Below are 57,671 nucleotides of genomic sequence, written 5' to 3'. Positions count from 1 at the left end.
AAGAAACTAACTTTGGCCTTGTGGATGATGGAATGGTTGTGACTCGAGTGCTAACGTCCTGTGTCTCTAAGAGGATAGATAAAAATGTAGATGATTTATCTAAGCGTATTGAAATTTCTGTGCTCCAATATCTGCCGTGAACATGATCATCTTTGTGTGTGAGTAGTATTGAATATAGATAAGGTTCTTTCTTTGTTGCGGTGTAAACTCTTATTTTGAATTTTTCATGTTGATACTCACTATTACTTCTTAGTTCATCAACAGTAAAATGCTTGCCGGTGACACTTTTCAACCAACCAGCAACGGAATTAAATGCCTTATCAAAATGGTTGGCTCCAACTAAGTTGAAATTATTAACGTAAACTAACATTGACGATCTCCTTTTTGAGCCCTAAAAAGTTTTCTACAATTTCAATTTTTCGTTTATCAAACTATTTATCAAGCAGATCGAACCAGTTTGCAAGCTGTATTTGTTCTTTAGGGATTTTCTATTGCCCATCCTCAAAATTATAGAGATAAATCTGCTATCAAAATTTCCTCCACACTTTAGAAATGTTTCACATAAATATGTACTTAAATATGAAAGAAACTTTAATTGATACTATACGCGCAGTGCTTTTCCCACCTCGCCGTCTGCTTTGTGGGGCGGTTTTCATGCAGGTGTATGGCGAGGCGCTCAGGCTTCCACAGGCAAGAATACGTCAGGGATATAGCAGACTCAGAAGCGATACAATGAACCCCGAAATGACTGATTTCCGCCGTCCCCGGGTGGTTTTTTCTTACCCCTCACCTGACCGCCTCAGAGGCTCACCACGCCCCCGAACAGCACAGCACCACCCACCGACACTCCCGTGAACCCGCGCAGCGCAGCGACGCGCTCAGGCCGCCAAATTAAATATCATTAAATAAATACTTTACCGCTGGCGCGCAGTGCTTTCCCCGCCTCGCCTGCACGCTTCGTGGGTCGGTTTTCATGCGGGTGCATCGGGGGGCTCAGGCCGCGCCGGGACAGGGCTGCGAAGGGAGTGACGGGACGGGAAAGCGCATGCAAAACCATGCACCCTGTGGATGCATGGCTTAATTCGGGAAAAATAGCGGTATTTTCGGGGATTTTTTGCGGAGCTACTTACTTGCCAGCTCCGCGCGCCGGCGGGCATAAATCAGGCTCTGTGCGGGGGTGTATTTTTCCTGATTATCCACCCGCGAAGCCGCGTCAGGCCTGAACCCGATGGCCGTTAAAATATCGCTGTCTTCTGCGGCATAATTAATTTCTTCACCGGTACTCAGCCACACGGACAGCGCTTCCCACAGGTAATGCGCCGAACGGTCAAGCGCATGGCCGGTCAGGAGTGCGGGCTGCTGGCTGAGTCCCATCAGCTCTGGGGCAAGCGTGACCTCCAGTTCAGCACCGTGCGCCAGCATAAAGTCATTCAGCCGGTTGCGGATACTGATGCGCTGTACCGCTTCATGGGAGCGGATATAGCGCCCAGCGGCCTGATTTATCTCCCATTTTTTGACATCGATAATGTCGCGCAGTACCTGCAATCTTGCCGGGATACGGTCATCCCCGGCCAGCACCTGTTCCCGGTATTTCTGCTCTGCGGCCGCCGGTTCGGCTCTACGGTTCAGCCTGGCGGTTTTGTTATTCTGACAGGCCTCAAAGGCCTGCTGTAGCGTAAGGGGGGCATGGTCAGTTTTCCCCTGATTAATGGCGGTATGGCGAGCTGTAGCAGCCCTGCACTTTACGGGGGGCCAGGGGGGAACCGGCTCCGCGACAGGCGGCGTTTTCTCTGCCGGGGGCTGGATGGCCGTGGACGCCAACGGCCAGCTTCTGTCCCGCTATGAAAACGGCATCTGGAAGGTGATACCGCCCTCCGATTTTGCCCGCGACGTAGCCGGGCTGTTCCAGCGTCTTCGCGCCCCGTTCTCATCGGGGAGAATTGCTTCGGTGGTGGAGACCCTGAAACTGATAATTCCGCAGCAGGATACTCCGGCACGCCGTCTGATTGGTTTTCGCAACGGGGTACTCGACACACCCAAAGCGGGATATTCAGCCCGCACAGCAAATCGTCTTGGCTGCGCACCCTGTATGACGTGGATTTCACCCCGCCGGTGGAGGGTGAAACGCTGGAGACCCGTGTGCCGAACTTCTGGTGCTGGCTCGACCGGGCGGCCAGTGGCAACCCGACAAAACGCGACGTGATTCTGGCCGCGCTGTTTATGGTGCTGGCGAACCGCTATGACTGGCCGCTCTTTCTCGAAGTCACCGGCCCCGGCGGCAGCGGGAAAAGTATTCTGTCTGAAATCGCCACGATGCTGGCCGGAGAGGATAACGCCACGTCGGCGGACATCAACACGCTGGAAGACCCCCGTAAACGTGCCTCCCTCCTCCCTGATTGGCTTCTCGCTGATACGTCTGCCTTACCAGGAGAAATGGAGCGGTGACGGTGCCGGACTCAAGGCCATCACCGGCGGCGACGCAGTCTCCGTGTACCCGAAATACCAGAACCCGTACTCGACGCATATTCCGGCGGTGATTCTGGCCGTGAACAATAACCCGATGTGCTTCACCGACCGCAGCGGCGGTGTGTCACGTCGCCGGGTGATTATCCACTTCCCGGAGCAGATAGCCCCGGAGGAGCGCGACCCGCAGTTGAGGGATAAAATCGCCCGTGAGCTGGCTGTCATTGTGCGCCAGTTAATGCAGCAGTTCAGCGACCCGATGAGCGCCCGCGCCCTGCTCCAGTCGCAGTAGAACTCCGATGAGGTTCTGAGCATCAAGCGCGATGCTGACCCGACGCTTGATTTTGGTGGCTATCTGGAGGCACTGCCGGAGCCTGAAGGTATGTATATAGGTAATGCCAACATCATACCGCGTCAGCCGCGCCTGTATCTGTATCATTCCTATCTGGCATATATGGAAGCCCACGGCTACAAAAATACCCTGAGTCTCAGCATATTCGGTAAGGGGTTGCCGCTATGCTAAAAGAGTACGGGCTAAGTTATGAGAAGCGTCGAAAAAAATCAGGGCACACAGACCAATCTCACACTAAGAGAGGAAAGCGGAACATTGCAGAACTGAAGACGCGGGATCTGCTTGTCCCCATCAGAGCGGTGGAGTAATCCGGGCATCTTGAAGTCGCCGCCCGTTTACAGCAGCGTACCACTGCGGTTATGCGCTTTGCCGTTCAGAATGGGTTAATCGACTATAACCCTGCTCAAGAGATCGCTGGTGAGGTTGCTACGGCGAAAAGACAGCATCGTACTGCGCTAGAACTTAACCGCATTCCTGAATTACTTCACCGCATTGATCACTATTCTGGCAGACCGTTAACTCGACTGGCGGTTGAACTCACTTTATTGATTTTCATCCGTTCAAGCGAGCTGCGTTTTGCCCGCTGATCAGAAGTTGATTTTGAAACGGCCATGTGGACGATTCCTGGTGAGCGTGAACTGTTGGAAGGTGTTAAGCATTCTCAACGTAGTTCGAAGATGCGGACTCCTCATCTTGTTCCTTTGTCGTGGCAGGCTCTAGGTATTTTGGAAAAGATCAAAGGTATGAATGGGAATTGAGAGTTGATCTTCGCACCAAAAGATACAATCATGTCGCTCAAGAGTGAATCTTTTGTGTGTTTTCCATTAAAACAACTTACTAGTTCCCTGTTTATCGATTTTCTGCACTCTCTGGGTCTATTCATTGCTATAGTTGTATGTGATATTTACATTTTCAATTATAGATAAAGCTTAACATCTTATTAGTATATTTTTCTATTAAATCAAATGATTGGAATAATTTTTCAGGTCAACACTATCTCTCTTTTATTAAGGCACCTACTTAAATTTGGAGGTGGTGCCCATGCAGAAAAGATGTATGCTGATCCGTTTTGATTTTTATTTCACTATATAAAAAATCTTCCTGTCATATTCATTCACTATGAAAATAAAAGGAGCATACTTTGAGTCATACAGAACATATATCAATACTTAAATGTACTCCGTGGTTAGTCAAATTTCTAAATCGTAGAAGTTTAAGAAGGCCTGATAATCGCCCTCTTTATGAGTACCATGCAACGAGTGATGAATATGGCGAGTTGAAGCGGTTGTTGAGGGCGATAGGATTACCCGATGGTTACAAAAGTGATAAAGGGTACGCAGCCTGCTTCACATTGTTCTGCTCAGAGTGGTATCGAAGAGATTATGAAAGGGAATGTGGATGGGCATGGGAGCCAATTTATAAAACGATAGGCGTATCAGCATCTTCCTCGGAAATGGGGAAAATAATTCCTAAAGGCCTGGATGGGTACTGGGGGCGCCCCGTGCGATTCTATGATACAGAAAGGCGGAATTTTTTAGGGTCCTTATTCAGTGAAGGCGGTCTACCTTTCAGATTGTTGAAGGAGTCTAATAGCCGTTTTCAGTCGATGTTCTCTCTCATTCTCAATCAATACGCTCAGGCCCAATCTGCTAACATTTCCACGTTTGCGTTAGTTCATGCAGCGGTAGAAAAATCATTTCTGCCAGTCGTTTTTAAAGAGGATACTTCAGTCGAGCTTATTAGTCGTATGGCTGAACAGTTAGTTTCGCTTGTTCAAATATATGATCTGAGTAACCATACAGAACCCGTAAAAGAACTTGACCGTGTTCATCCGAAGTGGCGGGACAGTTTCCCTGTTCCTCTCGATGACGATACAGGGACCAGTTTCCTTAATGGACTTTTACGAACAGCTTCTACTGAATCCAAACCTCGCCTTCAAAAAAATAGAACAACCCTATGCCAGTTCTTATGGTCAGAAAATCATCCTGAGGCTTTACAGTCGCTCATTTCTCTTCCGGAAGAGCTGAGTTTTTCGATTGACAGCGAACCTTCTACAACACGTTTCGAGCTTGCCATCTATGAAGATGGTAACGAAATTGCGAGCCTGGGGCCTGCCTATGCAACGCTGAGTAATTCACAGGCGAAAATGAGAGTTCGTAAGCGTGAAATTAAGTTTTTTCGAAAAAATCCCGCTGCCAGCTTGTTTATTGTGGCGAGAGCCGGAGGGATGCTTGTCGGAACCAGGTTGTTGGAAGGAAGTGAGGTTGCCGTTGGCGACGTGCCATTAGTTTTTGTTTTTGATAAAAGTGAATGGTTGCTACAAGGGCAAGCATCTTGCAGTGTACGTGGCAGCCATGTGCTCATTGTATTGCCAAAGGATGGTTGTCTGGTCTCAGAGCTCGAGGATTGTGAAACCGATTTTTCGGCTTTGGGATGCCGCGCTCTGATTGTCAAAGGGCGCCTGGATATCCTGATTGAAGGCGGTGAAACGTATCGGATAAAGACAGGAAGAGAGCAGATTATCCAGACAGGGTTCTCTTTCCAGGGGAAGCGGTTAAACTGGACAAGCTACCCGGATGAGCTCTTCCTTGGTGTTCCTGGAATTACTCATAATTCTGAGAATCTATTAACGCATCATTATAGACTTTTTTTCAACGGCACATTTATAGATAATTGTGATGTGCAAGAGAAAATGGGAGCTCAGTTTATTTCAGTACGTAACGAAAATAATGAAACTTTACTGCGTAAGAAAATAGGTGTTCTTCCCAATGATTTTTGTCTGGAAATAAAAAACGGACAACAAGCAAACGAAGGTTCTGTCATTATTACTACTAAGTATCCTTGTTTGTATAGTTTGAAAGAAAAAATACTGGAAGTTGGACGGGAGCGTTTGTCCGGCAGTACAGAAATATTGATGAAGGCGGAGGGGATTCCTCCAGCATCGATTTCATTACAAATAACGCCAAACCTCACTGCGAACCCGATTGTTATTTTGTTACCATTTCCAGCACGAGGCTGTCTTGCTTTCGATAAAGACGAGAAGCCACTGCCAAAAAATTTAACGATTAACGACCTTCTGGGAGCCAGAGCATACCTTTTCGGTAAGAATGGTGAGCCTACGCGATACCAACTTGAACTGCGTTTACGATCCCGTAGCGGAATGCAGGCATGGTATGAGTGGCGCTATAGTGCGGGAGAAAACCCGGTAGAGCTTACTTTATACAGCTTAAGGGAGCATATTGACAATTTACTTTCCCTGGAGGAAGGGATTGATCAAACAGTGGATATGCGTATTGAGGGCGGAGGTAGCTCCTTTACCTGGCAAATCAGGCGCTATAAATATAGTCTTGAATATGATCGGGAAATGCAGCTTCTTCTTGCTAATTCAGTGAGCAATCGTACGGGGCAGATCCCTTCACCCGTTATTATGTTACTCAGTGAGCCTGAAAGAAAAGCAGTATCGCTCGTATCGAGAACAAGCGAAGGCGTACCGGTTGGTGAATTCGAATTAAGTTCGACGATACAAAATAATGGCCCATGGCTGGTGTTGCCGAAACAAGGTGAAGAAGCCTCATTCCGGCCATGCTACATTGCAGGTGAACCGGTAATCCAAAGCGATACCACGGCAATACAATCCCTGCAAAAAGCAACGCAGCTATTTAATCCGCGGTCAGATGTAAATACCATCACGTTAGTTCTGGAACAAATGGCGAGCGACCCTGCACACTCGGGCTGGCAGTTCTTACGTAATTTATACAATCAGTTTGGATATTTACCACTGGCTACCTTTGAGGTATGGCGTGCCTTGGTTCAGCATCCACGGGCATTAGCAATGTCACTGTTTAAATTTGAGATGTCCATTGATTATCTCAGCCGTATCGAAAGCGAGTTTCCTGTTTTCTGGGAGTTTTTACCTATTACTGAGGTTAAACATGCCTCGATGCGTTTTCGAGCGTTTCTGACTCATAAAGGTGCTCCGGAGGAAATGCAGATAAAGTTACTGGGTCGAATGTTCCAGCAATTAGGGACTGTATTTCCAACCTATGCCAGCGAAGTGCAATTATGGTTAGACCAGGGAAAATTACCACCGACTTTTCCGGCACAAATGATAAAAGGCATCATTCATGACTGGCATCAGGAGCTCTTACGTGAACATGGTGAATCTCGTTGGCCAGAGTTTGGTGGATCGGGACTTTTTCGTTGGTATGCGTCGCAAAAGGATCCCATTATTGAGGTTTCGCCCGATACCAGTTATCGATATTCCGTCACTTTGCTCCCCATATTTGCTGCCGCTGTTGCATGCGGCAAAACAACATTTGACAGTGTTTTTGAAAATAAACCTGGTGCCGTATTTTTCTTAAGACAAGTCAGAGATTTTGACTCGCGATGGTTTAATGCCATTTTCCAGTATTGCTTATTGCGTAATGTGGCTAAGAAATAAAAAGGAATAAGAATGACTACACGCTATTTTTCTTCGCTGATTGAACAGTCGTTATCTCGTTCGACGGAAGCTACGCTGAGCATTATGGGCGTAACCAACCCGTATCTTCGCGAGCACCTTACGCAGCAGATGGCGGCTGAATGTGGAAAGGATGGAACATTTCTGGCTTCTCCCGTATTTGAACAAACATTTGGCTGGAAAGAGTCAAATTTCACGATGAGGGATCTTGCCACAAAGCAAACGTTACTGAGTAAGGAGGTTGTTGATTCTCTCGATAACGAAGAAAACGGACGCTATCGTTTTGGCTCAACCTGGAAACCTTTCACACATCAGTTAGCCAGCTGGCAGGCATTACTGGATAAAAAACATTCGGTGGTTGTGACCAGCGGCACGGGATCGGGTAAAACAGAGTGTTTTATGGTTCCGGTGCTTGAGGATCTTTATCGTGAACTACGGGACAACGGGAAAAACCCACTTATAGGCGTTAGAGCCCTTTTCCTTTATCCCCTGAATGCCCTGATCAATTCACAGCGTGAACGTTTAGATGCCTGGACCCAAGGTTTTGGAACCGGGATTCGGTACTGTCTGTATAACGGTAATACTGAAGAGCTGCATGCCTCAGTAAAAAGTGAGCAGACAAACCGGCCAAACGAAGTGCTTTCGCGTGAGAAAATGCGTGAGGAACCTGCGCCTATTCTGGTCACAAACGGTACCATGCTGGAATACATGATGGTGCGTCAGGTTGATGCACCTATCATTCAGAAATCAAAAGCGGAAAAATCATTACGCTGGATCGTTCTGGACGAAGCCCATACCTACGTAGGATCTCAGGCTGCTGAACTGGCTTTACAACTCCGTCGTGTCATGACGGCGTTTGGCGTTACGCCTGATGATGTTCGCTTTGTTGCAACATCGGCGACTATTGCTGGAAGTGATGCTGAAAAACAGCTGAAAAAATTCTTGTCTGAGTTGTCCGGTGTGCCACAGGAACGTATTGATGTTCTGGGAGGTAGCCGTGTCATTCCTGACCTGGCGCCGTGCCAGCATCTTTCTCTATCCCTGGATGAGCTTGAGCATATCCCTGATTCTGATGGGGAGGGTATTAGCCTTGAGCGCTACACCGCGCTCACCCACTCTCCGCAAGCGCGTCATCTCCGCGAAATGCTTGTGAGTCAACCCAGACCGATGACTCTTGATACGCTCACCCGGCGATTGAATGAGCTAACAAAACATCAATACACTCAGCAGGATATTTTGCGCTGGCTCGATCTCTGTACCGGTACGCTTCCCAATGCGCAGGAACCGGCATTTCTGAAAGTCAGAGCGCATATTTTCCAGCGTAATACCCAAGGGATATGGGCCTGCGTAGATAAACATTGCTCAGCTAAACACAATACTGCGCTTGAGAAGGGGTGGCCTTTTGGCAATGTATATGTGAATCAGCGGCAAAACTGCGAGTGTGGCAGCCCTGTTTATGAACTCGCGTTCTGCAATGAGTGTAATGAACCGCATTTACTTGCCCGTGACAAAAAAGGAAAGCTTGTACAGTGGGACAATAAAGGCGGGGATGAGTTTTCGCTGCAGGATGAAGCACCTGACGATTTTGACTCTTCGAGTGAAAAAGTTCAAAAAGAACAGGTATTCCAGCCACCCCATATTATTGCCGCGGAATGTAATACCGAAATGGGCTATATCGTGCAGCGCCTCGATCGTCAAACTCGAAGTATTGGCGTAGTCAACCCGGATAGTATTCCGTTGGCGATGAATGATATTGAGCAGGTTTGTAGCGCCAGCAACTGCGGTTATAGAGGGGGGAAAGGTAAACAACCCTTCCGGCGGGCACTGTTAGGCGGGCCTTTTTATGTGACGAATATCGTGCCTACCGTGCTGGAATATTGTCAGGACTTTATCAGTGATGAAGGCAAAGAGGGGGTTGGCCCGCTTTCTTTGCCTGGACGAGGGCGGCGACTGATTACCTTCACTGATAGTCGTCAGGGAACGGCACGGATGGCGGTGCGGATGCAGCAGGAAGCGGAGCGCAGCCGTTTGCGCGGTAGCGTGGTGGATATTCTTGGATGGCACCAACGTAAACAGTCAACACATGCACCAAATGCCCAGGCCGACGTAACGAAGCTGACTGAGATGGCAGCACAGGCACGTGAAGAAGCGAAAAATCTTCATGATTGGGGGATGCCGGAAGAAGCGATCCGTCGTGAAGAACAAGCTGAGCGCTTAGAGCACGCTATCCAGGTCGCCACTGGCGGAAAAGTCGATACGGTTTTGATTTCTCTTTCCTGGTCCGAAATGGTCAAGGAATTGAAAGATAAGGCGGATATCAAAGGTCCTATCTTGCAGTATAACCACTATCTCAAGCCTGAAATCTTCACTGAAAATGGTGGCCCTTTAAAACTCGCTGAAATGCTGCTTTTCCGTGAATTCATGCGGCGCCCGAAACGCACAAATAGCCTGGAGACACAAGGGCTGGTTCAGGTGGGTTATCAGGGGCTGGAGAAGGCGCATAGCATTCCTGCTAATTGGCAAGATAAAGGGTTAACTCTGGATGACTGGCGTGATTTTCTTAAGGTCACGCTGGATTTTTATGTCAGGGAAAGCAACTACACCCAGCTGGACGAAGATCTGAAAAACTGGATTGGTAGCCGTTTCTCTTCAAAATTTGTCCGTAATCCCGATTCGAAAGAGCCTGATGACAACCAGGTTAAACGCTGGCCGCAAATTCGTCACGGTAATGTCACGCAGCGTCTGGTCAAACTTTTGATCCTCGGCGCTAAATTCAGCAGCGTAAATACGGTCACAATAGATATCGTTAATGCGTGGCTAAAAGAGGCATGGCTTCAGTTGACGGGGTCATTAGCGGTATTGAAATCTGACGGCAACCGTTTTTATTTACCTAAAGAACATCTGACATTCTCTCTGGTTCAAAAAGCCTATATTTGCCCGGTAACTAATAAATTACTGGCGACGGCTTTCAGAGGTTTGACGCCTTATCTGCCAATGCATATTCAGTTTGAACGGCTGACCAGTACACAATATGACGCTTTTATCGCCCAGGCGGTGACGCTGCCTGAGATTTGGCAGCACGATCGTTCTCAGGATGATTATGTCGATGGGTTAATAAAAGTTCGTGACTGGCTGGGTCAGGACCCTCTGGTGGCACAATTACGTTCGCAAAACCTCTGGACGGACATTAACGATCGCGTCGTTGAAGGTGGATTTTACTACCGCACGGCAGAGCATTCCGCCCAGCAATCATCCGAACGTCTGCAAAGTTATGAACGTATGTTTAAAAACGGACAGCTTAACGTTCTCAACTGTTCAACCACTATGGAAATGGGCGTAGATATTGGCGGGATTTCTGCCGTGGTGATGAATAACGTTCCACCGCACCCCGCTAACTATTTACAGCGTGCCGGGCGTGCCGGGCGAAGCAAAGAGTCCCGCGCTATTTCTTACACGTTGTGCAAAGGCAACCCGCACGATCGGCAGGTTTTTGCTAACCCTCTCTGGCCTTTTGAAACGGTGATCCCTGCGCCGATGGTGGCAATGAATTCTGAGCGTCTGGTACAGCGCCATGTCAATTCTCTGCTGCTGTCAGATTATTTGTGCCATGTCATCGGTGAAACCGAAAAAGAACGCACCAGCCTTAATAGTCAGTGGTTCTTTGGTGAAGAGCTTGAACAGTCGGTGTGTAACCGTTTCAAAGCCTGGCTGGAGCGTCCGACGCTGAGTATTGACGCGGCTTTGGTTCGTTTGGTTAAAGGCACCGTGCTTCATGGCGTTGCGGCAGAAAAGCTGCGGGATAAAACGTGCGACGCGATTACGGCGCTGCAGAAACGCTGGCTGGGAATTTATCGCGATCTTGTTAAGCAGGAAAGTGAATCGCAGCCCAATACGCCGTATCGCAAACGTCTGGAGCTGGAGAAAAAACGGCACTGCGGCGAGTATCTGCTGCGCGATTTGGCGGCCAGAACCTTCCTGCCTGGATATGGCTTCCCAACGGATGTTGTCACTTTTGATAACTTCACTATGGAAGATTATATCCGCGAGAAAACGTACAAAGTCCGTGATAAGAGCGATCGTGAAGATAACGTCTCGCGTTATAAAGGCTTGCCTTCACGCAACCTTTCCGTGGCGATCCGTGAGTATGCGCCGGGCGCGGAGATTATCCTTGATGGCCGGGTCTTCCGCTCCGCTGGGGTGTCTCTGCACTGGCATAATCTTAATGCTGATACCAATGAAGCTCAGCGTCTGGATAGCGCCTGGCGTTGTCACAAATGCGGTACGTTAGGCTATGAGGAAGGTATTGGCGGTTCGGGAGACTTGTTCTGTACCAATGACGCGTGTGGTGAGCGCATCACGCCGGAAAACCGACGTCAGGTTTTACAACCTGCGGGTTTTGTGACGGATGCGCACGATCCGGTGACCAATAATATTGAGACCATGAAATTCATTCCGGTTGTGCCGGCCTGGGTATTTGTTAAGGCCGAGCGTGTACCGCTGCCGAACCCGTTGATGGGCTTTATGGCTTCCGGGGCGGACGGTAATGTGTTCCAGCAAAGTATGGGGGAAGGCGGTCACGGCTATGCGCTGTGCCTGAGCTGCGGTCGTGCGGAGTCGATGCTCAACCTCACGGATGCGCCGAAATCCATGGAAGCACACTATCCGCCTCGTCCTGGAAAGGCCGACCGGGATAGCCAGAATCAGCGGATTATCTGCCCGGGTTCAACGGCGCTGAATAAAAATGTCACGCTGGGGGCGCTGGCGCGGACGGATGTCTTAGAGCTGATTGTACGCCGCCCGCAGGACGGAGAGTATATAGCTGATAACACGGAAGAAGGTCGCATTGTTGCAATGACGCTGGCCGTGGCGCTGCGGCGCTCGCTGGCTAGCGTGCTGGGTGTTTCCGCAGCGGAGCTGGGCTACGCGGTGCGCCCGGTCAGGCTGGAGAACGAGCAATCCGTTCTGGCGGTACAGCTGTACGATATTATCAGCGGCGGTGCGGGCTTTGCTTCCAGCGCGCCATTGCATATTGAGGCCGTGCTGAAGGGAATGGTGAAGCAGCTGGGCTGCCACCACTGTGATACCGCCTGTAGCGAGTGCCTGCTCGACTCACAGACCCGCCACGATCACGATCTGCTGGATCGTAAAGCGGCGCTGGCCTGGCTGGGGGCGGATTTCAGCCACTATATTGGTTTGCCGGATGAGGAGAAATTCTCACTGGCTGATGCGCAATATTGCCCTGGGAGCATTGAAGATGCTCTGCGGCGGGCCATCAACGATGGTGGTCGAAAGCTCACGCTGTGGATGAGTGGGCCGTTGAATGAGTGGGATCTGTATGCCCGTCAGTTCCGCACCGCGATCCAGAACTACCGGCTAAAAGATGATGTTGAGGTGGTGCTGGTTATCCCGCGAAACATTGACGATCCGGAGATCCTTCTGGAACTCGCGCAGTTTACGGCGATAGGCGTGCAGCTGTGCCAGTCTGAGCTGGATAAGGATACGCCGCTCGTTGCGCAGGTGACGTTTGACGATCGCCTGATGACGTTAATTTCTCGCAGCCATGAAGCAACCATCCCCGGGCCGAACTGGCATCTGAATAGCCAGATGGTTATTCGCAGCCATTTGCAGGCGCCGATAGCGCTTTATAAAACAGAGTTGCCATCCGAGGATGCGGGCAGCAAAGGCCTGGTTAACGATATTGAAATCCATAAGCAGCTTAACGGCCCGGTTTCTCAGTTTGGCCAGCGCTTCTGGAACCTGCTGACCGAGTCTCAGGATGATATTCAGCGCCTGCTGACGGAATGCCGGGTGACGCGTGTCCACTACAGCGATCGCTATCTGCAAAACCCCGTAGCGCTGGCGTTGTTAGGCGGGTTATTGAAGACGTTGAAACCGATGCTGACACAAGAGGCGGAAGTGACGATTGATACGCTGTTCAGGAGTAAAGAGCGACCGGGGAACAAACCGTTCCATGACTGGATGAGTGAAGCGGACTTCCAGGATTTTGCCGACCAGTGGTTTGCGGCATCCATGGGACGAGCCGTGGAGATTCAGGCGTTCAACTCTGGCCGCGACATTCCGCACCACCGTAAGCTGATGGTAAGTTTTGATAATGGCCAGGCGCTGAAAATCCGCTTTGATCAGGGGATGGGATACTGGCGTATTAACTTTGCGCGAGCCTGGCGTGATTTTAACTTTAATGATGACGTCTCTTTCCAGCTTGGGAATATGGCGCAAGCCTGCGCAGAAGGCCTGGTAGTGAACAGCGAGGAGAGCTGGGCAACCGATGTGCTGGTGCAGGTTATTGCTCCTTGATCAGGAACCGCTCCCGACTCACGGTCGGGAGCGGTTAGCGTCAGGCGGAACGTTTACCTGAAATCACGTCGATAAAGTCCTGCACCTGCCGCTGCTTACGGGCGGACAGCTTACCTACCCGATGAAAAGACTGAAGCAGCGTAGAGTCTTCCGGCTGCGGCGGCTTTGCCGTTAGCACAATACAGCCGTTCATGACCTTCACATCCACTTCGGTGCCGGTGGTAAAACCGGCGGCTTCCAGCCACTGGCCCTTCATGGTGAGCGCGGGAATGCGGGTGTAATCCGGATAACGACTCGCATAACTCACGGTAAGATGACGGTTATTTGTTGGGGAGACTTCTGGATCGCACGGATCTGAAATAGAATGGACGGTAGTCATGATGGCTATTCCTTGAAAATAGTGATTGTGATGAGCGATATGGCCGTGTTCCTGCACGGCCATATCGCGCTAAATACCTGTGTATATCATCAGTAAATAAAAGAAAAGTCCAGCTAAAAACTGAACGTAATAAGCGCGATTCGGAATAAATAAGATATATTTTTGCAGGTTATAAATGGGCGTGAATATATAAAAGCGCACGCTTTCGGTGCGCTGTTATAAGGATTATGCTTTTTTACGCGAGGCTTTTTTACCGCCGCTGGCGGCGCGTTCAGCCTTAATTTTTTCCAGCAGGGCGGCAGCGCTGTTTTCACCGCTGATCAGATCCGGGTTTTCAGCACGCCACTGGGCGGTAAGCTCGCCGCGGAAGGCCTTCGCCAGAATCGACTGGGTGAGGCTGTTGACGCGGGTTAAGGCGTTGTTGACCTGTTTTTCAATGGTGTCGGCGTAGGCGAAGAGTTGTTCGACGCGGCGGACGATTTCGTGTTGTTCGAGACGTGATGGACAAGGTATTATTGCTTCTCTGCACTGGGTTAACGATATGTTTATTTGACCAACTATACCTTTTGTATCATGCATAACATCTCTGACTAATTTTCCTTCGCATAATACATAGTAAAGAAATTTAGATGACAACTTTTCTTTGTCAACTCTGAAGAGAGTTATGGCTTGGTTCAAATTCCATTCAGGGTACTGATCTGTAAGTATGGCTATTTTTCCTAAAGGAGGGCCAACAATATTCATCAAAATATCATCAGGGAAAGCAATGGAACGCTTGGATTTCGAACGGTGAACTTCATCTGTTATAAATTGAGGCTTATAATCAAAATCTATTTTTTGATTAACAATATTATATACTTTTAGAAAAGGGATTTTTCCATTTTGTTCAAATGGATTACCTGTTGGTGTTGAACCACTTTGTACTTTAATACAAAGATCACTTGCTTTTTGGTTTGTCCAAGCATTAATAATATTATTCTCAACCCGCCAGTTTTTCGTTAAATCCCCTTTAATCGCCATCGTAAGTGTAGCCTGACGAAAATGTTTTAGGATTTGCGGGATTTGCTCAAGACGTGCTTTGGTGCTGTCTACCTGCGCCAGTAGCGTATCGAGTTTTTCGGTGATGATTTTTTGTTCGGCGGGCGGTGGCAGAGGAAACTCATAGGATTGAACATCACTAGACTTCGCCGCTGGGTACAATGCTCCCTGAACTAATCCTGAAATTGAGTCAATAAAATGACGTGAGCGAACCAGCGCAAAAATATAGCGACTTTCTACCAGAGTAGGCCGAATGACCTCGAAGCCGGTTGAGGCAATTTGTTCATCATATTTTTCGCTCACTAAAGCGACAGCATTTAAATTCGGTCTTGTTAGCGAAACAATGATGTCATGTGCTTTAATCTCTTTCCTTGCCCGACTTGGGGCATCTTTGCCAATAAGATATTGAGGGTTTTCAATTACCTTGAGTTCACGATTTATGCTACCGATATCAACATAGATGAATTGCTCGTTTTCATCAGGCACTCGTTGTGAACATTTAACCGAGATGTCTCCAATGGTTGTGTTTACCCACCCCTCCGGCAATTTCCCCCCACTCATGCCTTCACCTTACCAAACGCTTCTTCCAGCAACTGACGCTGCGCATCCGCTTCATCGCCCGCGCCCAGCTCGCGCATCAGCGCATCCAGCTCGCCCAGCGCCTGCACCAGCTCACCCATCGCCTCTGCCGCCAGCACATCCGGTTCCGGCAGGCTGTCGGCGTCAATGCTGTCCTTATCCTTCAGCCAGGAGATATCCAGCGAATCGGATTTTGCGCTGCGGATCCACTCGCGGGTGAACTTACGCCAGCGGCTGGTGGCCTGGTGCTGGTCGGTGTTCTTGTTCTCTTCGCTGTCGGCGACTTCGCTCTCTTCGGCGTTAAAGCTCCACTCGCCTTCGGTACGCGGGCTTAAGCCGTGCGGATCTTCACCGTAGACGGTTTCAAACGGCTGCAGATGCTGCTCGGTAAACGGCGTGCGCTTGCCGAAGCTCGGCATATTGGTACGCAGGTCATACACCCACACGTCGTCGGTGCAGTTTTTATCCTGATTCGGATTGGCGACCGTGCCTTTAGTAAAGAACAGCACGTTGGTTTTGACGCCCTGGGCGTAAAAGATGCCGGTCGGCAGACGCAGGATGGTGTGCAGGCGGCATTTATCCATCAGGTCGCGACGAATATCGGTGCCCTTGCCGCCTTCAAACAGCACGTTATCCGGCACGACTACCGCCGCGCGGCCGCCGGGGCGCAGGGTTTCAATAATATGCTGCATAAAGCACAGCTGTTTGTTGCTGGTCGGGTGCACGAAGGTGCGGGTAATGTTGGTGCCCGCGGCGCTGCCAAACGGCGGGTTGGTGGCGACGATATCGGCCTGCGGCAAACTCTCACCGGCGCTGCCCAGCGTGTTGCCCAGACGGATGGCGCCGCCGTGGTCGAGGTTGCCTTCAATATCGTGCAGCAGACAGTTCATCAGCGCCAGACGACGAGTGCCGGCCACCAGTTCGAGGCCGATAAACGCGCGGTGGATCTGGAAATCCTGGGTGTCGCCATCAAGGTCATCCAGATCGTTAGTCTGTGATTTCACGTAACGGTCGGCTTCAATCAAAAAGCCCGCCGTACCTGCAGCTGGGTCTTGCACCACTTCGCGCGGCTGCGGCTTCAGCAGATGGATAATGGTTTTGATCAGCGGACGCGGGGTGAAGTACTGGCCCGCGCCGGATTTGGTTTCATTGGCGTTCTTCTGCAGCAGCCCTTCGTACATATCGCCGAAGTCATCGCGGGACTTCCCGTGGTTGCCGTTGTACCAGTCCAGCGCGTCCATATAGCTGACCAGTTCAGTGAGCTGTTTGGGTTGCTCAATGGTGGTGCTGACATTATGGAACACCGCCTGCACCAGCTTTTTCTCATCAGCGCCTAACTGGACTAGCAGGTTACGATAGAACTGCATCTGATCCTGACCAATACGCGACTTCAGATCATCCCAGCGATAGCCTTCCGGCAGGTAGTCCGCTTCCTGGCCGGTCTCTTTGCACATTTTTAAAAACAGCAGCGAGGCGAGTTCATTGACGTAGTTTTGATAGGAGACGCCGCCGTCGCGCAGGTTGTCGCACAATTTCCATAACTTGGCGACCAGATCGTTATTGTTCATTGAAGATCCCATGTAAAACAGCGGCCCTTATCGGGGCCGCAGAAGAAGAAATTGCCGGGGATGATAACGCGTCAGGCGAGCTCATCCCAGATGTAATCGCTGAACTTATCCAGCACCTTGTCGAGGTTGTCATCAAAGGTGCGCTGTAACATCGACTTACCGCCGCGACGATGGAAATTACCGGTTTTGAACACGTCGTCGTCGAGCACCACTTTCTCTTTTAGCGCCTGCGCTAAACGGTTGAGCCAGCTTAGCTGCTCGCTGTTCCAGTCGTTCTCGCCTTTAATTTTTTCCAGCGCATGGTCGACGCGCTGGTCGAACGGTTTCAGCGCATCGCCCACCGCCGCACGGCGGATATGGCCAATCAGTCGGGCGGCGATGTCCTCGTTGCGTGTCTCTTTCCACGCCTTACGCAGAGACGACTCTTCAAAATGCTGACGGTCAAACCACTCCTGCAATTCCACCAGCCCTTTACGGGTAAGGTCGCGCGGGCGATTGATCACCGCCTGCAGCGCGGGCTGGGCGTTAGGGGCGTGCTGCACCAGCGCATCGAACGCTTCGAGGAAATCCTGCGGCGTGTCGTAATCGCCGTACAGCGATTTGACGCTCACCACCTCATCGTCAATATCGAGGAAGATAGGCGCATCTCGCAGGGCGTTGATATCGGTTTTCAGCCTTTCGAGGCGGGCGATAAAGCCGGGGAGCTTATTGAAAATCTCAGCGCTCCAGTGCGGCCCTTTTTCCCGCAGACGCGAAGCCAGGCCGCCGAAGTTGACGCCCGCGGCATCCAGGCACAGTTCGTCCAGACGGCGGACCTGCTTATCCACCGCTTCGCTGCGGTCGCGGTTAAAGGTGGCGAGGCCGATAATGCGCTGCAGCTTGGCGACCAGCTGTTCATGGCTGTGTTCGGCAAAGCTACGGCCATCCGCTTCAATGGTTTTGTAGGTTTCTGAATCGGTAATTTCGTTGACCAGCGTTTGCAGTTCCACCTGCGGACGCACAACCACCGGGCGCATGGTATCGACGCTTTCCAGCGAGCTGTAGATATCGACGCAGTCGAAAATCTTAAAGCTGGTTTTCCCCACCGACGGGCACAGACGCGTGGCGCGGCCTTTCATCTGCTCGTAGAGAATGCGGCTTTTGACTTTGCGCAGGAACACGATATTACAGATAGACGGAATATCGACGCCGGTGGTCAGCAGGTCGACGGTGACCACGATATTGGGCAGCCGCTCTTTGTTGAAGCGGACGATCATGCTTTGCACTTTCTTCGCGTCTTTATCGGCATCGCCGGTGATCTTGATGATCGCGTCGTGTTCAAGCTGCGGGTATTTTTTCTTGAACGCGGTACGCAGCTCGTCCACCACCATATCGGCATGGGCGTTGGTGACGCAGAACACCAGCGTTTTTTGCTGCCCGGTGGGATCCAGATATTTGGTCAGTTCGCCGCATACCGCGCGGTTAAACGCCGGGATCACCAGGCCACGGTTAAAATCAGCGACCTCAAAATCCTGATCGTCAGCCAGCGTGTCGTTGATCAGCTCGCCCTGCGGGTTCAGGCGTTCCACCTGTTCACCCTCGGAAAGATAGACCCCATCCTGCGCGTTGCGGGTGACGATCTGAATAGGCGGATCCTGGTCAATCAGGAAGCCGTCAATCACCGCTGTCCGGTAGGTGTAGCGGTAAACCGGTTCGCCGAAAATATCGACCGTGTGCAGGGCTGGCGTGGCGGTCAGGGCAATTTTTACCGCATCGAAGTGGTCGAGAATGCGACGGTAGGCGGAAACATAATCCAGCTGGCTGCGGAACTGCAGCTCGCCTTCGGTCTGCTCTTTGTCGAGAATGTAGCCGCGGTGCGCTTCATCAACGACGATACAGTCGTAGCGGCCGACCGGCATCGGTTCATCGGATTGCAGCGTGCGTTTGACCAGTGACTGAACGGTAGCGACATGGATTTTGGTGCTGTCTTCCGGGAATTTATCGGTCAAGCCTTTGATATCAAAAATGCTGTTAAAGGTGTCGCCGTTAATTCGTGTGTCTTCAAACGATCCCAGCGCCTGCTCGCCAAGCGAGCGACGGTCGACCAGGAACAGCACGCGTTTGAAACGCTGTGACTGGATCAGGCGGAACATTAAAGCAATGGCGGTACGGGTTTTACCAGTACCGGTCGCCATCGCCAGCAGAATTTCTTGCTGACCGTTCACGATAGCCTTTTCCACCGCGCGGACGGCATCTTCCTGGTAATAGCGCAGGCCGAGTTCGCTCATTCCGGGGTTTTCAGCAAACCACTGGTTTTGTTTCTGCGGATCGCTGCCCAGCATAGCCAGCAACTCTTCCGGGCGATGCCATTCCGGCAGCGCTTTCGACATGTTGGTGGTGTGGCGGACGTCGCGATACCAGATACCGCTTTTGGTCTTCATCGCCGCGCGGTATTCGCGCCCGTTGGTGGAGTAGCAGAAGGGGATTTTAAAGCGCTGTTTACCGCTGGTGTCCTGCCAGCTTACCTCATATTCCGGTACCGCTTCATGTACCTCATCGGGCGAGTAATGTTCCAGCAGCGTATCGCGCAGGAAGGCGTTATCGAAGTATTTACTGTAGCGATACGACTCGGTGAGCTTGCTGAAAACATCGGTGTTTTTGCGCTTGGCTTCAATCACGGCGATGGGTTTGAGGCCGATGAACAGAACGTAGTCGGCAAAGCCGGGATTACCCATTTCATCTTTACCGGTTGGCCATTCCGCAATCGCCTTGTTGACGCCCGCTTCCGGGCGCGCGCCTTTGGCGAAGCGCAGCGTTTTGCTGTCAGCCTGCCAGCCGGCTTTACGCAACTGGGCGTCAATCAGGAAGCGACTCTCCTCTTCGCTTAAGTTGAGCGTACGTTTGATCGCCTGGTCGGTGATCTCTTTGTGATAGGCCTTGCGTTCTTGTTCAGTCTGCTTCGCCAGCTCGGCATCTTTTGCTGCAAGCTGGGCCTCCAGTGCGGCCAGACGTGCTTTGGTCTGGGCTTCGGTTTCCTGCTGTTTGCTCTCAAGGATGGCAATGTAGCCGTTGAGAGAGACGAGCCTTTGTTGCTGAGCTTCCAGCTCGGCCTGGCTTTGTACTTTTTCCTGTGCCTGCTGCTCAAGCTGCTGTTTTAGCGTGAGAACTTCGGCGTGGTAGCGATCCTCGCCGTGCTCAGGCATCACAAAAGTTGGCACCGGGAAATCGTAATCTTTGGTCACCAACCGGTAGTACCAAACGGCAAGACGGAATCCGAGGCGCAGACACATCTGGGCATCATCGAGATCGTTGTGGTATTCGTGAACGGCCTGATTGCCGATACGGCGCAGCTTATGGAAAACGGACAGAATGCTGTCGTCAATGAAGGCAATTTTACCCAGCTCACGCAGCAGGTCGTGTTGGTTTTCGCAGGGAGGAATATCCAGTAATAGCCCCAGGTGTTTGGCCGTCGCTTCGCCAAACATGCGCATTTTTACCAGTGTCGTATTCGGGTCATCGGGGTAGTTGTTTTCCGCCGCGCAGGCAATGGCGTAAGTGAAATCGTTTACGCCTTTCAGGAAATCGAAGTTGGATTTGTTCATGCACGTTCCGCGTTCAGGCCAGCCTTCGGAATGCTGACATATTAGGATAATCCGTTAATGGATGAGGCATCAGTGCATGCTACCTCTCTCCAGTTGTACATTCAATCGTCAGAATTTAATGTAACTCACTATTTTGTAAGTATGTTCTCAATTTCCTGTACCGATTTTGTTCGGTGTTTAACAGGCTGTCCTCACTCGTTCCTATTTTTGTGCCTTCTTCATTAAGACTTTCAATGCCTCAATAGTGAGTGAGGGTTTTTGTCTGTGGATCATTGCATGGCAATTGGGGCAGACAGGGCGAAGGTCTTTTACGGGATCCAGTTTGTAGCGCTCTCCAATATCAGAAAGCGGTGTAATATGGTGGACGTGAATATAGTCCTTCCCGGTTTCACCATACGTTTCCTCAAAATCCATATTGCACACGCTGCACTGACAGCCGTAGTGATCTATGCATTTGTCTCTCGCCGTTTTACTACGTTCGTATTTGTTAACTTTGATTTGCTTTACGGCACCTTCGTAAAAGGTTTCCGGAACATCATCTGGATAATCGATATTCAATCGGGTGGAAAGTGATTCTGCTTTTTTGATGCCATCTGGTGTGAGCTTCCAGATACCAAGGCCTGACTCTTTTGCATTGTGGAGGTACTTGTAGTCAACAAGCTTTTTCCTCGCCCATTGGACCATGTTGTTCCATTGAGGGCGATTAGTATCATCAGGGAGTAACATGTTCATTTCTTCGTTCGTAAGGCCGAACTCCTTGCCCAGCGGCTCATAACATGAGGAAGAACTTACCTTTCCCCCTCCATTGTAGATATATAAAAGTAGGGGGATTTCTATCTCTTTATAACTTGGAAAGGGCATATTTATCACCAATGATTAGTTAAATTTTCTATTGTTATGTTCTGAAAACTTCTCGCTTATGCCACTCAATAAAGCTGTCTCTCGGGTAGTTCTCTTTCCCCTGCGGTAGCCCAATCAGCTTCCCATCAAAATCCCAGAACAGTTTTCCGACTATACCGCCGCCGTTAACCGCGGAAGATATCTGTACTCGCATATGCTCATCCAGGCCAATCGAGCCTTTATCAAACGCTTTGTGGTGAATGGCGCATAGCGCCAGACCGTTGGGAATTTCACATGGGCCGCCGTGCTGCTTCCATTTGATATGCGCAGCCTCCAGCGCGACGGAGGTATTGTCATGACGCATATTAAAGCCGCAGATAGCGCATTCATAGTTATAGGCGCGTAGTACCTGTTGGCGGAAAAGCGGGTCGCGTTCTTTGCGGATTTGCTGGATATCAAATCCCATCTCGTCGGCGATCTCTTCCTGAATACTCTTCGGGAAATGGGCCTGCAGGATCTGATGCGCCAGGGTGTTAATCAACCTCTTATTCTTGCTCAGCAGTGCGAAGTGTTCTTCGTCAAAGCCGCCTGCAACGTGATAGGTCTCCAGTTCTTTAGAGGGAGGCTGCCTGCTGCCTTCAGTTGAGCATTGCTCAGCGTTGCGTAATTCCCAGAAGCCGTCGCCTTTTAGACGCCAGAAGGGCATATCGGGTCGGTATTGAGCTCGCTGTGGGCCAAAGCGTTCCAGTAAGCTATGTAGCTGATCGCGAACTTCTGAGGCGTAATCGAACATCCGTGAATGTCCGCGATGATACTGGGACAGTACGTGGAGTAGCAACAGCGGCTTATGCGGCGCGCGCTGTTCCCCTTTACGCCAGATAGTGATGTCGGCAATTGCTTGCTGTAGAGTTTTACTGGAAGGCATTGCATTACGTCATCTACAAAATAATTGCGATGATGCTCGCAAAACCGCACCTGATCAAGCTGATAGGTCCCGATTCTTTATGCAGATCTCTTTTAACTCATAAGGTAGTGATATGTACTCGAAAATCATCCACACTTTTTAAGTGTAGTTAAAACTACCCTCGATATAAAAGGTTGCCCAATATCCTCCCGCGGGAATACATCATTGAATCTATCCATGCTTATGACGCAGAGTTTGCAGAAAGCCTCTTCTATACACTGAAGGTGGAATGAATAGAAATTTGCCTGCAGGGAAATTATGTGGGCAGCGGAGTTAATTACTTTGAGCGCGATTACACTTGTTGGCAACTTCCCGGTGCCAGTGGTGGATTAAGTCCGGAACAATTTGAAAAACAGAACATCGCTTAGGGTTATGTCCACATTACGTGAGTAAGAGTATGCTCACCGGGTAGTAACCCAATCAATACTGCTGAAGTGCCCAGTTTAAACGGGCCTACAACAAACCAGGCTTAGCATTCCAATCCGAAGCCAGTTAACCGTTTATCCCGATAAATTTCACCGTTTACCATAACCCATATGCCGCCGCCAGGCTTTCACACCAACATAAAATAAGATCATTTTAAATAAAATCATATCCTTAATATGGATTGCCTACTAAGCAACTTGTATCTTAATCCACAGGTAATAAAAGGGTATTGAATGGTTTATGACTCTGCATGGAAAGTTTGTAATCAACGATGCGCATTACTCTCCATTACCGTTTCCTGCGGTAGGGACATTGCATCCCGGCGCGCTATCAGAAGGTTGTATTACTCTGCCACATGATTCAGATTTTGCCATGTTGCGCAATGCATTACTGAGAACACAGCGGGTAGATGTTCCTTGTATGAGTAAACTCAAGGCATACGGCACAATTGAGGTGATCGCCAATGGCAAAACATGCCCTTAGCTTGTTCCTTAAGATAGTGCTGTTTTTAGTGGTCATGCTGCTTGTCGCTAAGGTGATTACTTACGACGGTTTAGTCAGTTCGATCGTCGGTCTTTTCGATTTCCACAGCGCCAGTCTTTTTACTCGTTTCATTCTGGGTGAACCCGATCTAGAAGTGTGGGAATCGTTACATTTTTATTTCGCTATTCTGATCAATATCCTGATCAGTGTTCCTGTCATGAGCGCGATGATCACCGCTTACAACGGCATGACGCGCAAAGTTAATTCAGCCAACCTCTTTGGTGACTGGATTTTATCCACCCTGCGACGTCTTGTTAAGGTATTCGCGTTCACATTCCTCTTCTGGGCACTGTTCCGCTTCCTGCCTTACTCGTCTTTTTTTCCTGACGGAGAAACATATTCAGCTTTCATTACTGCGTCTGCCCTGGCTTTCAATCTGCTGCTAACCATGGCTTGTTATTGGCTCATCATGAATGAAATCACCAGTAAAATTTATTCTTTATTTAATGCGATATGACCGCGCTATCTGCTGATTTTTACTGAGAATTTTATGAGTGTTCTGTCATAAAAATCATACTATTACTATATTTCGGCTGAAAAATAATCGCTATAATTGTCATTTCTACATTAATCATAATGGATTGTGATATGGATTCAGTAGAAGAGCTCAATGGAACATACTTTTATAAGGCTGTCTGTAATATTTCGGCAGGAGAGCTATTTTTCTGGGTTTTCCTCGACAAAATTGATGAACAATTTGGCGGGGTTACCGATCTCTTAGGGATGGCTTGTATCGTTCTTGGGTTGCCGGTATTGAAAACCAGAGGTAAACCTTACGGAGCGACACCTGGTACATCCGTCGCCTCTAAATATTCTCGGGAATTCCTTAACGTGCATCTATCCGTAAGGCTCCCCACTCTGACAAATGCCAGCATCCGAACGCTAAAACCGATGATGACAAACAATTTAGGCGCATTCGTTGGGCGCACGATTCCTGTTATCGGTTGGGTATTATTGGCGAGCGATGTCGCTCAGATTACTTATAAAACGGTGAATACCTACAACACCATAGCCAGAAAAGAGGATCGTGTATGGTGACGGATAGCGAAATATTAGAGTTTTTCAGGGGAGAGTTATCTCTTGCAGTGACGTTTACTTTTAAGCCTATCCCGATTGAGTTTGATACGCCATTGCAAGGCTATGCCGAATGGGATGAATTACCTTATGCCATTGATGATTTCGGGAAGAAATTTAATGTCGATGTATCAGCGATCAATTTTGATGCCTACTACCCGTGGGAAAGAGAGTCTGTCTATCGCAAATGGTTTAACAAAGAGCCGATCAAGCAAGTATCAAAGCCGCTAACTGTACGAATGTTCGCAGAGTCAGCTAAAGCTGGTCTCTGGTTATATGACTAATTAAAAGGAGTTTAAGAATGGCTGTTCCCGTTCACCTGTTTTTGAAAGATGATGGCGGCGCGATGATCCGCGGCGGTTCCGATGTTCAGGACCGTGAGGGGAGTGTAGAACTTCGCGGCCTGACGCATAATCTCAGCATTCCTACCGACGGCGCTACAGGGAAATTAACCGGCACACGTAAACATGCGCCGTTTCTGTTCGATAAAGAGATTGATTCCTCGAGCCCATACCTTTACAAAGCCGTTGCCACTGGTCAGACGCTGCAAAGTGCTGAATTCAAGTTCTACCATATTAATAATGCTGGCCAGGAAGTGGAATACTTCAATATTCTGCTGGAAGGGGTGAAGGTTGTTTCTGTGACGCCAATTGTCCACGATACGCGAACGATAACCGGTACGGGCCATCTGGAAAGTGTGCAGCTACGCTATGAAAAAATCACCTGGCGTATTGTAGATGGAAATATCCAATATACAGATGCCTGGAACGAGCGTGCTACGGCATAAATGATGGTCCCTCGTTATACTGAACTCTATTCACTATCAGGTTCCTCTGTCGACGACCAAAGAGGATAATCGGGTGGCTCTTAAAACTGATCTGATTCAGGTTACCCTAATAAACATACGATGTTGCACAGGAAAAACCGTTTTTTACCCCCGCTTGCACCTGAAAAACAACCGCTCCTGACGCATCAGGAGCGATATTTATTAGCTTCGTACACGTTTCCCCGCAATCACCCCGATAAACTCTCTTACCTGTTTCTGCTTCCTTGCCGACAGCTTCTCAACCCGACGCATCGCTTCTTCCAGCTCCGGTTCCGGCTCTACTGCCGTCAGCACGATACAGCCTGCCATTACCCGTACTTCCACCTTTGTACCCGTCGCGAAACCCGCGGCTTCCAGCCACTGACCCTTCATCGTTAACGCCGGAATACGACTATAATCCGGAAAACGGCTCACATAGCTCACGGTTAACTGACGCTTATTTTTCGGCGACACTTCTGCAACACATGAATCTGCAATACAATCGACTTCAGTCATAATTGCTATTCCCAACAAATAGTGATTGTGATGAGCGGTGCGGGTGTGTTGGCGCACATCCGCATCGCGCTAAATAACACCTGTAAATCTAACCAGTGAAAAAGACAAAGTCCAGCGGATAATAAAACGTAATAGACGCGTTCTGGCTGGCTTTAAGAATCTAAGGATAATATTTGGTGTAGATATTTATGCTGCGAAAGCAAAGCGCCTGGATAGGATTATTTTTGTGTGGCAATTAAAGGAATTAACACCAGGAATGACAATGTCATGAATAACGTGAAGACTGAAAAACAGCAACAGAAACCTACGTTATCGTTAAGATAACGTAGGCTCATTATGATTTAATTAAACCGTGATTCGCTGGCCTGCCAGCTATACGTACCATCGGCCATTAACGCATCGCCCAGCTCCTGATAATGGAAATCATAAAACTCTGCGCTGGCGTCATAACCTGAGTAGTCTACAGCCGCAAGGCCCACGAACGCCCCGGTAAAGAACCCGCCATAGCTTTGCAACACGTAATCATCGGAAAGGATAGCTGCATCTAATTTAACGGGGATTTCAGTGAAGTTGACCCCATCAAAACTGTATTCATAGCTATACGTTTGTTTGCGAACTTTGGTGCGGAACCAGACGAACTCGGTCCCTTCGGGGATCTTGATGGCATCATCTTTCAAACAGGATGTGTATTTCCCGCGGTTATTTTCACCGATCTCAATGACTGAGCCATTAATCTCATTCCAGGTGATGAACACAAAGCTCCAGTGGCGATCGTTGTAGTAATTCGTTAATCCTGCCATCTGTTGATAATTGAACGGATTAAATTTCACTTTAACCTGGGCATCAAAATAGAAGGCCTGCCAGCGTCGGGCAATCAGCGACAGGTTATGCGTATTCGCTAATGAACCTTGCCCGATTAACGTCAGCTTGCCATCGCCGGTGGTCCCCATTTTTTCTGTGAACGGAACCCGCAGCGTATTCCAGTTAGGATCGAGCGTTGCTGTTTTAAACGCATCGTACTGACTATGGTCTTTGGCACTTTCGGTGTAAATGGCATCGGTGGGTCCTTCGACAAAGGTTTTCCCACCGTGGCCCCCTTCGATACGCGGCCAGCCGTCGGCATCCCAATACACTTTCTGGATCGCGGTTTCTCTGCCCAGAGTTGACCAGCCACGTGGATCATAGGCCGACTCACCTGGACGATTCCACGGACGGGCGCAGAGCGAGGCATAATACCATTCACCTTTGGGGGTGGAGACCAAAGCACCATGCCCCTGCTTCTGGATGTAGCTGTCCGGGGTATCGACGTTCGTTAAGAACACTTCCCCTGGCTCGGTTTCGAAGCTGTTGGCCTCTAAGGTTCTGGAGCGTGCAACAACCTCCTGGTGGGTAAAGACGGTCCCCCCCTGCGCGGCGAAAAGATAATAATAGCCGTTCAGTTTGTAGAGGTGTGGCCCCTCGACCAGTGCAACGGCGGTGCCCCGATAAATGGTCCGCGCGGTTGCCGGTTTTAATTTCAGTGTCTTCGTATCAAGCTCAGTTAACGTGATGCCATCGAAGGGGTGATGGTACTCTCGATGGTCCCAGGTTTGCTGCACGATATATTTACGCCCGTCATCGTCATGGAAAAGCGAGGCATCAAAACCGACGCCATTCAGTTTGATGGGATCTGTCCACGGACCCCGGATATCGGTCGCGGTGGTCAGATAGTTGGTCATGTCTTTGAAGGCGCCTTCGGTGATTTTCACGTCGGTATACACTAACCAGAATTTGCCATCGGCATACGAGAGCGCCGGCGCCCAAATCCCACCTGATGAAGGGTTGCCTTTCATATCTAAAAGGGCGGTGGTAGACAAGGGACTGGGGAGCAGATTCCAGTGTTGCAGGTCCTTTGACTCATGTAACCGAACGCCAGGGAACCACTCAAATGTCGAGTTGGCGATATAGTAGGTGTCCCCTACACGGATAATACTGGGGTCCGCATTAAATCCGGGTAATACAGGGTTTTGAATAAGTGACATATCATTCTACCTTTTTAAAATATCCAAATTTATATTTCTGAATTCTTATTAATTTTTTAACTATACCCGGATCTCATCCAGCTGACGGTTGATCTCGGTGACATTTTTATCTGAGATAGGATAGAGCTGAATAATAATCATCGAAATAGCGGCTAACACGATGGGCATCCACACCGCGGTCATAATGATTCCGTCGATAGCATTGGCACTTTGTTGCGCGCCGGTTTCGCTAAAGCCATAGGCGGCCAGTAACCAAAGTGGAATCGCGCCGCCAATCGTGAAACCAATCTTGAAGAACAGTCCCATAATCGCGTTAATGATGGCGGCATTGCGTTTGCCTGATTTTAATTCGCCATAGGCGATCACTTCCGGAACAAGCGCCCACATGAAGCCGGTCGCCGAGGTTAAGCCCCATTGTTTAATGAAGGTTGCGACGTAAGCAAGCCACAGGGCATCGTGCATGCCTTCGCGTGACCACACGTAGGTCAGTAATTCACCCACAATAAACATGCCAAGGAAAAGATGGAAGAAGCCTTTTTTACCGAAGATTTTCTTCAGCCTGGACCAGAAGATAGGGAAGATGATACCGGGAATTGAGGCGACAAGACCAATCGCTCCCATCCATTCAGAATGACCGACAACAAACTGATTGAAAAAGCCATTGACCGTGTTCATGAAGAACATGAAGGTAAAGGCTAACATGAAAAAGAATCCGAGAATGACCAGCGGCCGGTTATTTTTAAGTTCAAGGAATAAATCTGTCGCTTTTACGTTAGCCGTCTGTTCTGCCGTCGCGACCACACGTTCTTTGGTGAATTTATAGCAGAAGAAAAGTGCCGCTGCGCCAATTAACATATAGATTGAGTAAACGCCGAACCACGCATAGTTAGCTGACGGGTCGGTATAGTTACCCATATTCAGCTGAAGGCCAAAAAAACCCGTATCCTTGAGGCTGCGATCTTTTGGTGAGGCCATCTGTACGAACATCGGGAACAAGGTATAAACAAGCAGGTTGGCGCTGTTTGCCAGCATCATGCGGGTACTGGTCAGTTTATCAATTGATTCAGGGTCTCTCGTCAATGATGCATTAAGCGAACCATAAGGAATATTCACCAATGAATAAACTAAATCCAGTGCCAGATAAATGATAAACGCAAAAGGAACCGAACCTCTTATTCCGGGAATAGGCGCAAAAAGCAACGCGGAAAGAATCACGAGGGGAATACCGGCTCTTAAAAGCCAGGGGCGATATTTCCCGGCGCTTGAACTTCTTTTGTCAACATAGGTGCCGACCATCGGATCCCAGAAAACATTAACGATGCGCACAAACAGAAATATAAACCCCGCCGTGGCGGTGCTGATGGTATTTACCGTCAACATGTGAAGAGCAAGAAAACCGCCTATCGTCCCAAAAACAAGGTTTTGCGCAAAATCACCCATCCCATAACCAATGCGTTCCCCACGAGTTAATTTGTGATATTCATCATGCCGACTTTGCATTATGTTCTTGCTCATTCTAATCAAGTCTCCGGTCTCTTTTGTGAATGTGAAACACTTTCTGACACAGATGGCCTCAGGGAATCCATTACGATTTTACATTAATTAATTATGTTTTTTTACTTCTGTGATCATCGAAACTCAGGCTCTCTCCAGAGCGCGTACCCAGCGTGCTGACGAGTCGCTGACAAGCAATATCGGCGGCAGGAAAATGTCCCCGAAAACACCTGGTTTTTTATTTTAGTGATTGCCATCTTAATCCCTCACGAAGGAAAGGGGGGTATGGCTATCAGTGTATTTAATATGTCGCGTTATTATTTGCGAGATGGTTCACATTTGCGCATTTTCTTAATTGCCGAATGAAATAACGTAATTGAGCCGCCTGCCAGGAAAATACAGGATAGGTCAAAATTATTTATTTTTCGCTTCCTGAATGACGGAGTTCATTATGCCAGTTTATTTCGACCAACTTGACCGCGTCCATTTTGCCGGTCCCAAAACAACAAATCCGCTGGCTTTTCGCCACTACAACCCGGATGAAATCGTGCTGGGAAAAAGAATGGCAGAACACCTGCGCTTTGCCGCCTGCTATTGGCACAACTTCTGCTGGAATGGCGCCGATATGTTTGGCAGCGGTTCTTTTGAACGACCCTGGCAACAGGCTGGCGATGCGCTTAGCCAGGCAAAATATAAAGCTGACGTCGCTTTTGAATTCTTCCATAAGCTCAATGTGCCGTATTACTGCTTCCACGATGTGGACGTCTCGCCAGAAGGCGCATCGTTGAAAGAGTATCTGAATAACTTCGCCAGAATGACCGAAGTGCTGGCGCAAAAACAGCAGGAAAGCGGGGTGAAATTGCTGTGGGGGACTGCTAACTGTTTTACCAACCCGCGCTACGCCGCCGGGGCGGCAACCAACCCCGATCCGGACGTCTTTGCCTGGGCGGCAGCCCAGGTCGTTGCCGCCATGAATGCCACCCACCAGTTGGGCGGCGAAAACTATGTGCTATGGGGCGGTCGCGAAGGTTACGAATCTCTGCTGAATACGGATTTGCGCCAGGAGCGTGAGCAAATTGGCCGCTTCCTGCAGATGGTGGTTGAGCACAAACACAAAACGGGTTTCCGTGGCACCCTGCTTATCGAACCTAAACCGCAGGAACCCACTAAGCATCAATATGATTACGATGTCGCGACGGTCTATGGCTTCCTCAAGCAATTTGGCCTGGAAAAAGAGATCAAGGTGAACATTGAGGCTAACCACGCAACGCTTGCCGGGCACTCTTTCCACCATGAAATCGCCAGCGCCATTGCTCTGGATATTTTCGGCTCCGTTGACGCCAACCGCGGTGACGCCCAGCTTGGCTGGGATACGGATCAGTTCCCGAACAGCGTAGAAGAAAACACGCTGGTCATGTACGAGATCCTTAAAGCCGGCGGCTTTACCACCGGTGGCCTGAACTTTGATGCCAAAGTCCGTCGTCAAAGCACCGACAAATATGACCTGTTCCATGGTCACATTGGCGCCATGGATGTGATGGCGCTGGCACTCAAAAAGGCCGCTCGCATGATTGAAGACGGTCAGCTGGAGCAACGCGTTGCAAAACGCTATGCCGGCTGGAGTCGTGAAGTGGGTCAGCAAATTCTGCAGGGGCAAATGTCGCTGGCGCAAACCGCCCGGTATGCCGAACAGCATAACCTTAATCCTCAGCATCAAAGCGGACATCAGGAATTACTCGAAAACCTGGTCAATGCCTATCTCTTCGAATGAATCCTGCTTGCATGCCCCCGCGGGGGCATTGATTACCGGTGCCATTCATCGTGACTGAAATTTATTGCGGCGCATTCGCGGTGAACCCGATGCGGTACTGATATATAGACGACTCCTGCGGACTGATAAATACGCTTTCTACAACCCCGAAGAGCAGAAGAGACCGGAAATCAGCGGGCCACAGAAATGACGAGCAATTAAGTTAAAGAGAACCATTGATGAAACGGGCCTTTGGCGAAAACATCTGCCGGGGCAACACCTGTTGTGCACGACAAACCGAGAGGGAGGGCCAAAGACCGCTGTCATCGCAATCATCAATAATGCTGGTCGATGAATTATTCGAAGACATTATTCATCTGCACCGGCGCACATCAGCAAATATCACTCATGGAGACATTATCACCAGAATAGCGTAAAGCCTCTGCGACCGTAAAAATAACAATGATATTGTTCTTATGATAGCGACATATTCTGTCACCCAGAATGGGATTGTTATTATCTGAATACAATTAAACTATATTGAGATAGACATGAACATGATAAAAAAACTTCCATTAACTATGGCGGTTATCGCCGCGCTTTGCCCTTTTTCCTCTGCTATGGCCCAAGAATTTACTCAGGAACAAATTGACGCCATTGTGGCGAAAGCCGTCGATAAGGCGCTGGCGGACCGCCAGGCGAAAATGGACGCCGCCGCTGCAAAGAAGGTGGATCTGGAGACCAACCCACAAACTGCCGCACAGTCGCCGGATATGGCGATTCCATTCGGTCTGAAGTTTAGCGGCTACGCCCGCTACGGCGCCCATTTCCAGACCGGCGATCAGAAATATATCGGTGTGGATGGGTCCTATAACGGTGCCTCGGCGATTGGTCGCCTGGGCAACGAAGGTAACGGCGGCGAATTCCAGATTACCAAAGCCTTTAAGAGCAGCCAGGGCGCCATCTGGGATATCAACGTGATGTTTGACCACTGGAGCGACGAAGTTAACCTGAAAAAAGCCTACGTTGGCGTCACCAACGTACTGGCATCCAACCCCGGCGCCTACCTCTGGGCAGGACGTGACTTCCACCAGCGTCCACAGCAGGGCATCAACGACTACTTCTGGATGAACCACGATGGCCAGGGCGCCGGGGTGAAAAACTTCGATATCGGCGGCGTGCAGTTCGATGTCGCGGCGGTTTCGCAGGTAGAGTCCTGTAGTCCGGAAGTCATGGCCGACGAGTCTAACCCATCGCGCATCACCTGTACCGGCGGCTCCGGCACCGGCGACGACGGTCACTATGCGCTGACCACCAAAACCCACAACATTAAGGCCGGGCCCATCGATGTCGAGGTCTATGCCAACTACGGCTTTGACTCCAAAGCGGTGGACAACGACGCGCAGATTGATGCCTGGCAGGGCGGCCTGCTGTTGAGCCACACCAACAGCGACGACAGCGGCGTAAACAAAGTTATCCTGCGCTATTCCGATAACGCTGATAACAGCGTTTACAACAAAACGGACGGGTTGACCACCGTCTACGCCAGCTTCGAGGGCAACTATAAGTTCACCCGGCAGGCGCAGGTCGAATACCTGTTGGCCTTCCATGACTATGACAACAGTAAGGACAACACCGACAACCGCAAGAACTACGGCGCCATCGTTCGTCCGATGTACTTCTGGAACGATGTGCACTCCACCTGGCTGGAAGCGGGTTACCAGCGCGTAGATTACGATCAGGGCGGGGATAACCACGGCTGGAAGCTGACGTTGTCGCAGAACATCGCGATTGGTATGGGGCCGGAGTTCCGTCCGATGCTGCGCTTCTACGTGACCGGCGGTCAGGTCGACAACCAACGCACGGCGAAAGTGAACGGTACCAGCGACGAACAGCTGGATTCCCTGAACGTGGGCGGCATGTTTGAGGCGTGGTTCTGATGTCACGGTAAGACGATATCCCTCTCGTGACCATGTTATCCACCAGAACTCTTAGCTTGTGATGAACGGCATCCCTGTCGGTTGGCCATCAGGCTGAGAGGATCTGGTGTGATAATGTGTCGAACATGCCCGAATGGCGGTATAGCCCGTTTCAGCTATACCGCCAGCTTCACTTCAGCGGGCGATTAATGCAAACACGCCCCAGCCAAAGTATTCCCGGGTCCAGGTGACATGGCGTTTGGGGGCTATCGTCAGTTCGGTTCGAACCTCCGGGGCAAAGTCATCGTCAGGGTTTTCCTCCAGCCAGCGGCGCATAGTGAGCCACTTCGCGGCTTCGTAGCGATCCCAGCCTTCCTGGTCCGCCAGCACCATTTCCACCACGTCATAGCCGAGTTGGTCGAAACAGGCGACAAGGTCGGGAAGGGGAAGGAAATCGGCAACGGAGGAGACCCCGCAGGCCTGGGCTATCTCTTCCGTCGCGGGGAGCTGACGCCAGTACGGTTCGCCAATAAGCATGAACCCGCCCGGTTTCAGACTCTGCGCCAGTAGCCCGACTGTCCCGGCAAACCCACCGGCAATCCATGTCGCGCCGACGCAGGCGGCCACATCGTATTTCTCTTCTGCAACATACCCTGCGGCATCGTTATGAATGAAATGAACCTTACTGCTGACGCCGAGCTCTTCTGCACGCCGCCTGGCCTGCGCGGTGAACAGCGGGCTCATATCGATGCCGGTGCCGGTAATGCCATGATCGCGCGCCCAGGTGCAGAGCATCTCACCCGAGCCGCTGCCGAGATCGAGAATGTGGGTGTCCGGCTTCATGCGTAACACGCGACCCAGGGTGGCGTACTTTTCCGGGGTGAACGGATTATGGATGCGATGTTCACTTTCGCTAATCGTAAAAATACGTGGGATATCCATGAGTTAATACCTTTTATTGACTTGGGCAGGAGAGCGGGAGATGGCCTTGTGGGCCTCCGGCGTGAAATAAGGCTTGTCGCTGGCATCGCTCTCGTCGGTGATATGAAAAGTAAAGTGGTCTGCGGTCATCGCTCTCTCCTTAGCGGTTATCGGTCTGGGCGCGAACGTTGTTCAGCCCGGTGGTATTAATACGATAGGGTTGACCGTTGACGGATTTGATCAGCTTTTTGGTTTTGAGTTTTTTGAAAACGGCGAGCGTGCAGTCGGCGAGCAGAAGCCCTTCGCGGCTGTAGCATTCCACGGAAGTCACGCGGCCAGATGCATCGCGGACGTGCGCAATACGTCCACCTTTGGCGAGAACGTGTAAGGTACGTTGTTCCTGACGGGATAAATTCATGCTGGAAAACCTGTTTAATCATCATGTGCAAAACGTGCAAACACACAGCGGTGTCCGCATTCGATTTCGGCGCATTGATAATCAGTCCGGCCTGAAAAGGTCGGGGAGCTGATTATCGGATGATGACATTCTCCAGCATCAAAGCCTCGGGTTGAGTAGATAGGTATTTACGGGGTGAATGATAACACCTGTTTTTTATCAGGGAATAGCCCGGATTAAAAAGTGTGATCCGGATAAACTCGCCTGACGCTCAGCGCTGATACCAGCCGGCTACCACTTCCGCCAGATCGTCTTCAACCGTATAGAAATAACAGGCCGGGATCTTCAGCACTTCTGCCAGCCGACAGGCCAGCGCGAAGTCGGGAGTGTGGATGCCGCGTTCATACTGGTTCATCCGCGCACTCGCCGTCGCCTCATCAATACCCGCGAGGATACCCAGTTTTTGTTGGGAAAGTCCCGTTCTGAGGCGTGCTTCTTTTAAACGGTGCGGCAGCATGATGATCCTGAAAGACTGGAAACAGAATCACGATTCTGGGAGCTGTTAGTTGAAAATGTACTAAGTATTACTTAGTGTGTTGGTGGTAATATGAACGGCTTCACTAACGCAAAGGAATGAATGAGATGAACAGAACTGATATGCATCCGGCTGATATCATTGCGCAATTAAAAAAGCGTAACCTGTCTCTGGCGGCGGTGTCCCGCCAGGCGGGACTGAGCTCGTCAACGTTAGCCAACACGCTGTCTCGCCCCTGGCCTAAAGGGGAGTTTTTGATCGCGCAGGCGCTGGGTATCGACCCTGCGGAAATATGGCCGAGTCGCTACTTCGATCGGCAGGGCAATCCGATCGACAGGATGAAACGGATTCGTGTAAAGGGTGAATAATCCACGTGGGACGGCAGGAGCGGATGCCCATCCGCAGGGCAGTAGATCCGGCTACCGGTTGGCGTTAATCACCGGCGGTATAGCGTGACCGTGGGGGAAGGGCGCGTCCTGGTTTCCGCAGCCATTTAAACCCGCCTCACGCCCGTCTGTTCAGCAGGTTTTTACCCGTGTTTAGCCCGCCCGGCCTGCCCGCAGAGCCGGTTCATTTTCTCATTTGTTCCTGTTTTCTCTCATGACATTGATGCCTGCGGCACAGGCATGACCCTTGATCGCAAAATACGAAAACGAATCCGTGAAATATCAGGCGTATTGCTATTGTGCGAAGCTGAGATGGCGATTGATGTTACCGGCTACTTTTAACAGACATATGGCCATCCGGGTGTTTAAGCGGTTAAAATAAAAAAACATAAACCTTGCTATAATAATTTCTCTATGTCTTAATGACGTCATCGGTTTGGAACACAGACCTTATGAAAGCAGTTTTAGTAAAGCAGTCCTCAGTTCAAGAGCTATCCACAGATACCCTTCTTCATGAGCCTCCTCCTAAGTGCCAAATAAGTAACTCTAAATACAGGCCATCATCGCCGCTCTTAGTGGCTCATTAATTAAGGAAGTATCTATGTCTAATAAAATGACTGGTTTAGTAAAATGGTTTAACGCAGATAAAGGTTTTGGCTTTATCACTCCGAACGACGGCAGCAAAGATGTATTCGTACATTTCTCTGCAATCCAGAGTGACAACTTCAAGACCCTTGATGAAGGCCAGCAGGTTTCTTTCACCATTGAAAATGGCGCGAAAGGCCCGGCAGCCGGCAACGTCACTCCGCTGTAAGCCGCGCTCATTATCAGCGACGTTTACAATAGCGATGAAGGCGATAGCCTGAGCAGATAAGCTCTGCTGATAATAAATGAACCCGCCCTGTGCGGGTTTTTTGTTGCATGCAGTTTGCCGAATTAACCTCCCTTCTTCGCTCAAAACGGGCGGCTCACCCCGTAAAAATGAAATAAGATGCAGATGCAAAATACCTGAAAAAATAAACGGCGCCGCTGCGCCGTCATGATGATATTGGTTAATCGCGCGTTTGTACCCAGAATGCGTGAATCAGGCCGGGGATATAACCCAGCAATGTCAGGACAATATTCAGAATAAATGCCCAGCCAAATCCTTTACCCAGTAATACGCCAAGTGGCGGCAAAATAATCGTTAAAACAATTCTCCAGAATCCCATACCTACTCCCTATAAAATCAACGTAGAAACCGGTGACGTTATCTTTAAGCATAGTAATTTTAACTGAGACTGCCAGTTTGCCTGCCGTGCTGACTTTGCGCACAGATCATCGATTATCCGCTTTCTGCCCATTTTCCTGATCAGGTCAACGATCGCCCGGGATACCTTCGCTAGTATCATTTCGGGTGACCAGGAAAACAAATAAGGAGAACTATCGTCATGTTTAATCTGACCCGGGTAATGAAAAAAACGATCTTGACCGGCGCCATGCTGATGGCGTCCACCTCATTGTGGGCGGCTGAGCACTGGATTGATGTCCGCACCCCAGACCAGTTCCAGGATACGCATGTTGAAGGGGCGGTGAATATTCCCCTGAAACAGCTGGATGCGCGCATCGGCGAAGTGGCAAAAGATAAGAATGACACGCTGCACCTGTACTGCAACACGGGGAACCAGTCCGGCAAAGCAGAAAAAATGCTGCAAGGCATGGGCTATAAGAATGCCGTCAACGAAGGGGGGCTGAAGGATGTCGAGAAAACGCAGAAAATGGTGAAGTAATTCACTTGCTCCAGCGCGAGAAGGTGCCTTAAATCCCTCTTTTTGCCCTGCTCCGGCTTCACCTGCGCGGCTCACGCGTCTGTTGTCGTCGAGTGATAAAATCAGGAGCATGTCTGGCGGAGAATCCGCGGCGATGGATCGGCTGACCTTGATCGGGTCAGCCGGGCAGGGCTACCGCGCGGCAGCAGGCGTGATGCCGCTGCCGGCGGTATCTGTCAGTTCAGTACCGAGGTGGGTTCGCCCGCCTTTACTCGCTCGGGCGGGGTGTCACCCCAGAGCGTGTCGTAGCGATAACCCGTCAGGTCTTCAACCACATGGCGGGCTTCAGGCGTGACGTCCTGTTTAAGACCGTTCGCCTTCAGGCGCTCAATCTCATCGACAAAAATCTTGTGCGTACGTTTGTTCAGATGGAAGGTCAGCGCCTGCCACAGGGCAATCAGCAGCAGCACGGCGGTGCCGGCAAACAGCAGTGTCGCGATGGTATTAATCGCTTCCTGAGGCTGAGTCAGGCTCCCTTTCACGAAGCCGCCGCTTTGCAACAGCAGGCCCACGGCAAAGGTGGCGATTGCGACCGTCGTTTTACGCGAGAACGTCATCACCGCGGCAAACAGGCCTTCACGACGCTGGCGGGTAATCATTTCGTCAATATCGGGAATAAACGGGAAGACGTTCCACGGCGTAAATTCCAGCACACAGCGGCCGACCTGATAGATACCTGCGATGATCACCAGCAGCATGACCTTGTTGTCGGTCGGGAACTGATACACCAGGAAGAAGCCGCCGAGGCACAGCAGCATCAGGCTATAGGCGAAGACATAGAGGCGAGAGGGACCATACTTAATGATCGCCACGCCCGCCGCCAGCGTAACCGGGAGCCCGACGATACTCATCGACAGCAGCGTGCCCGCCAGTGAGGATGAGACGTTCAGGCAGTAGACGCAGAAAAAGACGAACACGGTGTTGTAGACGTCCTTCGCCGTGAAGGAAAAGAGATAAATCGCCAGATGCTTACGGAACGCCCGCACCTTCAGGGTAGAGGCATACTCCTTAAACAGGTTGCCAAAGGCGACAAGCTTCTCGGCCGCCGTGGTCGACTTGCGCTCTTTTTCCATTTCCGCCAGCATTTCCGGCGTCAGCTCGCGTTCCCAGGTCACTTTCCACGAGATAAAGACGCAGACCATAAACATCACGGCAAACACCACGCCGTTAACCAGATAGGCATCCGCATTGTTTTCACCCAGCGCGCCAATCAGCAGACCGGGGATAAAGGTGGCGAGAAAGGTCCCGGATGCCGACAGGAACATACGGCATGTGGACAGTTTGGTCCGGCTATTAAAATCTTTGGTCATCTCGGAGGGCAGCGTTTCCCACGGGATAAGCACCATAGCGGCAATGATCTCAAAGGCCAGATACACCGCGAGATAGAACCAGTAGTTCATGCCGTTTAGCCACAGCAGGGTGTAAACCAGCATGAGCGGCGCGCCGATCAGCAGGAAAAACCGCCGCCGGCCAAATTTCTTACCCAAATAGTTTTTATAAAAATGGTCCGTGAAGCTGCCCATAAACAGGCTGACGATGGCATCCACGATACGCGCGATCGCAACAATCGACGCCGCTTCAATCGGCGACAGGCCGACAAAGGTGGTATAGAAGAAAAGCAGCCATGCGCCAATGACGGTAAATGCGCCGCCACCCATAATATCCGTCAGACCGTAGCCGATACTGACGGGGATGGTCACTTTTCTGTTCTTACGAGTCATGGTTTATCCCTGTATCTGACGGGTCAAAAACGAAAATAACGACGGGCGTTGTCCACGCAAATACCGCGGATCATGGCGTCGAGGATGGCGCGATCTTCCGGCACTTCACCTTTCTCTACCCAACCGCCAACCAGGTCACAAAGGATCCGGCGGAAATAATCATGTCGGGTGTAGGAGACGAAGCTGCGGGAATCGGTCAGCATGCCGATAAAGTTGGCCAACAGCCCCTGATCGGCCAGCGTATTGAGCTGGTTAACCATGCCGCGTCGGGTATCGTTAAACCACCATCCGGAGCCGAACTGCAGCGGTGATTTCATGCCATCCTCGCCGCTCTGGAAGTTGGCGAGGGTCGAGGCGACCACGTCGTTATAGCTGGCATTGAGGTTATAAAGAATGGTTTTCGGTAGACCGCCATTTTCCACCATGGCGTTAAGCAACGCGTTCAGGCTCTGCGCAAGGTGAGTTTGATCGCCAATAGAGTCAAAGCCGCAGTTGATGCCGACCTTGTCGAACATGGTCGCGTTATTGTTGCGAATAGCGCCAAAGTGAATCTGCATTGCCCAGTCGCGCTGCTTGTACATTTTGGCCAGCGCGACAAAAATCATACTTTCCCATGCCTGAAGCGCGTGCTCATCCAGCGTCTCTCCTGCCAGCCGACGCTGAAACAGCGCGGCCTGCCCGACTTCATCAAGCGGGCAAAAACGGATCGCCAGCGGACCGTGGTCCGATACGCGACAGCCCGTGCTGTGGAAAAAATCAATACGCGCTTCGAGAGCGGCCAGGAAACTATCCAGCGAGGTGATCGCCCGCTGGGTTTTCTGCGCCAGTCGGGAGACAAACGTCAGGAAGCGCTCGGGGCAGGTGTCGAACAGCTCATCAGGACGAAATGTGGGCAAAACGCGTGGGGAAAAGTCGCTTTTTGCTGCCAGCAGCCGATGGTATTCCAGATCGTCGAGCGGCCCGTCGGTCGTGCACAGCGCTTCCACGTTTGAACGGCGGATAAGCGCCTGCGGTAAAAAGTCGTCGTGGCGTAATTGCGTATTACACCGCGCCATAATATCGCGCCAGTTTTTGCTATTAAGCGTTTCGTCGATCGCAAAATAATGTTTCAGCTCAAGGTGGGTCCAGTGATAAAGAGGATTGCCAAAACTGGCTTCGACAGTTTGCGCCCAGGCTTCAAATTTTTCTTCGGCGGAAGCATTACCGGTAATTCTTTGTTCCGATATTCCATTAGCCCGCATTGCCCGCCATTTGTAATGATCGCCTTCCAGCCACAGCTGAGTAATATCCGTGAACGGTTTATTCTCCCAAATGGCTCTGGCATCAAGATGACAGTGGTAATCAATAATCGGTAACGCTTTTGCAATCTCAGAGTACAGCCGCTGACCTGGCGCGTTGTTTATCATAAAACTATTGTTTATCAGTGACATAAAAACTCCGTACACGATGTCGCTTTTACTACGCATCCCCAGTGTTAAGCCGGGACCGGTGTATGACGAGAACATAATGGCGTTGAGGGTAAGCTTCCTTTTCATTGATTGTCTACTACCATACAAGATGTAATGGTAAAATTGTGACTTAACGCATGTATTTCGTCAGCGATATTCAGAGGCTGAAATAAAAGCCGGGATCAATTTAATGGTTAAAAATAAAGTCGTGTTATGGATGATGATAAATTTAAACTGAATTTGTTATTTTTTTACAAGATAAAAACAATTAACCGCAGCCAGGATAATGAAGATCGCGCTCAGCCCGCGACTCTTTTTTATCGCCTCGTCACTCTTTTTTAACGAGGTAGTTGATCAAACGATAATTACTGCATATGCTATCCAATACTAGTATGGTACATCTCGTAAAATGCATAGCAGCAACGATTAAGGCGGATAAAAAATGCAGATGACAATGCGCTGGTTTGGGCCACAGGAAGACAAAATCCCACTGGAATATATCCGGCAGGTGCCGGGTGTGGAAGGTGTTGTCGGGGCACTGTATGACGTTGCTCCCGGAGAAGTCTGGCCAGTCGAAAAAATTAAAGCTCTGGTTGACCAGGTCCATGCCGCGGGCCTGACAATGGAAGTGATTGAAAGCGTTAACATTCACGATGACATCAAAATAGGCACCCCGGCACGCGATCGCTATATCGAAAACTATAAACAGACGATCCGTAATCTGGCGGGCTTTGGCGTCAAGGTCATCTGTTATAACTTCATGCCGGTCTTCGACTGGATGAAGACCGACATGAACTACGTCCTGCCGGACGGTTCGCTGACGATGGCCTTCGAAAAAAGCGGCATCGATAAGAGTCTGGAAGAGGTCGTTAAAGAGGTTCTCGATAACGCCAACGGTTTTGCATTACCGGGATGGGAGCCCGAGCGGCTGGCTAAAGTGCAGGAGCTGTTCGCCCGCTATCGCGGAGTCGATGATACTAAGCTGCGGGAAAATCTGTTTTATTTCCTCAGAGAAATTATCCCGGTGTGCGAGGAAGTGGGGGTGAAAATGGCGATTCACCCGGACGATCCGCCGTACTCTATTTTTGGCCTCCCGCGGGTGGTGAAAAATCGGGATGACCTGGCGAAGATTTGCGATGCCGTGGATTCACCGGCGAATGGCATCACGCTGTGCACCGGGTCGATTGCGGAAGATCCGGATAATAACGTCTATGAAATTCTTGCCGAATTCACGCGTCGTAAGCGTATCCATTTTGCCCACGTACGCAACATTAAGCTGATTAAAGATAAAGATTTCTACGAATCCGCTCATCCGTCGCAGTATGGCTCGCTGGATATGTATCGCGTCATGCAGGCCCTCCATGATAATGGCTTTGACGGCTATATCCGCCCGGATCACGGCCGGTTTATCTGGGGCGAAACCGGGCGTCCCGGATACGGTCTTTACGATCGCGCGCTGGGGGTAACCTATCTGCTGGGGCTGTGGGAGGCGCTGGAGAAGAAGTCGCAATAAATCTGTTTGCCGGAGGCCTCAGCAGGCCCCCGGCAGCGTGTTTTGTGCCGTCGTCAAAACGGGCGTGTTGACCCCGGGGCGGCCCAGACATCGGTGTGAAATCGTTTCATCCGTTATTGCTGCGCGCCAAAGCGCTGTATCAGAAAATCAATTACGCTGCGCAGCTTGGCTGATGGGCGGGTATCCTGTTGATAAATAAGATACATCGGCGTTGGCTTATAGGACCACTCGGGTAGCACCGGCACCAGGCGTCCCTCGGCGATATCTTCCTTCAGCAGCGATTCCGGTTGCAGCACGATGCCGCAGCCGTTCAGTGCGGCAATCCTCAGCGCATGGCCCTGGTTAGACATAAACCGACCTTTCACTACCGCTTTAACGATCTCGCCATTGGGCCCCATCAGTTCCCAGCGATCCTGATGTATCCAGTAGGACATCCCCAGACAGCTAAAGTGACTCAGCTGATCCGGATGCGTCGGCGTCCCGTGCTGACGGAGGTAGTCGGGAGAGGCGGCAAGGATCCGCCGGTAGGCGTGCAGCGGCCGGGCAACGATATCCGTCTGGTGAATCTCACCAATATGAATACCTAACTCCGCATTCCCGCTACTCAAGTTTGGCGTTTGGTTATCCAGCGTCAGCATGACGTTGACCTCCGGGTTTTGCGCCATGTAAACGCTCAACGCCGGGACCAGTATCTGACAGCCGAAGCTGACCGGCGCCACCATATGGACCAGCCCTTTGGCTGTCGATTGCAGCTCCGTGGCGCTATTTTCGGCGAGAGAAAATTCTGCCAGCACTCGGCGACAGCGCTCATAGTAGAGCTGTCCGACCTCGGTTAACTGTTGGCGACGCGTGGTGCGGTGCAGCAAACGTGCGCCAAGCCGTTGCTCAATCGCCCGGATCTGTTTGGCCACCATGGTGGCCGATACGTCGCTGACATCGGCCGCTGAGGCAAAGCTGCCGCACTCGACAACCCTGACAAACATCTCCATTCCGGCAAGTTTATCCATGATTAACAACCTGTAGGTTCTGATTCACTCAACCTGACACCCATTTATTCGTCCTCACCTTTCGGCAAAGATTCACTCATCGACCCCAGACGGGGTCTCAAGCGGAGAGAAAAATATGCCTGTTTTACGTTTAGAATTACAGCCGGGCCGCACGCCTGAACAAAAGCGCGATTTTGCCCGTGAAGCGACCCGGGTCGCGGTTGAAACGCTGAAATGCAAACCGGAGAGCGTGGATGTGGTCATTGTCGAAATACCCAAAACGCACTGGGCTAAAGGAGGCGTATTGCCCACGGAATAGTGAGCGGGCCGCGCTTCTCGTCGCCAGCGCAGATTCACCGCGCCGCAGACCCTGGGCGCGGTTATCGCCAGCCCCTTGCCGCCGCTCTTTTGAGCATGGCGCGCACCACCAGGCGGTGGAACGGGGCAATCAACGTGATATAAAGTTTCCCGGTTCGGTTATGGCAGTGCACCACGGAAGCCAGCACCACCTCTTTTTGATTGGTCGGCGTCTCGCGACGCTGACGATGCACCACGGCAATCCTGAAATCGAGATGGCTGTCATTGGCGCCGATGATCAGCTCGTTGGCCTCGACCGCGAGTACCGGGAAAAAATCGATATGCGGAGTGCCCTCTGCGACCAGTTTTGCGCGCATCTGAGCGGAGGACTGGATCCCGAAGGGCCTGACCATAAGATCCCGACAGGCCAGCAGCCATTTGAACCAGCGCGGCGGCCTCGCCAGTACCTGTTGAGCCAGAGTATTGATATCAGCAGGCGCATCAGGAGGCAGGGTGATGGCGAAAGCATCCGCAAGCTCGGGGGAAGGGAAGAGGTTCACGATCCGGCTTTCATCGGGTAACGGCACGGTACGAATGGTTTGCAAAGCAATCCCTCGGCAATCGGTGGGCAGAGTGGCGGGGCGCAGGCTACCACAGGGAGAGCCTGACGCGCCGTTGTTCTATTGTTTCACGAAAAGATACGCGATAACGGGTTCCCGGCAGTTTACCGACGTACGGCTATTTTACGAGCGCTGAGCGTGCTGTTTCGCCTGATTGCCGGTATCACCGCGTGCCGCGGCAAGATATCAGAACAGAGCAAAGCGATACTCGATGATGACCTCGGAAGAGAGGGAGTTGGCCCGGATATAGCGTCCATCGTTCAGCACCGGCGTTTTTCCGTTCATGCGATAGGACCATCCAGGCCCGAACATCGCCCAGACGGTCAGGTTTTTTAGCTGCGGATGCGTTGGCACCCAGCGGCTAAAAGCGTTGATTTCGCCCGTGCGCACGTGGTTGCCCTTGTAGTTAAACTGCGCAATGTTGCCCGCCAGGCCTATCGCCAGCTCTGGCGTCAGGTTGTAGTCTGAAATATTCGCCAGCACCAGCTCCCCGTCACGCAGGTAGTCGCTGCCGGCGTAGGCCATCGAAATAAAGGTGCCGCGTGAGTTTTTGCTCATATGCCGGGGGAAAAAGCCGATTTCGTGGGCTTTTTCGGCATCGGTATAGCCCAGTCCCCACCTGGTGCTCCAGTTGTCCGCCTGCCATTTGACATCAATCGCATAATGTCGGGCATCGCTGTCGAAATCGCGTTTATTGGCCGGCATCGCTTGATATTCATCCAGAGCGTGAGTGGCATAAATCTGCGTACCGATATTCAGCTGCTTCAGCGGTTTGAATTGCGTGAACAGCACATGGCGGCGCAGGTAGTTATCGCTTTCACCATAGCCGTACTGTAAATTCAGCCGTTCGCTCTGCCACAGTAGATCGCCGCTGGCGATATGGTTGAGATACCGTCCGGTGTTGGTCTGGAAGCGCTTCTTATCCGGCGAGTTACGGTCCATCGAACTGTCGATATAGGCGCCGCGCAGGGTCACGTCACCGTAGTTGACGCCGCCGGTCCAGCCGAGATAGGTGGTGGGCGACAGCCGGGTAGAGGTGGAGATCACGCCAGTGTTTTTCATCATCTGCCAGCCCCAGCGGGCGTTCAGATTGAGATCGGCGAGTTGATATTTCAGCTTCATGTTGCGCTGACCAAACTTGGAAAACCCCTCGGCATTGCTCTTTTTATTACCGCTCCCGTTATTATAGAGCACGCCGCGCGAGTTAAAATAATCGCTGGCGCCCAGCTTGATAGCACCGTAATAAGTTGCATCGAAGCCAATGATATCGGCGAAATAACCTGACTGGTAATCCACGGCAACACCCTGGCCCCAGGCGTTGTGCACTTTTTTGGGTTCTGTCTCCTCTTCCTTAAGGTATTTCCAGTAGTTTTTAAGCGATAGCGTCATATGTGACTGGCTAAAAAAAGGATCGGCAAATACCGTATCAATCATATCCGCTTGCGCAACGTCATTCGCTGACCAGGCGTAGGCAGGAAGCGTCAGCAGCAGCATAGTAATAATATTGTTTTTCATTATAAACCCCGAGGCGATATGCTGCGAGCCAGCCGGGGCTGGCGTCAGCAGTTATCTGCAATAATATAATTAAGCGATCAGTTATTGTTATTGAGGGCCTGCTTGCCGGCTTCGACATATTTCATTGTGCCGATTTCTGGAACCGAATATGTGCCATTTTTATAGACAATTTTCACCACCGCGGCGTTGGCCAGCGGTTTATCTTTCGCCGTGTCGGCGGTGAGGTCGGAAATCATAATTTGCATCGCCGTGCCGGACGAAATGGCGAGGATATTTTTGTCGCCATGGGCCTCGGCATCTTCAACGAGGGTATGCAACGCTGCCTGAGTACGGCTCTTCACCTGCTGATAATTTTCCGCCATGCCCAGCGGGTCGGCTGCGGCCAGTGCGTTCTGGCTTTCAGCCACCGGCAGAGCGCCTGCCTTCATTTTGCTGAACAGCGCGGCGCTGTCTTTTAACCCCAGCTGTTTGGCGCCAGCCGCGGCCATATCCTTGTTGAAGCCGCCTTCAAAGCTGCCAAAAAAGGCTTCGCGTAGGCCTGGCAGCTCGATCGGGTGATAATGGGCGATCCCGGCCTGCTTCAGAATCACCGCCAGGGTTTCCCGCTGTCGCCCGGCATCGCTGGAATAAAAGCGGTCGAACTTCACCCCTTTTAAACCTTCGCCGAGATAACGGGCGACGCGGATACCGTCTTCAGTCAGCGGAGAATCGGCCCATCCCTGCACGCGGTCGAAGGTATTTAATAGCGTTTTCCCGTGTCGGGCAAAATAGATATTAATGCTGCCATCGTCTTTCATTTCCGCTGCTGAACAGGTTGCGGCGCTGGCGAACATGATGATTGCGGTTAGCCATTTATTCATATTGTTCTCCTGTTTATTATGTGAAAGCCAAAAAAAAACCTACGTCAGTGACTCGGGATGGGCATGTTTTATGATGCCGCCGGAGTATCTGACGTAGGTTTTGCCTGTGTTGGAAACAGTAACAATCCACTACCGTCGACCTTATCATGTTAGCGGTGGAAAAACAGGCGGAATTTGTTTTTATATTAATAAATGTGATCGTTCGCATGCCCTGTGGATTGTTACCAATAACATTTCAATCTCCGGAATATCGTTGAAGAGTGACATGGTAAATTCGTAAGAATTAGGTGTTAAGATTCAGGTTAAATATCATTTCGCAGCCTTTATTTTTAGCATAAATAGTCTGGCGTTATTGATCGTAGTCACATAATAAACCTGCTGCCTCTGGATTATCCTGTCGATACGGGGTATTTTCCCCTTGTCCTGGGATTGTAACGGAATAACGGCAAAACCTAAGAGAGCTGGCGCAAGTCAATTTGCGTGCAGCTCTCTTAGGTTTTTTTTTGCGCCAGACAAATATCTTGATACTGACTAAGGAGTTATCGTGAAAATCAACATCCTCGCCGCTGCGCTGCTCACCATACTGACCGCCTCGACTCAGGCGGCGGAAAAACCGCTCAGAATCCTGCTGGTTAACGACGATGGCTGCCAGTCGGTTGGCACCACGTCGTTGCAGGAAAAGCTGGCCGCCAAAGGGTATGACGTGTGGATGGTGGCGCCCGACACCAACCAGAGCGGCATCGGCTCAGCGATAACCTTCAAACCGGGTAAAACGTTCGATGTTAAGAAAGTGGCTGACAAGCGCTACTGCTTCCCGGGCACGCCGGCGGATGCCGTGGATTTTGGCCTGTGGGGTCTGATGAAAGAGGCGGCGCCGGACCTGGTCATTTCTGGGGTGAATGATGGTCCCAATACCGGCATGGCGCAGGTGAATTCGGGGACCGTCAGCGCTGCGGCCCGCGCGCTGCGCTACGGTTTCCCGGCGATCGCCGCCAGCATCGGCTATCGCTTCACGGAACAGGAGATGAAAAACAAATGGCCGAGCACGCATAAATACTGGCCTGATTCGGTGGATTACGTCGTGACCGTGGTGGATAAGCTGAACGCCACCCGCGAGCCGGGGACCGCCTTATTACCCAAAGGGTCGGGGCTGAGTATCAACTACCCGCCGCTGCCGGCAACGGAGATTAAAGGCGTCCATTACATCGACAATGAGCAGTTTCCTGTTCCGCAGATTAGCTATGAGCTGCAGGCCGACGGCACGGCGAAGCAGGGCATGAATCCGGCATCGCTGACGCCAACGACGGCGGACACCGACAGCGGCTGGTTGAATAAGGGCTATATCACCTACACCCTGTTTGACGGTTCGTGGAATGCGCCGCAGTTCCAGGCGCAGTATGAAAAACGGCTGGGCCGCTAATCGCGCGGTGAACAAGCGAAAGGAGCGACAATCGCCCCTTTCGCTGAGGTGGATCAGGATGCCACTTTCCGCGTCTGCCGGTGCCGGTACAGCCACATCAGCTTATACGCTGCCGGGATGATAAACAGCGACAGCAGCGGGGCGGTGATCATCCCGCCGATCATCGGGGCGGCGATGCGGCTCATCACCTCCGATCCCGCGCCGGTGCCCCATAAGATGGGCAGCAGGCCGGCGATAATCACCGCCACGGTCATCGCCTTTGGCCGCACGCGCAGCACCGCCCCCTGGTACAGCGCCTCGTCGAGCTTTTCGACGCTAAAGGTCTGCGGATTTTCCAGCGACGGGTGAGCTTCAATCGCGTGACGCAGGTACATCAGCATCACCACGCCAAACTCCGCCGCCACCCCGGCCAGCGCAATAAACCCGGTGCCGGTGGCAACCGACAGATGGAACCCCATCCCGTACAGGAACCAGATACCGCCAACGAGGGCGAACGGTACGCTGGTAATGATCAGCAGTGCCTCGCCAAAGCGGCGGAACGCCAGGTAGAGCAGGACGAAGATGATCATCAGCGTCATCGGCACCATCAGCTTCAGCTTCTGATTGGCGCGTTCGAGCAACTCAAACTGTCCGGAGTACGAGACGCTGATCCCCGGTTTCATCTGCACCTGTTCGGCGATGGTTTTTTGCAGGTCGTGAACCACGGAGACCATGTCGCGATCGCGGGCGTCGATGTAGATCCAACTGGCCGGGCGGGCATTCTCGGTTTTCAGCATCGAAGGACCGGTCACCACCTTCACTTCGGCGACGTCGCCGAGGGTGATTTGCTGTTTCATCGGGGTCAGGACTGGCAGCTGGCGCAGGGCTTCCGGGCTGTCGCGATAGCTTTGCGGGTAGCGGATGTTGATCGGATAGCGCTCGACGCCTTCTACCGTTTCGCCCACCATGGCGCCGCCGATGGCCGACGACACAAACAGCTGAACGTCGCCTACGGTCATGCCATAGCGGGCCGCTTTTTCGCGGTTGATAGCGATATTAAGATAGCGCCCGCCCACCAGGCGTTCTGCCAGCGCCGAGGTGACGCCCGGTACGGTTCGGGCGACCACTTCGATCCGTTCTGCGACCTCGTCGATATCGGAGAGTACCGTGCCGGAAACCTTAATGCCGATCGGGCTTTTGATCCCGGTGGAGAGCATATCGATGCGGTTACGAATCGGCGGTACCCACAGATTGGCCAGTCCCGGCAGGCGCACGGTCTTATCCAGCTCCTCGATAATTTTCTCCATGGTCATCCCCGCTCGCCACTGCGCCTGCGGCTTGAGCTGAATGGTGGTTTCGACCATTTCCAGCGGCGCGGAGTCGGTGGCGGTTTCTGCCTTACCGGTCTTGCCAAACACGCGGGCCACTTCCGGCACGGTCATGATCAGCTTATCGGTCTTTTGCAGCATATCCGCCGCCTGCGCAGCTGAGATCCCCGGCAGCGTCGAGGGCATATACAGCAGATCGCCTTCGTTGATCTGCGGTAAGAACTCGCCGCCGACCCGACTAAGCGGCCAGATAATCGTCAGGATCGACAGCAGGGCGACCAGCAGGGTGGTTTTCGGCCAGTGCAGAACCTTCAGCAACAGCGGATGGTAAATGCGGATCAAAAAGCGGTTGAGCGGATTACTGGTTTCCGCCGGGATCTTGCCGCGGATCCAGAAGCCCATCAGGATCGGGATCACCACGATCGCCAGCAGCGCCGCGCCCGCCATCGACCAGGTTTTGGTAAAGGCGAGGGGGCCAAACAGCTTCCCCTCTTGCCCTTCGAGGGTAAAAATCGGGATAAACGACAGGGTGATAATCAGCAGGCTGATAAACAGCGCCGGGCCGACCTCCACCGAGGCATCGGTGATAATTTTCCAGCGCGTGTCGTTGGTCAGTTTCTGCCCCGGGTGGTGGTGCTCCCACTCTTCCAGCCGCTTATGGGCGTTTTCGATCATCACGATGGCGGCGTCAACCATCGCCCCTACGGCAATGGCGATACCGCCCAGCGACATGATATTGGCGTTCAGCCCCTGAAAATGCATGACGATAAAGGCGATACAGAGCCCAAGCGGCAGCGAGATAATCGCCACCAGAGCGGAGCGGATGTGCCACAGGAACAGCGCGCAGACCAGCGCCACGACGATAAACTCCTCCAGCAACTTATAGCTGAGGTTGTCGATCGCCCGGTCGATCAGCTGGCTGCGATCGTAGGTCGTCACGATTTCCACCCCTTCCGGCAGACTGCTTTTCAGGGTCTCGAGCTTGTGTTTAACGGCGGAAATCACTTCGCGGGCGTTTTTGCCGGATCGCAGGATCACCACGCCGCCGGCCACTTCGCCTTCGCCGTTCAGTTCGGCGATACCGCGGCGCATTTCCGGACCTGTTTGCACCCGCGCCACATCGCGTAGAAAGACCGGCACGCCGTTGTCGCCGGTTTTCAACACGATATTATTGAAGTCATCCAGCGTCTGCAGGTAGCCGCTGGCGCGCACCATATACTCAGCTTCCGACAGCTCGACGGACGAACCGCCCGCCTCCTGGTTGGAGGCGTCCAGCGCGGATTTCACCGCCGACAGGCTGATGCCATACTGGGTCAGTTTCTGCGGGTCGACAACAATCTGATACTCTTTGACCACGCCGCCGACCGATGCCACTTCCGAGACATTGGGGATGGTTTTCAGCTCGTATTTTAAAAACCAGTCCTGCAGCGAGCGCAGTTCGGCGAGATCGTGTTTACCGCTGCGATCGACCAGCGCATATTCGAAGATCCAGCCCACGCCGGTTGCATCCGGTCCCATTTCGGCGCTGACGCCCGCCGGCAGTTTACCCTGCACCTGGTTGAGATATTCCAGTACCCGGGAGCGCGCCCAGTAGGGGTCGGTACCATCCTCAAAAATGACGTACACATAGGAGTCGCCAAACTGCGAGAAGCCGCGTACCGTTTTGGCTCCCGGTACCGACAGCATGGTGGTGGTCAGCGGCCAGGTGACCTGATTTTCGACGATTTGCGGCGCCTGCCCCGGATAGCTGGTTTTAACGATAACCTGCACATCCGAGAGATCCGGCAGCGCATCGACCGGCGTATGGACTATCGTCCACGCGCCCCAGAGGCTGAGAAACAGCGCGCCCATCATCACCAGAAAGCGGTTGGCCACCGAGCGACGGATTATCCATTCAATCATTTGCCATCTCCTTAGTGGGCGTGCGCCGCGGGTGTCGGCAGCGCGGCAGGCGTCTGCGCGCGCATCCTGTCCAGAGCGCCGGAAATATTGGCTTCCGAATCGATCAGGAACAGGCCGCTGGAGACCACCTTTTCGCCTTCGCTGAGGCCGGCGCTGACCGCCGTGAGGCCGCCGGATTGCTGGAACACGTCGATACGTTTCGGGATAAAGCGCCCGTCGTTGTCAACCGTGATCACCCGCTGCTCCGTGCCGGTATCGATCAGGGCTTTTGAGGGGATCAATAGCATCGGCTGGCTTTGGGTGTTCAGCCGGAGCCAGGCGTTCATTCCCGGTTTGAGCATCTCATCGGGATTATCCACCTGCAGGCGTAGCTGTAGCGTGCGGGTCGTGGCATCTGCGCTGGGCAAAATCGTCCATTTGCTGATGGTGAAGGTTTTCCCCGGCCAGGCCGGAACGGAAATCGTAAACTGCGAGCTCTCTTTAAGCAGCCAGGCAATAGATTCCGGCACCGCGGCGCTGATCCACACCGGATCCATTCCCTGAATTTTCGCCACCACGTTATCTTTGGTGATGTTCATCCCGCTGCGTAAATCAAAGGCGGTAATGACGCCATCGATCGGCGCTTTGAGGGTGAAGCGGGTCTGAATTTTGCGCGTCGCTTTTAAGCGGCGAATATCCTCTTCCGGCATGCCGGCGAGGCGCAGACGCTCGAGGATCCCCTCCACCTGGGTGGCGGTTCCGCCGGTATCCCGCAGCAGCAGATATTCGCTCTGGGCTTCGACCCAGTCCGGAATGGTCAGATCGACCAGCGGCGTGCCCTGGCGAATTTTATCGCCGACGGTCAGGGGATAGACCTTCTCGATAAATCCCGCCGAGCGCGCCTGCACAATCACAAACTGGTATTCGTTAAAACTGACGCTCGCCGGCAGCAGCTGCTCGAAATGCAGCGGGCCACGGCGAACGGGTTCGGTTTTCAGCCCCAGGTTTTGCGTCTGCGTGGGATCGATACGCACGCCGGGTGTGGAAGGGGAGGCTCCCCCTTCGTCGGCATACTTTGCTACCAGGTCCATATCCATAAACGGGGATTTTCCCGGTTTATCAAAGCGCGTATTAGGGTACATCGGGTCATACCAGAACAGCACTTTACGGGCCTCTTTTGTGCCGGTCGCTGCCGCGCTGTTCGCGGCGGTTGGGGGCGAGAACCAGGCGTACAGGCTTGCGGAGATCATGCCGCCAATAAGCATACTGCCGATAATCAGCGCGCTGTTTTTGAGGGTTAACGAGGCCATATTTGTGTCCATTCCGGTGTTATTGGGAAACTATCTCCGTGGGCGTTACTGTGCGAGATGGATATCCTGTAATAAGGACAGATTGCCCTGCTGAATAAAGGTAAAGGCCACTTTGCTGCCGGCTTTAATGTCGTTGAGCGGCGTTTGCGGGGTAAAGGTGAAACGCATGGTCATCGGCGGCCAGTTCACCGCCGGAATCGCATCATGGGCGATGGTGACCTTTTTGCTTTCCATATCAATGGATTTAACCTCGCCGGTGGCACTGATAGCCGGCGTTTGTTGCGCGGCGGGCGCGGGGTTCATCATTTCGCCATGCTGATGTTCGCTGGCCTGCGCGCCGAACATCACCGTAGAAAGAAGGCCGAAAATGAGGGTTTTAGTAAGGTGATTCATCATGCATGCTCCTGAAAGTAAATGAGGATTTATTCCACCCAGCCGCCACCGAGGGCGGTGAATAGCTTGATTTCGTTGACCTGACGGGCGTAGTTGAGGTCCAGCAGGGTTTGTTGCGTGGTGAACAGCGAACGCTCGGCATCCAGCACTTCGATATAGCTCACCGCGCCGTGCTGATAGAGCGCTCTGGCACGCTGCTGGGTCGTCTGCAGCGAAGCGAGGTAGCGTTGCTGAGCGCTGATTTGGTCAGCCAGGCTCTGGCGCAGGGCCAGCGCATCGGCGACCTCTTTGAAGGCGGCCTGAATTTTTTGCTCATAATTCACCACCGACTGCTGCTGGCGGATTTCTGCTAAATCGAGGTTGGTCTGATTGCGCCCGGCATTAAAAATCGGCAGTTCGATTTTGGGGACGAAATTCCACATCCCGCTGGCGGGGTTAAACAAGCGGGACAAATCCGCGCTGCTGCCGGACAGCGAGCTGGTTAAGGTTATCGACGGGAAAAAGGCCGCGCGCGCGGCGCCGATATTGGCGTTCGCGGCCCGTAAACCGTGCTCGGCTTCTAAAATATCCGGGCGCTGCAGCAGGATCTGTGAGGAGAGCGCCGGCGGCAAGGCGACACCGTTGATATCAAGGAGGCTGCTGGCCGCGTCATCAGGCAGATGCTGGTAGCTGCCCAGCAGCAGCTGCAGGGCGTTGTTGGCCTGCGCCAGTTCGCCTTCACGTTTGGCAATATCGGCACGGGTACTTTCGATCACCCCGCGGGCCTGCTCCAGCGCCAGGACATTGGTGCTGCCGGTCAGCAGCTGTTTCTCGACAAAGGCGTAGGAACGCTGATAGTTCTGCAATGTCTCCTTCGCCACCTGCAGCTGAGCCCAGGCCAGGCGCTGGTTGAAATAGCTCTGTGAGACGTTCGAGATTAATAAGATATGGACCGCCCGGCGGGCTTCCTCGCTGGCGAAATAGTTTTGCCTGTCCGCCTCGCTTAAGTTTTTCAGACGGCCGAAGAAATCGAGATCAAAGCTGAGGTTTAGCCCGGCCTGATAGTCGCTGGCGGTGGTGGTGTCACCTTTGAGTTTGCCGCTCCAGGTGGTGCTGGCTGCGCTATCAAGCTGCGGGTAGCGATCGGCATCAGTGACGCCATATTGCGCTCTTGCCTCCTGAACTTTGAGCGTCGCCATGCGCAAATCCCGGTTGTTCAGCAGCGCTTCGCCAATCAGCGATTTCACCTGTGGGTCAACGAAAAACGTCCGCCAGCCGCTCTCCTGATAATTTGCCGGCATCGTGACCAGCTTGTTCTGGCTGAGTGAGAACTGCTGCGGCACCGGCGAGGCCGGCTGCTGGTACTCCGGTGCTAAAGAGAGGCAGCCGGTCAGAACAAAAGTCATGCTGAGCATGATGAGCTTTAATTTACGCATAGGGCAGGACGTTTTCGGCGACGAATGAATGACGGGTACTGTACAAAACGGCCTCTGTTCGATGCGTGACAGGCAAATGACAAAGCTGTCATTTTCCTGAGAATTCATTGCTATCCGGTTTGGCTCCACTAAAATTGGAAACCCGCACAAAAGGCGCGTGAAGGAGCATGTCATGAAGATTTTGATCGTCGAAGATGAGAAAAAAACCGGGGAGTACCTGACTAAAGGGCTGACGGAGTCCGGTTTTGTCGTTGATCTGGCCGATAACGGTCTGAACGGCTATCACCTGGCGATGACCGGCGATTATGACCTGCTGATTCTCGATATCATGCTGCCTGATGTGAACGGCTGGGATATTGTCAGAATGCTGCGCGCCGCCAATAAAGGAGTGCCCGTTCTGCTGCTGACGGCTCTGGGCAGCGTTGAACATCGGGTAAAGGGGCTGGAGCTGGGCGCGGACGACTATCTGGTGAAGCCCTTTGCCTTTGCCGAGCTGCTGGCGCGGGTCAGAACTTTGCTGCGCCGCGGCGCATCGACCATGGTTGAAAGCCAGTTTCAGGCGGCGGATCTGTTCGTCGACCTGGTGAGCCGTAAAGTGACCCGCGGCGGAACGCGTATCACCCTGACCAGCAAAGAGTTCACGCTGCTGGAGTTCTTTCTGCGCCACCAGGGAGAAGTGCTGCCCCGCTCGCTGATTGCGTCCCAGGTCTGGGATATGAACTTTGATAGCGATACCAATGCCATCGACGTGGCGGTCAAACGGCTGCGGGCCAAAATCGATAATGACTTTGAACCGAAGCTTATCCAGACCGTGCGTGGCGTGGGCTATATGCTTGAGGTACCGGATGTTGAGTAAGTGGTTTCCGCGGCCCTTTTCGCTGGCTTCGCGGCTGACTTTCTTTATCAGCCTGGCCACTATCGTGGCGTTCTTTGCCTTTACCTGGATAATGATCCATTCGGTGAAAGCGCACTTTGAGGAGCGCGATGTTCACGACTTAAAGCAACTCGCGACAACGCTTGAAACGGTGCTAAACCACGGCGACTATCCGCAGGCCCAGCGCCTGGACATCGTTAAAAACGTCATTGATGGCTACGCCAACGTCTTTATCTGTCTCGATGATGCCAATGGACAGACGCTTTTCCAGTCGCCGAATGGCCCGGATCTGAGCCAGATCATGAGCACCCCCGGGCTAGTGGCCCGCCTGCAGGACGGGAGAGTGATCTCATGGAGCGACCCGCATCCGCGGACGATGACGCATGATAACCATCAGATGCAAAGCAGCGCCTGGCGGCTGATTATGCTGCCGCTCGGCAAATCGGCGGAGGGCAAACCGGCTTATTACCTGCTGATGGCGTTATCGATTGATTTCCATCTGCACTATATTAACCAACTGAAGGCGAAGCTGATTTCGGCAGCGTCGGTGATCAGCATTGTTATCATCTTTATTGTGCTGTTCGTGGTTTATCAAGGCCACAAACCGATCCGCCAGGTCAGCCGGCAGATTCAAAACATCACGTCCAAAGATCTCGACGTACGGTTAAATCCCGGGAGTGTTCCGGTGGAGCTGGAACGGCTGGTGATTTCGTTTAACCATATGTTGGAACGTATTGAAGATGTCTTCACCCGCCAGTCCAACTTTTCTGCCGATATTGCCCATGAGATCCGCACGCCGATTACCAACCTGGTGACGCAAACGGAAATCGCCCTCAGTCAGACCCGCAGCCAGAAAGAGCTGGAAGATGTGCTGTACTCCAGTCTGGAGGAGTTTTCGCGGATGTCGCGGATGGTGAGCGACATGCTGTTTCTGGCGCAGGCGGACAATAATCAGCTGATCCCCGAGCAGAAAACCCTGAACCTGGCCGATGAGGTCAACAAAGTGTTCGACTTCTTTGAAGCCTGGGCGGAGGAGAAAGAGGTAACGCTGCGTTTTACGGGAAATGGATGCTGGGTGAACGGCGACCCGCTGATGCTACGGCGGGCAATCAGCAACCTGTTGTCGAACGCAATCCGCTACACGCCGGGGCAGCAGGCGGTGACGATTCAGGTCAGTGAAACCGCCGGGCAGGCGAAGCTGGTGGTGGAAAATCCAGGGACACCGATTGCGCCTGAGCACTTACCTCGGCTGTTCGACCGTTTTTATCGCGTCGATCCTTCCCGCCAGCATAAAGGTGAGGGAAGCGGCATTGGCCTCGCGATCGTGAAGTCTATTGTCGCCGCGCATCACGGCAGCGTGGTGGTGGAGTCCGATAGCCGCTCAACGCGCTTTATCCTGACCTTGCCAAAACAGATGCCGTAAACGGCGAAAGCCTGGCAAAACCAGGCTTTCGGATAGACCAGAGCGAGGCAGCGAGATTACTCTTCGAAGTACCAGTAGCCCTGATTGATCAGGCGGACGAGTTCCGCCACAAATGCCGGATTCTGTAGCGCATCGCCCAGCTCGTCCTGACCCACGGTGGTGTACCGGCACAGAGCGTCCAGCGCATTCGCATCGGTTGTTTCCAGCTGCTCGCTGTTGACAAAGAAGCTGTCGCCGATATGCAGAACCCGTAGTCCGCTCAGGCGGCATAGCGTTTCACCCCCCGTCAGCGCATCCACAACGTCTTCTTCAGTATACGGTGGTTCGGCCGGGGCAATGTCCAGCTCATGGCGCGGGGTGGTCGCAAAGCGGCCGAACCACTGCTTAAAGTCTTCCGGCTGGTTAATCATGTCGATCATCATCGACCGCAAACGCTCGAGCTCATACTCTTCCACGCGGCCGGGATGCTCACGACAGGTGAGGTCCGGATCGCTGTAGTGCTCGCCGCCGAGATCGTTTTCCAGCGCGTAATCGGCAAAGCTGCTGATGAGATCGCGACCATTAGGGCCACGGAAGCCGACGGAGTAGTTCAGCGCGGTTTCGTGGGTAACGCCATCGTGCGGGAATCCAGGCGGGATATAGAGGATATCGCCTGGCGCCAGATCTTCATCAATGATTGGCGGGAAAGGATCGACATGCAGCAGCGCCGGGTGCGGACAGAACTGGCGCATTGGCAGCTTGTCGCCCACGCGCCAGCGACGGCTGCCCATTCCCTGAATAATAAAGACGTCATACTGGTCGATATGCGGGCCAACGCCGCCGCCGGGGACGGAGAAGGAGATCATCAGATCGTCAAGGCGCCAGTCCGGCAGAACGCGGAAGGGACGTACCAACTCGGCAGCCGGCATATGCCAGTGGTTTACCGCCTGTGCCAGCAGAGACCAGCCGCTCTCACCCAGACCGTCAAAATGTTCAAACGGCCCGTTGCTGGCCTGCCAACGATCGTTAACCAGGCTCACCAGGCGACTGTCGACTTCAGGTTCCATGGCCAGACCGGCCAGCTCATCCGGCGTAATCGGATCGACGAAGTCCGGGAAAGCATTCTTTAATACCACCGGCTGCTTTTGCCAGTACTTCTCTAAAAACTCGGGCCAGTTGATGTTCAGTTGATAAGCCATAGATTCACACCAGTCATGTAGAAACGGGCCTGATTATAGAAAGGAGTTAGCCAGCGGCGCTTTGTCATGAGTCAATACAGCCGCTTAATTCGCCATCTACGACGGCGCAGGGTGAGGGAATTAAAGAAAGAGAGAAGGGAAAATGGCGATGACGAATATCGCGCGCGCTTTTTTATGCCGCAGGGGATTTGGCCCTGTTGCCGCTGTAAGCCGCGTGGTTACTGGGTTTATCCGTTTCACGGCAACGGGGGAGAATGCGGGAAAGTTCAAATAATGAGCGTTTGATAAGTTTTTTGTATTTTAAGGCTTGCCATGCAAACAAAACTCCCTATAATGCGCTCCCACTGACACGGCAAATGTGAACGAGTTCACAGATT

At 52.0% G+C, this 57,671-nt stretch carries 42 protein-coding genes and 4 pseudogenes (1 of these 46 running past the window's edge); 18 read left to right on the top strand and 28 right to left on the bottom strand.

What is annotated here, in order from left to right; genetic code table 11:
- The 3 genes and pseudogenes from GRPL_RS23595 to GRPL_RS28185 all read right to left on the bottom strand — a co-directional run.
- Nucleotides 1-370 carry the 5' portion of a hypothetical protein gene (locus GRPL_RS23595; protein WP_032698281.1) on the bottom strand. 1,250 nt of this gene lie to the left of the window's left edge, so only the first 370 of its 1,620 coding nucleotides appear in the window; the start codon lies at nucleotides 368-370; the stop codon falls past the left edge of the window.
- A gap of 752 nt (nucleotides 371-1,122) precedes the next feature.
- Nucleotides 1,123-1,710: a phage polarity suppression protein gene (locus GRPL_RS23600; RefSeq protein WP_032698291.1), complete on the bottom strand. Its 588-nt coding sequence runs from the start codon at nucleotides 1,708-1,710 to the stop codon at nucleotides 1,123-1,125.
- A pseudogene (locus GRPL_RS28185) lies at nucleotides 1,706-1,806 on the bottom strand (hypothetical protein); the annotation flags it as partial. The pseudogene GRPL_RS28185 and the gene GRPL_RS23600, both read right to left, overlap by 5 nt.
- Here GRPL_RS28185 and GRPL_RS28095 point away from each other — a divergent pair.
- From GRPL_RS28095 to GRPL_RS23610, 4 genes and pseudogenes are all read left to right on the top strand, one after another.
- Nucleotides 1,796-3,082 (top strand): annotated as a pseudogene (locus tag GRPL_RS28095) (DNA primase family protein); the annotation flags it as partial. The pseudogenes GRPL_RS28185 and GRPL_RS28095 overlap by 11 nt on opposite strands.
- Nucleotides 3,058-3,570, top strand: a pseudogene (locus tag GRPL_RS26420) (tyrosine-type recombinase/integrase); the annotation flags it as partial. The pseudogenes GRPL_RS28095 and GRPL_RS26420, both read left to right, overlap by 25 nt.
- 386 nt (nucleotides 3,571-3,956) lie before the next feature.
- The gene (locus tag GRPL_RS23605) at nucleotides 3,957-7,256 is read left to right on the top strand and encodes an STY4851/ECs_5259 family protein (RefSeq protein ID WP_032698280.1); all 3,300 of its coding nucleotides are present in this window, start codon (nucleotides 3,957-3,959) and stop codon (nucleotides 7,254-7,256) included.
- Between the two features lie 12 nt (nucleotides 7,257-7,268).
- A complete protein-coding gene (locus GRPL_RS23610; protein WP_032698279.1) occupies nucleotides 7,269-13,589 on the top strand; it encodes a DEAD/DEAH box helicase in 6,321 nt (2,106 codons plus the stop codon).
- A 40-nt stretch (nucleotides 13,590-13,629) separates the two neighbouring features.
- On the opposite strand, the gene symE (GRPL_RS23615) is transcribed toward GRPL_RS23610, so the two are convergent.
- From symE (GRPL_RS23615) to GRPL_RS23640, 6 genes are all read right to left on the bottom strand, one after another.
- Entirely contained in the window at nucleotides 13,630-13,968 is a 339-nt protein-coding gene (symE, locus tag GRPL_RS23615) for an endoribonuclease SymE (RefSeq protein ID WP_032698278.1), read from the bottom strand.
- 225 nt (nucleotides 13,969-14,193) lie between these two features.
- Nucleotides 14,194-15,567 (bottom strand): restriction endonuclease subunit S, encoded by a 1,374-nt coding sequence (locus tag GRPL_RS23620; RefSeq protein WP_032698277.1) that lies wholly within the window; start codon nucleotides 15,565-15,567, stop codon nucleotides 14,194-14,196.
- Complete coding sequence (locus tag GRPL_RS23625) at nucleotides 15,564-17,153, bottom strand: type I restriction-modification system subunit M (protein ID WP_032698276.1); 1,590 nt, start codon at nucleotides 17,151-17,153, stop codon at nucleotides 15,564-15,566. The genes GRPL_RS23620 and GRPL_RS23625 overlap by 4 nt, the downstream gene beginning before the upstream one ends.
- A 71-nt stretch (nucleotides 17,154-17,224) precedes the next feature.
- Nucleotides 17,225-20,734, bottom strand: coding sequence for a type I restriction-modification system endonuclease (gene hsdR / locus GRPL_RS23630; RefSeq protein WP_032698275.1), 3,510 nt, complete (start codon nucleotides 20,732-20,734; stop codon nucleotides 17,225-17,227).
- A 201-nt stretch (nucleotides 20,735-20,935) separates the two neighbouring features.
- Entirely contained in the window at nucleotides 20,936-21,595 is a 660-nt protein-coding gene (locus tag GRPL_RS23635; protein WP_032698274.1) for a winged helix-turn-helix domain-containing protein, read from the bottom strand.
- Nucleotides 21,596-21,629: 34 nt separating this feature from the next.
- Nucleotides 21,630-22,499, bottom strand: a complete 870-nt coding sequence (locus GRPL_RS23640; protein ID WP_032698273.1) for a phosphorothioated DNA-binding restriction endonuclease — start codon at nucleotides 22,497-22,499, stop codon at nucleotides 21,630-21,632.
- Between the two features lie 928 nt (nucleotides 22,500-23,427).
- Between GRPL_RS23640 and GRPL_RS23645 the strand changes: the two genes are divergently transcribed.
- The 4 genes from GRPL_RS23645 to GRPL_RS23660 all read left to right on the top strand — a co-directional run bounded on the left by GRPL_RS23645 (nucleotide 23,428) and on the right by GRPL_RS23660 (nucleotide 25,368).
- Nucleotides 23,428-23,964, top strand: a complete 537-nt coding sequence (locus tag GRPL_RS23645) for a hypothetical protein (protein ID WP_032698271.1) — start codon at nucleotides 23,428-23,430, stop codon at nucleotides 23,962-23,964.
- Nucleotides 23,965-24,095: 131 nt separating this feature from the next.
- The gene (locus GRPL_RS23650) at nucleotides 24,096-24,545 is read left to right on the top strand and encodes an STM2901 family protein (RefSeq protein WP_032698269.1); all 450 of its coding nucleotides are present in this window, start codon (nucleotides 24,096-24,098) and stop codon (nucleotides 24,543-24,545) included.
- The gene (locus GRPL_RS23655; RefSeq protein ID WP_032689687.1) at nucleotides 24,539-24,865 is read left to right on the top strand and encodes a DUF1493 family protein; all 327 of its coding nucleotides are present in this window, start codon (nucleotides 24,539-24,541) and stop codon (nucleotides 24,863-24,865) included. The genes GRPL_RS23650 and GRPL_RS23655 overlap by 7 nt, the downstream gene beginning before the upstream one ends.
- A gap of 17 nt (nucleotides 24,866-24,882) precedes the next feature.
- Complete coding sequence (locus tag GRPL_RS23660) at nucleotides 24,883-25,368, top strand: Hcp family type VI secretion system effector (protein ID WP_032689686.1); 486 nt, start codon at nucleotides 24,883-24,885, stop codon at nucleotides 25,366-25,368.
- Between the two features lie 201 nt (nucleotides 25,369-25,569).
- Here GRPL_RS23660 and symE (GRPL_RS23665) read toward each other — a convergent pair whose 3' ends face one another.
- From symE (GRPL_RS23665) to GRPL_RS23675, 3 genes are all read right to left on the bottom strand, one after another.
- Nucleotides 25,570-25,902 (bottom strand): endoribonuclease SymE, encoded by a 333-nt coding sequence (gene symE, locus GRPL_RS23665; protein ID WP_032698268.1) that lies wholly within the window; start codon nucleotides 25,900-25,902, stop codon nucleotides 25,570-25,572.
- A gap of 341 nt (nucleotides 25,903-26,243) precedes the next feature.
- Nucleotides 26,244-27,923 (bottom strand): glycoside hydrolase family 43 protein, encoded by a 1,680-nt coding sequence (locus GRPL_RS23670; RefSeq protein WP_032698266.1) that lies wholly within the window; start codon nucleotides 27,921-27,923, stop codon nucleotides 26,244-26,246.
- Nucleotides 27,924-27,983: 60 nt separating this feature from the next.
- Nucleotides 27,984-29,423 (bottom strand): MFS transporter, encoded by a 1,440-nt coding sequence (locus tag GRPL_RS23675; RefSeq protein ID WP_160873654.1) that lies wholly within the window; start codon nucleotides 29,421-29,423, stop codon nucleotides 27,984-27,986.
- A 445-nt stretch (nucleotides 29,424-29,868) separates the two neighbouring features.
- On the opposite strand from GRPL_RS23675, the gene xylA reads away from it, so the two are divergent.
- Nucleotides 29,869-31,188, top strand: a complete 1,320-nt coding sequence (xylA, locus tag GRPL_RS23680) for a xylose isomerase (protein WP_032689704.1) — start codon at nucleotides 29,869-29,871, stop codon at nucleotides 31,186-31,188.
- Nucleotides 31,189-31,718: 530 nt separating this feature from the next.
- Nucleotides 31,719-33,107, top strand: a complete 1,389-nt coding sequence (locus GRPL_RS23685) for a carbohydrate porin (RefSeq protein ID WP_032698265.1) — start codon at nucleotides 31,719-31,721, stop codon at nucleotides 33,105-33,107.
- Between the two features lie 174 nt (nucleotides 33,108-33,281).
- Here the strand turns inward: GRPL_RS23685 and GRPL_RS23690 are convergent.
- The 4 genes and pseudogenes from GRPL_RS23690 to GRPL_RS23700 form a co-directional block, all read right to left on the bottom strand.
- Nucleotides 33,282-34,028: pseudogene (locus GRPL_RS23690) on the bottom strand (SAM-dependent methyltransferase); the annotation flags it as partial.
- 3 nt (nucleotides 34,029-34,031) lie between these two features.
- Nucleotides 34,032-34,157, bottom strand: a complete 126-nt coding sequence (locus GRPL_RS28420) for a hypothetical protein (protein WP_263424276.1) — start codon at nucleotides 34,155-34,157, stop codon at nucleotides 34,032-34,034.
- A gap of 10 nt (nucleotides 34,158-34,167) precedes the next feature.
- The gene (locus GRPL_RS23695) at nucleotides 34,168-34,425 is read right to left on the bottom strand and encodes a YjhX family toxin (RefSeq protein WP_032689681.1); all 258 of its coding nucleotides are present in this window, start codon (nucleotides 34,423-34,425) and stop codon (nucleotides 34,168-34,170) included.
- Nucleotides 34,426-34,675: 250 nt separating this feature from the next.
- Nucleotides 34,676-34,921 carry a helix-turn-helix transcriptional regulator gene (locus GRPL_RS23700; RefSeq protein ID WP_032689680.1) on the bottom strand — a complete coding sequence of 82 codons (246 nt, stop codon included), beginning with the start codon at nucleotides 34,919-34,921 and terminating at the stop codon, nucleotides 34,676-34,678.
- Between the two features lie 125 nt (nucleotides 34,922-35,046).
- Between GRPL_RS23700 and GRPL_RS23705 the strand changes: the two genes are divergently transcribed.
- Nucleotides 35,047-35,307: a helix-turn-helix domain-containing protein gene (locus GRPL_RS23705; protein WP_032689679.1), complete on the top strand. Its 261-nt coding sequence runs from the start codon at nucleotides 35,047-35,049 to the stop codon at nucleotides 35,305-35,307.
- A gap of 619 nt (nucleotides 35,308-35,926) precedes the next feature.
- The gene (gene cspE, locus GRPL_RS23710; protein WP_007720208.1) at nucleotides 35,927-36,139 is read left to right on the top strand and encodes a transcription antiterminator/RNA stability regulator CspE; all 213 of its coding nucleotides are present in this window, start codon (nucleotides 35,927-35,929) and stop codon (nucleotides 36,137-36,139) included.
- 238 nt (nucleotides 36,140-36,377) lie between these two features.
- Here cspE and GRPL_RS26410 read toward each other — a convergent pair whose 3' ends face one another.
- Nucleotides 36,378-36,536 (bottom strand): YqaE/Pmp3 family membrane protein, encoded by a 159-nt coding sequence (locus GRPL_RS26410; RefSeq protein WP_015585265.1) that lies wholly within the window; start codon nucleotides 36,534-36,536, stop codon nucleotides 36,378-36,380.
- 219 nt (nucleotides 36,537-36,755) lie between these two features.
- Here GRPL_RS26410 and pspE point away from each other — a divergent pair, with 219 nt between their 5' ends.
- Nucleotides 36,756-37,094: a thiosulfate sulfurtransferase PspE gene (gene pspE, locus GRPL_RS23720; RefSeq protein ID WP_032698261.1), complete on the top strand. Its 339-nt coding sequence runs from the start codon at nucleotides 36,756-36,758 to the stop codon at nucleotides 37,092-37,094.
- Nucleotides 37,095-37,309: 215 nt separating this feature from the next.
- Here the strand turns inward: pspE and GRPL_RS23725 are convergent, their stop codons facing one another.
- The gene (locus tag GRPL_RS23725) at nucleotides 37,310-38,854 is read right to left on the bottom strand and encodes an MFS transporter (protein ID WP_032689675.1); all 1,545 of its coding nucleotides are present in this window, start codon (nucleotides 38,852-38,854) and stop codon (nucleotides 37,310-37,312) included.
- Nucleotides 38,855-38,877: 23 nt separating this feature from the next.
- A complete protein-coding gene (uxaC, locus tag GRPL_RS23730; protein WP_032698260.1) occupies nucleotides 38,878-40,284 on the bottom strand; it encodes a glucuronate isomerase in 1,407 nt (468 codons plus the stop codon).
- Nucleotides 40,285-40,744: 460 nt separating this feature from the next.
- Here uxaC and uxuA point away from each other — a divergent pair, with 460 nt between their 5' ends.
- Nucleotides 40,745-41,815, top strand: a complete 1,071-nt coding sequence (gene uxuA / locus GRPL_RS23735; protein ID WP_032689673.1) for a mannonate dehydratase — start codon at nucleotides 40,745-40,747, stop codon at nucleotides 41,813-41,815.
- 113 nt (nucleotides 41,816-41,928) lie between these two features.
- Here uxuA and GRPL_RS23740 read toward each other — a convergent pair whose 3' ends face one another.
- Nucleotides 41,929-42,822 (bottom strand): LysR family transcriptional regulator, encoded by an 894-nt coding sequence (locus GRPL_RS23740; RefSeq protein ID WP_032698258.1) that lies wholly within the window; start codon nucleotides 42,820-42,822, stop codon nucleotides 41,929-41,931.
- A 115-nt stretch (nucleotides 42,823-42,937) separates the two neighbouring features.
- Here GRPL_RS23740 and GRPL_RS23745 point away from each other — a divergent pair, with 115 nt between their 5' ends.
- The gene (locus tag GRPL_RS23745) at nucleotides 42,938-43,120 is read left to right on the top strand and encodes a 4-oxalocrotonate tautomerase (RefSeq protein WP_032689671.1); all 183 of its coding nucleotides are present in this window, start codon (nucleotides 42,938-42,940) and stop codon (nucleotides 43,118-43,120) included.
- A 61-nt stretch (nucleotides 43,121-43,181) separates the two neighbouring features.
- Here the strand turns inward: GRPL_RS23745 and GRPL_RS23750 are convergent, their stop codons facing one another.
- The 3 genes from GRPL_RS23750 to GRPL_RS23760 form a co-directional block, all read right to left on the bottom strand.
- Nucleotides 43,182-43,703: a DUF2867 domain-containing protein gene (locus GRPL_RS23750; RefSeq protein WP_032698257.1), complete on the bottom strand. Its 522-nt coding sequence runs from the start codon at nucleotides 43,701-43,703 to the stop codon at nucleotides 43,182-43,184.
- A 201-nt stretch (nucleotides 43,704-43,904) separates the two neighbouring features.
- Nucleotides 43,905-45,233, bottom strand: a complete 1,329-nt coding sequence (locus GRPL_RS23755; protein ID WP_032698256.1) for an OprD family outer membrane porin — start codon at nucleotides 45,231-45,233, stop codon at nucleotides 43,905-43,907.
- Nucleotides 45,234-45,310: 77 nt separating this feature from the next.
- On the bottom strand, nucleotides 45,311-46,093 hold the full coding sequence (locus GRPL_RS23760) for a histidine phosphatase family protein (protein WP_032698254.1): 783 nt from the start codon (nucleotides 46,091-46,093) through the stop codon (nucleotides 45,311-45,313).
- Nucleotides 46,094-46,637: 544 nt separating this feature from the next.
- Here GRPL_RS23760 and surE point away from each other — a divergent pair.
- On the top strand, nucleotides 46,638-47,513 hold the full coding sequence (surE, locus tag GRPL_RS23765) for a 5'/3'-nucleotidase SurE (protein WP_032697974.1): 876 nt from the start codon (nucleotides 46,638-46,640) through the stop codon (nucleotides 47,511-47,513).
- Between the two features lie 53 nt (nucleotides 47,514-47,566).
- Here the strand turns inward: surE and GRPL_RS23770 are convergent, their stop codons facing one another.
- Genes GRPL_RS23770 through GRPL_RS23785 form a run of 4 tightly spaced genes read right to left on the bottom strand, consistent with a single transcriptional unit; the run spans nucleotide 47,567 to nucleotide 53,819 of the window.
- Complete coding sequence (locus GRPL_RS23770; RefSeq protein WP_032698253.1) at nucleotides 47,567-50,722, bottom strand: CusA/CzcA family heavy metal efflux RND transporter; 3,156 nt, start codon at nucleotides 50,720-50,722, stop codon at nucleotides 47,567-47,569.
- An 11-nt stretch (nucleotides 50,723-50,733) separates the two neighbouring features.
- Nucleotides 50,734-52,011 (bottom strand): efflux RND transporter periplasmic adaptor subunit, encoded by a 1,278-nt coding sequence (locus GRPL_RS23775; RefSeq protein ID WP_032689666.1) that lies wholly within the window; start codon nucleotides 52,009-52,011, stop codon nucleotides 50,734-50,736.
- Nucleotides 52,012-52,056: 45 nt separating this feature from the next.
- Nucleotides 52,057-52,404, bottom strand: a complete 348-nt coding sequence (gene cusF / locus GRPL_RS23780; RefSeq protein ID WP_032698007.1) for a cation efflux system protein CusF — start codon at nucleotides 52,402-52,404, stop codon at nucleotides 52,057-52,059.
- Nucleotides 52,405-52,433: 29 nt separating this feature from the next.
- Complete coding sequence (locus tag GRPL_RS23785; RefSeq protein ID WP_032698252.1) at nucleotides 52,434-53,819, bottom strand: efflux transporter outer membrane subunit; 1,386 nt, start codon at nucleotides 53,817-53,819, stop codon at nucleotides 52,434-52,436.
- Between the two features lie 172 nt (nucleotides 53,820-53,991).
- On the opposite strand from GRPL_RS23785, the gene GRPL_RS23790 reads away from it, so the two are divergent.
- Together GRPL_RS23790 and GRPL_RS23795 are read left to right on the top strand one after the other, a co-directional pair.
- A complete protein-coding gene (locus GRPL_RS23790) occupies nucleotides 53,992-54,675 on the top strand; it encodes a copper/silver response regulator transcription factor (protein WP_032689664.1) in 684 nt (227 codons plus the stop codon).
- On the top strand, nucleotides 54,665-56,116 hold the full coding sequence (locus tag GRPL_RS23795; RefSeq protein WP_032698250.1) for a Cu(+)/Ag(+) sensor histidine kinase: 1,452 nt from the start codon (nucleotides 54,665-54,667) through the stop codon (nucleotides 56,114-56,116). Before GRPL_RS23790 ends, GRPL_RS23795 begins: the two co-directional genes overlap by 11 nt.
- A 56-nt stretch (nucleotides 56,117-56,172) precedes the next feature.
- On the opposite strand, the gene GRPL_RS23800 is transcribed toward GRPL_RS23795, so the two are convergent.
- Entirely contained in the window at nucleotides 56,173-57,294 is a 1,122-nt protein-coding gene (locus GRPL_RS23800) for a ribosomal protein uL16 3-hydroxylase (protein ID WP_032689662.1), read from the bottom strand.
- Between the last annotated feature and the right edge of the window lie 377 nt (nucleotides 57,295-57,671).

It is taken from the genome of Klebsiella planticola ATCC 33531, from assembly GCF_000735435.1.
In the GTDB taxonomy this organism is placed as follows: Bacteria; Pseudomonadota; Gammaproteobacteria; order Enterobacterales; family Enterobacteriaceae; genus Klebsiella; species Klebsiella planticola.
This window is presented reverse-complemented; position numbering and strand designations above follow the sequence as displayed.

Excerpts from the sequence above, each read along its gene's own strand:
- GRPL_RS23660 (WP_032689686.1), top strand. The coding sequence starts at position 24,883 with ATGGCTGTTCCCGTTCACCTGTTTTTGAAAGATGATGGCGGCGCGATG.
- GRPL_RS23645 (WP_032698271.1), top strand. The coding sequence starts at position 23,428 with ATGGCAAAACATGCCCTTAGCTTGTTCCTTAAGATAGTGCTGTTTTTA.
- pspE (WP_032698261.1), top strand. The coding sequence starts at position 36,756 with ATGTTTAATCTGACCCGGGTAATGAAAAAAACGATCTTGACCGGCGCC.
- symE (WP_032698268.1), bottom strand. The coding sequence starts at position 25,902 with ATGACTGAAGTCGATTGTATTGCAGATTCATGTGTTGCAGAAGTGTCG.
- cspE (WP_007720208.1), top strand. The coding sequence starts at position 35,927 with ATGTCTAATAAAATGACTGGTTTAGTAAAATGGTTTAACGCAGATAAA.
- GRPL_RS23725 (WP_032689675.1), bottom strand. The coding sequence starts at position 38,854 with ATGACTCGTAAGAACAGAAAAGTGACCATCCCCGTCAGTATCGGCTAC.
- GRPL_RS23755 (WP_032698256.1), bottom strand. The coding sequence starts at position 45,233 with ATGAAAAACAATATTATTACTATGCTGCTGCTGACGCTTCCTGCCTAC.
- GRPL_RS23655 (WP_032689687.1), top strand. The coding sequence starts at position 24,539 with ATGGTGACGGATAGCGAAATATTAGAGTTTTTCAGGGGAGAGTTATCT.
- GRPL_RS23785 (WP_032698252.1), bottom strand. The coding sequence starts at position 53,819 with ATGCGTAAATTAAAGCTCATCATGCTCAGCATGACTTTTGTTCTGACC.
- GRPL_RS23795 (WP_032698250.1), top strand. The coding sequence starts at position 54,665 with ATGTTGAGTAAGTGGTTTCCGCGGCCCTTTTCGCTGGCTTCGCGGCTG.
- GRPL_RS23745 (WP_032689671.1), top strand. The coding sequence starts at position 42,938 with ATGCCTGTTTTACGTTTAGAATTACAGCCGGGCCGCACGCCTGAACAA.
- hsdR (WP_032698275.1), bottom strand. The coding sequence starts at position 20,734 with ATGAACAAATCCAACTTCGATTTCCTGAAAGGCGTAAACGATTTCACT.
- GRPL_RS23650 (WP_032698269.1), top strand. The coding sequence starts at position 24,096 with ATGGATTCAGTAGAAGAGCTCAATGGAACATACTTTTATAAGGCTGTC.
- xylA (WP_032689704.1), top strand. The coding sequence starts at position 29,869 with ATGCCAGTTTATTTCGACCAACTTGACCGCGTCCATTTTGCCGGTCCC.
- GRPL_RS23625 (WP_032698276.1), bottom strand. The coding sequence starts at position 17,153 with ATGAACAATAACGATCTGGTCGCCAAGTTATGGAAATTGTGCGACAAC.
- GRPL_RS23685 (WP_032698265.1), top strand. The coding sequence starts at position 31,719 with ATGAACATGATAAAAAAACTTCCATTAACTATGGCGGTTATCGCCGCG.
- GRPL_RS23620 (WP_032698277.1), bottom strand. The coding sequence starts at position 15,567 with ATGAGTGGGGGGAAATTGCCGGAGGGGTGGGTAAACACAACCATTGGA.
- GRPL_RS23790 (WP_032689664.1), top strand. The coding sequence starts at position 53,992 with ATGAAGATTTTGATCGTCGAAGATGAGAAAAAAACCGGGGAGTACCTG.
- GRPL_RS23610 (WP_032698279.1), top strand. The coding sequence starts at position 7,269 with ATGACTACACGCTATTTTTCTTCGCTGATTGAACAGTCGTTATCTCGT.
- uxuA (WP_032689673.1), top strand. The coding sequence starts at position 40,745 with ATGCAGATGACAATGCGCTGGTTTGGGCCACAGGAAGACAAAATCCCA.
- GRPL_RS23705 (WP_032689679.1), top strand. The coding sequence starts at position 35,047 with ATGAACAGAACTGATATGCATCCGGCTGATATCATTGCGCAATTAAAA.
- GRPL_RS23775 (WP_032689666.1), bottom strand. The coding sequence starts at position 52,011 with ATGGCCTCGTTAACCCTCAAAAACAGCGCGCTGATTATCGGCAGTATG.
- GRPL_RS23800 (WP_032689662.1), bottom strand. The coding sequence starts at position 57,294 with ATGGCTTATCAACTGAACATCAACTGGCCCGAGTTTTTAGAGAAGTAC.
- symE (WP_032698278.1), bottom strand. The coding sequence starts at position 13,968 with ATGACTACCGTCCATTCTATTTCAGATCCGTGCGATCCAGAAGTCTCC.
- uxaC (WP_032698260.1), bottom strand. The coding sequence starts at position 40,284 with ATGTCACTGATAAACAATAGTTTTATGATAAACAACGCGCCAGGTCAG.
- GRPL_RS26410 (WP_015585265.1), bottom strand. The coding sequence starts at position 36,536 with ATGGGATTCTGGAGAATTGTTTTAACGATTATTTTGCCGCCACTTGGC.
- GRPL_RS23695 (WP_032689681.1), bottom strand. The coding sequence starts at position 34,425 with ATGAATTTATCCCGTCAGGAACAACGTACCTTACACGTTCTCGCCAAA.
- cusF (WP_032698007.1), bottom strand. The coding sequence starts at position 52,404 with ATGAATCACCTTACTAAAACCCTCATTTTCGGCCTTCTTTCTACGGTG.
- GRPL_RS23635 (WP_032698274.1), bottom strand. The coding sequence starts at position 21,595 with ATGCCCTTTCCAAGTTATAAAGAGATAGAAATCCCCCTACTTTTATAT.
- GRPL_RS23740 (WP_032698258.1), bottom strand. The coding sequence starts at position 42,822 with ATGGATAAACTTGCCGGAATGGAGATGTTTGTCAGGGTTGTCGAGTGC.
- GRPL_RS23760 (WP_032698254.1), bottom strand. The coding sequence starts at position 46,093 with ATGAATAAATGGCTAACCGCAATCATCATGTTCGCCAGCGCCGCAACC.
- GRPL_RS23640 (WP_032698273.1), bottom strand. The coding sequence starts at position 22,499 with ATGCCTTCCAGTAAAACTCTACAGCAAGCAATTGCCGACATCACTATC.
- GRPL_RS23675 (WP_160873654.1), bottom strand. The coding sequence starts at position 29,423 with ATGCAAAGTCGGCATGATGAATATCACAAATTAACTCGTGGGGAACGC.
- GRPL_RS28420 (WP_263424276.1), bottom strand. The coding sequence starts at position 34,157 with ATGACCGCAGACCACTTTACTTTTCATATCACCGACGAGAGCGATGCC.
- GRPL_RS23770 (WP_032698253.1), bottom strand. The coding sequence starts at position 50,722 with ATGATTGAATGGATAATCCGTCGCTCGGTGGCCAACCGCTTTCTGGTG.
- GRPL_RS23700 (WP_032689680.1), bottom strand. The coding sequence starts at position 34,921 with ATGCTGCCGCACCGTTTAAAAGAAGCACGCCTCAGAACGGGACTTTCC.
- GRPL_RS23670 (WP_032698266.1), bottom strand. The coding sequence starts at position 27,923 with ATGTCACTTATTCAAAACCCTGTATTACCCGGATTTAATGCGGACCCC.